The organism is Pseudomonas nitroreducens, from assembly GCF_014204515.1.
Lineage (GTDB): Bacteria > Pseudomonadota > Gammaproteobacteria > Pseudomonadales > Pseudomonadaceae > Pseudomonas > Pseudomonas nitritireducens_A.
In genome coordinates this window covers 1-56,306 of sequence record NZ_JACHLI010000028.1, presented here as the reverse complement: position 1 = coordinate 56,306, position 56,306 = coordinate 1, and the positions used below count along the sequence as shown (strand labels likewise).

50 protein-coding genes (1 of these 50 running past the window's edge) are annotated in these 56,306 nt (G+C 66.8%); 20 read left to right on the top strand and 30 right to left on the bottom strand.

Annotated elements, in window-relative coordinates:
- The 3 genes from ytfE to HNP46_RS26730 form a co-directional block, all read left to right on the top strand.
- Positions 1 to 353 carry the 3' portion of an iron-sulfur cluster repair protein YtfE gene (ytfE, locus tag HNP46_RS26740; protein WP_184595048.1) on the top strand. 319 nt of this gene lie to the left of the window's left edge, so 353 of the gene's 672 nt are visible here — the last part of the coding sequence; its start codon lies beyond the left edge, outside the window; its stop codon occupies positions 351 to 353.
- A 108-nt stretch (positions 354 to 461) separates the two neighbouring features.
- Positions 462 to 1,145, top strand: coding sequence for a Crp/Fnr family transcriptional regulator (locus tag HNP46_RS26735; RefSeq protein WP_184595132.1), 684 nt, complete (start codon positions 462 to 464; stop codon positions 1,143 to 1,145).
- Positions 1,146 to 1,148: 3 nt separating this feature from the next.
- On the top strand, positions 1,149 to 1,331 hold the full coding sequence (locus HNP46_RS26730; protein ID WP_184595046.1) for a protein DnrP: 183 nt from the start codon (positions 1,149 to 1,151) through the stop codon (positions 1,329 to 1,331).
- A 323-nt stretch (positions 1,332 to 1,654) separates the two neighbouring features.
- Here HNP46_RS26730 and HNP46_RS26725 read toward each other — a convergent pair whose 3' ends face one another.
- The 6 genes from HNP46_RS26725 to HNP46_RS26700 all read right to left on the bottom strand — a co-directional run bounded on the left by HNP46_RS26725 (position 1,655) and on the right by HNP46_RS26700 (position 7,368).
- Complete coding sequence (locus HNP46_RS26725) at positions 1,655 to 3,502, bottom strand: nitric oxide reductase activation protein NorD (RefSeq protein ID WP_184595044.1); 1,848 nt, start codon at positions 3,500 to 3,502, stop codon at positions 1,655 to 1,657.
- Positions 3,503 to 3,767: 265 nt separating this feature from the next.
- Positions 3,768 to 5,192 carry a cbb3-type cytochrome c oxidase subunit I gene (locus tag HNP46_RS26720; RefSeq protein WP_184595042.1) on the bottom strand — a complete coding sequence of 475 codons (1,425 nt, stop codon included), beginning with the start codon at positions 5,190 to 5,192 and terminating at the stop codon, positions 3,768 to 3,770.
- Positions 5,193 to 5,194: 2 nt separating this feature from the next.
- Complete coding sequence (locus HNP46_RS26715) at positions 5,195 to 5,635, bottom strand: c-type cytochrome (RefSeq protein ID WP_184595040.1); 441 nt, start codon at positions 5,633 to 5,635, stop codon at positions 5,195 to 5,197.
- Positions 5,636 to 5,748: 113 nt separating this feature from the next.
- Positions 5,749 to 5,997 carry a cytochrome C oxidase subunit IV family protein gene (locus HNP46_RS26710; protein WP_184595038.1) on the bottom strand — a complete coding sequence of 83 codons (249 nt, stop codon included), beginning with the start codon at positions 5,995 to 5,997 and terminating at the stop codon, positions 5,749 to 5,751.
- Entirely contained in the window at positions 5,994 to 6,587 is a 594-nt protein-coding gene (locus HNP46_RS26705; RefSeq protein ID WP_184595035.1) for a cytochrome c oxidase subunit 3, read from the bottom strand. The genes HNP46_RS26710 and HNP46_RS26705 overlap by 4 nt, the downstream gene beginning before the upstream one ends.
- Positions 6,571 to 7,368: a CbbQ/NirQ/NorQ/GpvN family protein gene (locus HNP46_RS26700; protein WP_184595033.1), complete on the bottom strand. Its 798-nt coding sequence runs from the start codon at positions 7,366 to 7,368 to the stop codon at positions 6,571 to 6,573. The genes HNP46_RS26705 and HNP46_RS26700 overlap by 17 nt, the downstream gene beginning before the upstream one ends.
- 200 nt (positions 7,369 to 7,568) lie before the next feature.
- On the opposite strand from HNP46_RS26700, the gene HNP46_RS26695 reads away from it, so the two are divergent.
- On the top strand, positions 7,569 to 7,877 hold the full coding sequence (locus HNP46_RS26695; protein ID WP_184595031.1) for a c-type cytochrome: 309 nt from the start codon (positions 7,569 to 7,571) through the stop codon (positions 7,875 to 7,877).
- A 24-nt stretch (positions 7,878 to 7,901) separates the two neighbouring features.
- On the opposite strand, the gene HNP46_RS26690 is transcribed toward HNP46_RS26695, so the two are convergent.
- Entirely contained in the window at positions 7,902 to 10,745 is a 2,844-nt protein-coding gene (locus HNP46_RS26690) for an EAL domain-containing protein (protein ID WP_184595029.1), read from the bottom strand.
- A gap of 175 nt (positions 10,746 to 10,920) precedes the next feature.
- Here HNP46_RS26690 and uvrD point away from each other — a divergent pair, with 175 nt between their 5' ends.
- Positions 10,921 to 13,101, top strand: a complete 2,181-nt coding sequence (uvrD, locus tag HNP46_RS26685; RefSeq protein ID WP_184595027.1) for a DNA helicase II — start codon at positions 10,921 to 10,923, stop codon at positions 13,099 to 13,101.
- Between the two features lie 145 nt (positions 13,102 to 13,246).
- On the opposite strand, the gene HNP46_RS26680 is transcribed toward uvrD, so the two are convergent.
- Entirely contained in the window at positions 13,247 to 15,067 is a 1,821-nt protein-coding gene (locus HNP46_RS26680) for a sulfatase family protein (protein ID WP_184595025.1), read from the bottom strand.
- Positions 15,068 to 15,160: 93 nt separating this feature from the next.
- Between HNP46_RS26680 and HNP46_RS26675 the strand changes: the two genes are divergently transcribed.
- Complete coding sequence (locus HNP46_RS26675) at positions 15,161 to 15,952, top strand: 2OG-Fe(II) oxygenase (RefSeq protein ID WP_260403274.1); 792 nt, start codon at positions 15,161 to 15,163, stop codon at positions 15,950 to 15,952.
- Positions 15,953 to 15,954: 2 nt separating this feature from the next.
- On the opposite strand, the gene HNP46_RS26670 is transcribed toward HNP46_RS26675, so the two are convergent.
- The 5 genes from HNP46_RS26670 to HNP46_RS26645 form a co-directional block, all read right to left on the bottom strand.
- A complete protein-coding gene (locus HNP46_RS26670; protein ID WP_184595023.1) occupies positions 15,955 to 17,112 on the bottom strand; it encodes an acyltransferase family protein in 1,158 nt (385 codons plus the stop codon).
- Positions 17,113 to 17,184: 72 nt separating this feature from the next.
- Complete coding sequence (locus HNP46_RS26665; protein WP_184595021.1) at positions 17,185 to 18,291, bottom strand: acyltransferase family protein; 1,107 nt, start codon at positions 18,289 to 18,291, stop codon at positions 17,185 to 17,187.
- Positions 18,292 to 18,294: 3 nt separating this feature from the next.
- Positions 18,295 to 20,124, bottom strand: a complete 1,830-nt coding sequence (locus HNP46_RS35945; RefSeq protein WP_260403273.1) for a class I SAM-dependent methyltransferase — start codon at positions 20,122 to 20,124, stop codon at positions 18,295 to 18,297.
- On the bottom strand, positions 20,121 to 21,044 hold the full coding sequence (locus HNP46_RS26650; RefSeq protein WP_184595019.1) for a glycosyltransferase: 924 nt from the start codon (positions 21,042 to 21,044) through the stop codon (positions 20,121 to 20,123). Before HNP46_RS26650 ends, HNP46_RS35945 begins: the two co-directional genes overlap by 4 nt.
- A 15-nt stretch (positions 21,045 to 21,059) precedes the next feature.
- A complete protein-coding gene (locus tag HNP46_RS26645; protein WP_260403272.1) occupies positions 21,060 to 21,797 on the bottom strand; it encodes a sulfotransferase in 738 nt (245 codons plus the stop codon).
- Between the two features lie 121 nt (positions 21,798 to 21,918).
- Between HNP46_RS26645 and HNP46_RS26640 the strand changes: the two genes are divergently transcribed.
- Positions 21,919 to 22,674 (top strand): ABC transporter permease, encoded by a 756-nt coding sequence (locus HNP46_RS26640; RefSeq protein ID WP_184595017.1) that lies wholly within the window; start codon positions 21,919 to 21,921, stop codon positions 22,672 to 22,674.
- 8 nt (positions 22,675 to 22,682) lie between these two features.
- On the top strand, positions 22,683 to 23,453 hold the full coding sequence (locus HNP46_RS26635; protein ID WP_184595016.1) for an ABC transporter ATP-binding protein: 771 nt from the start codon (positions 22,683 to 22,685) through the stop codon (positions 23,451 to 23,453).
- Between the two features lie 12 nt (positions 23,454 to 23,465).
- Here the strand turns inward: HNP46_RS26635 and HNP46_RS26630 are convergent, their stop codons facing one another.
- Entirely contained in the window at positions 23,466 to 25,226 is a 1,761-nt protein-coding gene (locus tag HNP46_RS26630) for a cation:proton antiporter (RefSeq protein WP_184595014.1), read from the bottom strand.
- 259 nt (positions 25,227 to 25,485) lie between these two features.
- Between HNP46_RS26630 and HNP46_RS26625 the strand changes: the two genes are divergently transcribed.
- The 3 genes from HNP46_RS26625 to HNP46_RS26615 all read left to right on the top strand — a co-directional run bounded on the left by HNP46_RS26625 (position 25,486) and on the right by HNP46_RS26615 (position 27,257).
- Positions 25,486 to 26,370 (top strand): Tim44 domain-containing protein, encoded by an 885-nt coding sequence (locus tag HNP46_RS26625; protein WP_184595012.1) that lies wholly within the window; start codon positions 25,486 to 25,488, stop codon positions 26,368 to 26,370.
- A gap of 169 nt (positions 26,371 to 26,539) precedes the next feature.
- Positions 26,540 to 26,941, top strand: coding sequence for an SMI1/KNR4 family protein (locus HNP46_RS26620; protein ID WP_184595010.1), 402 nt, complete (start codon positions 26,540 to 26,542; stop codon positions 26,939 to 26,941).
- A gap of 103 nt (positions 26,942 to 27,044) precedes the next feature.
- Positions 27,045 to 27,257 (top strand): YgdI/YgdR family lipoprotein, encoded by a 213-nt coding sequence (locus HNP46_RS26615; RefSeq protein ID WP_184595008.1) that lies wholly within the window; start codon positions 27,045 to 27,047, stop codon positions 27,255 to 27,257.
- Between the two features lie 29 nt (positions 27,258 to 27,286).
- Here HNP46_RS26615 and lepB read toward each other — a convergent pair whose 3' ends face one another.
- From lepB to HNP46_RS26600, 3 genes are all read right to left on the bottom strand, one after another.
- Positions 27,287 to 27,850 (bottom strand): signal peptidase I, encoded by a 564-nt coding sequence (gene lepB, locus HNP46_RS26610; RefSeq protein ID WP_311771843.1) that lies wholly within the window; start codon positions 27,848 to 27,850, stop codon positions 27,287 to 27,289.
- 120 nt (positions 27,851 to 27,970) lie between these two features.
- Complete coding sequence (locus HNP46_RS26605) at positions 27,971 to 28,636, bottom strand: GntR family transcriptional regulator (protein ID WP_184595006.1); 666 nt, start codon at positions 28,634 to 28,636, stop codon at positions 27,971 to 27,973.
- A gap of 74 nt (positions 28,637 to 28,710) precedes the next feature.
- Positions 28,711 to 29,499 (bottom strand): SDR family NAD(P)-dependent oxidoreductase, encoded by a 789-nt coding sequence (locus HNP46_RS26600; RefSeq protein WP_184595004.1) that lies wholly within the window; start codon positions 29,497 to 29,499, stop codon positions 28,711 to 28,713.
- 127 nt (positions 29,500 to 29,626) lie between these two features.
- Between HNP46_RS26600 and HNP46_RS26595 the strand changes: the two genes are divergently transcribed.
- The 6 genes from HNP46_RS26595 (at position 29,627) to HNP46_RS26570 (ending at position 36,811) form a co-directional block, all read left to right on the top strand.
- The gene (locus HNP46_RS26595; protein ID WP_184595001.1) at positions 29,627 to 31,021 is read left to right on the top strand and encodes an aspartate aminotransferase family protein; all 1,395 of its coding nucleotides are present in this window, start codon (positions 29,627 to 29,629) and stop codon (positions 31,019 to 31,021) included.
- Between the two features lie 122 nt (positions 31,022 to 31,143).
- On the top strand, positions 31,144 to 32,511 hold the full coding sequence (locus tag HNP46_RS26590) for a glutamine synthetase family protein (protein WP_184594999.1): 1,368 nt from the start codon (positions 31,144 to 31,146) through the stop codon (positions 32,509 to 32,511).
- A gap of 356 nt (positions 32,512 to 32,867) precedes the next feature.
- Positions 32,868 to 33,626, top strand: a complete 759-nt coding sequence (locus HNP46_RS26585) for an SDR family NAD(P)-dependent oxidoreductase (RefSeq protein WP_184594996.1) — start codon at positions 32,868 to 32,870, stop codon at positions 33,624 to 33,626.
- 203 nt (positions 33,627 to 33,829) lie between these two features.
- Positions 33,830 to 34,309 carry an acyl-CoA thioesterase gene (locus tag HNP46_RS26580; protein WP_184595122.1) on the top strand — a complete coding sequence of 160 codons (480 nt, stop codon included), beginning with the start codon at positions 33,830 to 33,832 and terminating at the stop codon, positions 34,307 to 34,309.
- A gap of 209 nt (positions 34,310 to 34,518) precedes the next feature.
- The gene (gene ybaL / locus HNP46_RS26575; RefSeq protein WP_184594994.1) at positions 34,519 to 36,222 is read left to right on the top strand and encodes a YbaL family putative K(+) efflux transporter; all 1,704 of its coding nucleotides are present in this window, start codon (positions 34,519 to 34,521) and stop codon (positions 36,220 to 36,222) included.
- Between the two features lie 4 nt (positions 36,223 to 36,226).
- Positions 36,227 to 36,811 (top strand): YqaA family protein, encoded by a 585-nt coding sequence (locus tag HNP46_RS26570; RefSeq protein ID WP_184594992.1) that lies wholly within the window; start codon positions 36,227 to 36,229, stop codon positions 36,809 to 36,811.
- A gap of 340 nt (positions 36,812 to 37,151) precedes the next feature.
- Here HNP46_RS26570 and pdxY read toward each other — a convergent pair whose 3' ends face one another.
- Positions 37,152 to 38,021: a pyridoxal kinase PdxY gene (gene pdxY, locus HNP46_RS26565; RefSeq protein WP_184594990.1), complete on the bottom strand. Its 870-nt coding sequence runs from the start codon at positions 38,019 to 38,021 to the stop codon at positions 37,152 to 37,154.
- A 148-nt stretch (positions 38,022 to 38,169) separates the two neighbouring features.
- Between pdxY and HNP46_RS26560 the strand changes: the two genes are divergently transcribed.
- Positions 38,170 to 38,625 carry a DUF3301 domain-containing protein gene (locus HNP46_RS26560; RefSeq protein ID WP_184595120.1) on the top strand — a complete coding sequence of 152 codons (456 nt, stop codon included), beginning with the start codon at positions 38,170 to 38,172 and terminating at the stop codon, positions 38,623 to 38,625.
- On the opposite strand, the gene HNP46_RS26555 is transcribed toward HNP46_RS26560, so the two are convergent.
- A complete protein-coding gene (locus HNP46_RS26555) occupies positions 38,622 to 38,975 on the bottom strand; it encodes a DUF7079 family protein (RefSeq protein WP_184594988.1) in 354 nt (117 codons plus the stop codon). The two genes, HNP46_RS26560 and HNP46_RS26555, sit on opposite strands and share 4 nt — an antisense overlap.
- Positions 38,972 to 39,850 carry an alpha/beta fold hydrolase gene (locus tag HNP46_RS26550; RefSeq protein ID WP_184594986.1) on the bottom strand — a complete coding sequence of 293 codons (879 nt, stop codon included), beginning with the start codon at positions 39,848 to 39,850 and terminating at the stop codon, positions 38,972 to 38,974. The genes HNP46_RS26555 and HNP46_RS26550 overlap by 4 nt, the downstream gene beginning before the upstream one ends.
- A 106-nt stretch (positions 39,851 to 39,956) precedes the next feature.
- Here HNP46_RS26550 and HNP46_RS26545 point away from each other — a divergent pair, with 106 nt between their 5' ends.
- Positions 39,957 to 41,720, top strand: a complete 1,764-nt coding sequence (locus HNP46_RS26545) for a sensor histidine kinase (RefSeq protein WP_184594984.1) — start codon at positions 39,957 to 39,959, stop codon at positions 41,718 to 41,720.
- On the top strand, positions 41,717 to 43,051 hold the full coding sequence (locus HNP46_RS26540) for a sigma-54-dependent transcriptional regulator (protein WP_184594982.1): 1,335 nt from the start codon (positions 41,717 to 41,719) through the stop codon (positions 43,049 to 43,051). The genes HNP46_RS26545 and HNP46_RS26540 overlap by 4 nt, the downstream gene beginning before the upstream one ends.
- On the opposite strand, the gene HNP46_RS26535 is transcribed toward HNP46_RS26540, so the two are convergent.
- The 10 genes from HNP46_RS26535 to HNP46_RS26490 all read right to left on the bottom strand — a co-directional run bounded on the left by HNP46_RS26535 (position 43,033) and on the right by HNP46_RS26490 (position 55,999).
- Positions 43,033 to 44,037 (bottom strand): hypothetical protein, encoded by a 1,005-nt coding sequence (locus HNP46_RS26535; protein ID WP_184594980.1) that lies wholly within the window; start codon positions 44,035 to 44,037, stop codon positions 43,033 to 43,035. The genes HNP46_RS26540 and HNP46_RS26535 overlap by 19 nt on opposite strands.
- A gap of 410 nt (positions 44,038 to 44,447) precedes the next feature.
- Positions 44,448 to 44,642: a hypothetical protein gene (locus HNP46_RS26530; protein WP_184594978.1), complete on the bottom strand. Its 195-nt coding sequence runs from the start codon at positions 44,640 to 44,642 to the stop codon at positions 44,448 to 44,450.
- Between the two features lie 192 nt (positions 44,643 to 44,834).
- On the bottom strand, positions 44,835 to 45,770 hold the full coding sequence (locus HNP46_RS26525; protein WP_184594977.1) for a LysR family transcriptional regulator: 936 nt from the start codon (positions 45,768 to 45,770) through the stop codon (positions 44,835 to 44,837).
- 459 nt (positions 45,771 to 46,229) lie between these two features.
- A complete protein-coding gene (locus HNP46_RS26520; protein WP_184594975.1) occupies positions 46,230 to 46,934 on the bottom strand; it encodes an NAD(P)H-dependent oxidoreductase in 705 nt (234 codons plus the stop codon).
- Positions 46,935 to 47,213: 279 nt separating this feature from the next.
- Complete coding sequence (locus tag HNP46_RS26515) at positions 47,214 to 48,632, bottom strand: aldehyde dehydrogenase family protein (RefSeq protein ID WP_184594972.1); 1,419 nt, start codon at positions 48,630 to 48,632, stop codon at positions 47,214 to 47,216.
- On the bottom strand, positions 48,625 to 49,815 hold the full coding sequence (locus HNP46_RS26510; RefSeq protein WP_184594970.1) for a pyridoxal phosphate-dependent aminotransferase: 1,191 nt from the start codon (positions 49,813 to 49,815) through the stop codon (positions 48,625 to 48,627). The genes HNP46_RS26515 and HNP46_RS26510 overlap by 8 nt, the downstream gene beginning before the upstream one ends.
- Before the next feature lie 55 nt (positions 49,816 to 49,870).
- Positions 49,871 to 51,481, bottom strand: a complete 1,611-nt coding sequence (locus HNP46_RS26505; RefSeq protein ID WP_184594968.1) for a 5-guanidino-2-oxopentanoate decarboxylase — start codon at positions 51,479 to 51,481, stop codon at positions 49,871 to 49,873.
- A 262-nt stretch (positions 51,482 to 51,743) separates the two neighbouring features.
- Entirely contained in the window at positions 51,744 to 53,831 is a 2,088-nt protein-coding gene (locus tag HNP46_RS26500) for an acetate--CoA ligase family protein (protein WP_184594966.1), read from the bottom strand.
- A 201-nt stretch (positions 53,832 to 54,032) separates the two neighbouring features.
- On the bottom strand, positions 54,033 to 55,193 hold the full coding sequence (locus HNP46_RS26495) for an acyl-CoA dehydrogenase family protein (RefSeq protein WP_184594964.1): 1,161 nt from the start codon (positions 55,191 to 55,193) through the stop codon (positions 54,033 to 54,035).
- 17 nt (positions 55,194 to 55,210) lie between these two features.
- Entirely contained in the window at positions 55,211 to 55,999 is a 789-nt protein-coding gene (locus HNP46_RS26490; protein ID WP_184594961.1) for an enoyl-CoA hydratase/isomerase family protein, read from the bottom strand.
- Between the last annotated feature and the right edge of the window lie 307 nt (positions 56,000 to 56,306).

The following is a 56,306-nucleotide window of genomic DNA, read 5'->3' as shown; positions in this document are numbered from 1 at the left end:
ACGCCGCGCACCCACAATGCCCGGCCGGTCTCACCGCGCACCTGAAGAAAATCCAGGAAGAACTGGAATGGCACATGTGCAAAGAGGAAAGCGTGCTGTTCCCCTGGTTGCGCCAGGGCATCCCGCTGACCCACGTGCAGGGCCCGATCGGCGTGATGCGCCATGAACACGACGAACACTCGCAGTCCCTCGCCGTACTGGCCGACCTGACCGACGACCTCACCGTGCCGGCGGACGGCTGCAACAGCTGGCGGCGTCTTTACAGCGGCCTGGAAGAGCTGCGCCGCGACCTGATGCAGCACATCCACCTGGAGAACAACCTGCTGTTCCTGGGCGCCAACCACCCGGCCTGAACGCCGGCCACGCCGCCAGGAGGGCGACCCGTGACAGCTTGCCTCACCACGCCGCCGGACGGCGGCGCGCATACTGGCGGGATCGTCCCCGCCCAGGAGCGCTCCGCCATGCTCGCGCACCGCGTGCACCACCAGATTCTGTGCGGCCACCACCTGTTCAACGTGCTTAACGAGGAACAGTTGGAGCAGCTGCTGGCCACCAGCTCGCTGCTCAACCTGGAGAAGGGCGACAAGCTGTTCCTCCAGGGTGAACCGGCCCACGCCTTCTACTTCGTGATTTCCGGCGCGGTGAAGATCTACCGCCTGACCCCGGAGGGCCAGGAGAAGGTCCTGGAAGTGGTCGGCAGCCGGCAGACCTTCGCCGAAGCCATGATGCTGATGGACACCCCCGACTACGTGGCCTCGGCCCAGGCGCTGGAGCCCACCCAGGTCTACCGCTTCGCCAACCGCACCTACATGGAGCTGCTGCACAGCAACCCGCAGCTGCCCTTCTCCCTGCTCGCCACCCTCTGCGTGCGCCTGCACCGGCGGATCAACGAGATCGAGACGCTGTCGCTGAAGAACTCCACCCACCGCGTGGTGCGCTACCTGCTCACCCAGCTCAACCGCCAGGGCGGCACGGACCAGCGCTTCGACCTGCCGATGGCCAAGCAGCTGGTGGCCGGGCACCTGTCGATCCAGCCGGAAACCTTCTCCCGCGTGCTGCGGCGGCTGATCGACGAACACATCATCGACCTCGACGGCCGCACCGTGCAGGTGCTCGACGTCGCTCGCCTGGAGCAGTTCGAGTAGGCCATGCGCCAGTGCCTGTACTGCCTGCACGAAAGCCCCGAGGGCACTGCGGATTGCCCGCAATGCGGGATGCCACTACCGGTGGGCCAGGAACTGGCGAAGCAGCGCCGGCTGCGGCGCTTTGCCTGGTACTGCGTGCTTCTCACGGTGTTCTGCGGGGTGATGATGGCCTGGTTGCCGCGCTGACCCGCATGCCGGCGAGCTCTTCGTAGGATGGGTGGAGCGCAGCGATACCCATCGCCAAGCTTGCCGGCCCGCATTGATGGGTATCGCAAGCTCCACCCATCCTACTCAAGTGATCCCGCTCCAATCTGTAGGGCGCATAACGCCCCAGGCGTTATCCGCCACGGCGGATGAAGCGTTCCGCTTCATTCGCCCTACGTTCCTCACTCCCACTCGAATCCGCTTCTGCTCTTCGTAGGAGCGAGCTTGCTCGCGAACAGGCCTCGCTGCGGGGTTCGGTTCGCGAGCAAGAACCAGGCGTCCCCCTCGCTCCTACAAAAGAACTGCTACCCCTGCCGGCGGGTGAGCTGCCGATAGAGCTGCGGCAGCCGCACCGGCAGCTGTGCCGGATCGTTGATCAGCAGGTAGCCCTGGCTGCCGAACAGGTGCGGCAGGTAGTCCGCCGCCTCGCGGTCGATGGTGATGCAGAACGGCAGCAGACCGGCGCGGCGCGCCTCCAGCACCGCCTGGCGGGTGTCCTCGACGCCGTAGCGCCCCTCATACAGGTCCAGGTCATTGGGCTTGCCGTCGGTGAGGATCAGCAGCACGCGCTGACGCTCCTTGCGTTCCAGCAGCAGCTGCGTGGCCCGGCGGATCGCCGCACCCATGCGCGTGTAGTAGCCGGGGCGCAGCGCGCGGATGCGTCCGCGCACGACATCGTTGTGACGCTCGTCGAAGCTCTTCAGCTGGGTCAGCCGTACCTGCTGGCGGCGCAGCGAGGAGAAGCCGTACAGCGCGAACCGATCGCCCACCGCCTGCAGCGCCTCGCCGAACAGCAGCAGGCTGTCGCTGATCAGATCGATAACGCGATGGTCGTTGTCGATGTGCGCGTCGGTGGACATCGACAGGTCCGCCAGCAGCAGGCAGGCGAGATCGCGACGGGTCTGCCGGCGCTCCATGAACAGCCCCGGTTCGCTGCAGGCGCCCAGGCGCCGTTCCACGCTGAAATCCAGCCAGGCCTGCAGGTCCAGTTCCGCACCCTGGGGTTGCCGACGCAGCCACTGTGGCTGCTGGCGCAGGCTCTCGAACTGCCGGCGCAGGCGCCGCGCGATGGGTGCGAGGGCTTCGGGCAGCGGCGCTGGCACGGCATCGCGGGGCAGCATCGGCTGCAGGCAGACGTGATCATCGAGCAGTTGCTGGCGGCGGTAATCCCATTCCGGCAGGCGCACGCCCTCGCCCAGCGGTACGTCGTCATAGTCGGCGGCCGGCAGGTCGAGGTCGAGCTTCAGCCCGCCGCCCTTCTTCTGCCGCTGGCGGGACAGGCTCAGGTGGTCGAGGTCGTCGGCGACCTTCGCCGCGTCCAGGTCCTCGCTGTCATCGCCAGCGCGATCCAGTTCGATGTGTTCGGACCAGCTGAACAGGTTTTCCAGGCGGAACAGCAGCAGGCCGCCGCGGCCGGGGTCCTGCTCGACCCGCTCGGCGCGCTTGCGTGTCAGGCCCTTGGCCTGGCTGTGGGCGCAGCGGCCCTGCTCGTCGCCGTCGATCAGGTCGGTGTGCTGCGGCACGGCCAGTCTTTGCGGCGGATACAGCCAGAGCGGCACCGGCCAGGGCGCTTTCTCGCTGCGCGGCAGGCGCTCGACGCTGCCCGGATCACGCAGCGCTCGTCGCAATGCCTGCTCCAAAGCTGCTTCGGCGGGAGGAAGATCACCGGCGTCGGGGCGCAGGCTGAGCAGCGCTTCCACCAGCCGGCGGTAGCGCGGGCGCAGCAGCGGATAGCGCGCCAGCACGGCGCAGGTCCAGGCCTGGTTGTCCCGCGCCCAGTGGCGCATCGGTTGGCTGTGGGCGGCAAGCAGCGCCAGCCAGCGGTAGAGCTCGCGGTTCAGCTCGGCGTCGGGGTACACCGCCAGCTGCGCCGGCAGGCGCAGGGAGTCGGCATCGAACCAGGCCACCGGCAATTGCTGGCAGGTGCCGGCCACCTGTTGCAGCAGGCTGCGGCGCACCAGCAGTTCGCGGGCGCTGGCCGCCTCCACGCCGACACCGGCCTCGCCGCCGGTGCCGCGGAACAGCAACAGGAGGCTGCGCCGCATCTGCTCCAGGGTTACCGCCGCCTCTTCGAACTCCGGGCTGGCGCGGCGGGTGATGAAGCGGTGCCAGACGCGGCCGAAGCTTTCTTCGATTTCGAGGTGGAGGGTCATGGGGGCTCCGCGAATGGAAGGAGAAACAGGAGAGGCCCGATGCTGAACTCCGCTCCAGGCCAGTCCCCTCTCCCTCTGGGAGAGGGTTAGGGTGAGGGTGCTACCGGGAGCTCCGGCGCTGGGCGCGGCCCTCACCCCCGCCCTGGCTGCGCGCCCCGCTCCAAAGGGAGAGGGAGTAGTCCACGCCAGCGGATGGTCCAGAGTCATCCTGCAACCTGCGAAAAGGCCCGCCGCAAAGCGAACGGGCCCGATTGACCGACCCCGATCAGCCCACCTGCGCCGCGCCCGAGGCAACAGCCACGCGACCGCGCTGGCGGAAGCTCAGCAGGTAGCAGATCAGCCCGATGAAGAAGCCGACCCCCGAATACAGGCGCAGCCAGAAGAACACCTTCAGCTGGTCCACCGTGGCCATGAACGGCATGGCGGCGCCATCGGCGGGCATGCGTTGCAGCCAGACCTGGACGATGCCGGCGGCGGTGAGCATCAGGGTGATCAGCAGCATGGAGATGGTCATCAGCCAGAAGCCCCAGATCTCCAGGCTCTGCGCGCGGGCGTCCGGCGCTTCGCCGATGCCCCGCAGGCGCGGCATGGCGTAGCTGATCATGGTCATCACGATCATCGCGTAGGCGCCGTAGAAGGCCAGGTGGCCGTGGGCGGCGGTGAGCTGCGAGCCATGGGTGTAGTAGTTCACCGGCGCCAGGGTGTGCAGGAAGCCCCACACGCCGGCACCGAGGAACGCAGTCACGGTGGTGCCCAGGGCCCACAGCGCGGCGGCCTTGTTCGGGTGCTCGCGGCGGCGGCGGTTCACCATGTTGAAGGCGAACAGCACCATGGCGAAGAACGGCAGCGGTTCCAGCGCCGAGAAGATCGAGCCGAGCCACAGCCAGACCTGCGGCGCGCCGATCCAGAAGAAGTGGTGGCCGGTGCCGATGATGCCGGTGATCAGGGCCATGGCGATGATCACGTAGAGCCATTTTTCCACGACCTCGCGGTCGACGCCGGTGATCTTGATCAGCACGAACGCCAGCATCGCGCCCATGATCAGTTCCCACACGCCTTCCACCCACAGGTGCACGACCCACCACCAGTAGTACTTGTCGCGCGCAAGGTTCTCCGGGTTATAGAAGGAAAACAGGAAGAACACCGCCAGGCCAACCAGCCCAGTCATCATCACCACGCTGACGGCGGTCTTGCGGCCTTTCAGCATGGTCATGCCAATGTTGAACAGGAAGCCCAGCGCCACCACCACGATGCCCATCTTGGTGATGGTCGGCTGTTCGAGGAACTCCCGGCCCATGGTCGGCAGCAGCTCGTTGTGGGTCAGCTTCGCCAGGCCCGCGTAAGGCACCAGCAGGTAGCCGAGGATGGTCAGCACGCCGGCGATGGCGAACACCCAGAACAGCACGATGGCCAGTTTCGGGCTGTACAGCTCGCGGTCGGCCTCCTCGGGGATCAGGTAGTACGCCGCGCCCATGAAGGCGAACAGCAGCCAGACGATCAGCAGGTTGGTGTGCACCATCCGCGCGACGTTGAAGGGGATCGCCGGGAACAGGAAGTCACCGACCACGTACTGCAGGCCCATGACCAGGCCGAAGACGATCTGCCCGACGAAGAGCATCAGGGCGAACACGAAGTACGGCTTGGCCACCGACTGCGAAGCGAATTTCAGATAGGGATTGCCCGGGTTCATGCTCAACCCTCCTTGTTCGGCGGCCATTGGTTGGTGTCGATCTTCGAGGTCCACAGCAGGAACGCCGCGAGGTCGCTGACCTCCTGGTCGCTCAGGTGGAACTGCGGCATCTGCCGGCGACCGGGCACGCCCAGTGGCTGCATCTTCATCCAGGCGGCAAGGAAGCTGCCGAAGGCCGCGTCGCCGCCACGGCGGATGGCGACGTTGCCCAGCTCCGGCGCGAAGTAGGCGCCTTCGCCGAGGATCGAGTGGCAACCCACGCAGTTGTTCTGCTCCCACACCAGCTTGCCGCGCACCACCGATTCGGTGAGCTCACTCTGGTTGGTGCGCTTGGGGAAGGTGGTTTCGGTGTGATAGGTCAGCGCGAGGAACACCAGGAAGAAGAAAACGCCTCCTCCCAGGTAGATGTTCCTCGCCATCCCTTTGGTAAATGTCTCTGACATGGGGCCCTCCTAGGTCACGGTCGGCGCCATTGTAGGAAGCGTCCTAGGACGTCTCGCTTGATGGCAATCAAGAAAGACCAATGCTTCCAGTCAGGTATTTTTCCAGATAAAAATCAGGTAGTTGCGTGCAAGGCCAGGATCACCCCGGTGAGCACCAGCGGCCAGCCGAGCAGCAGCAATTGCCACAACCGCGGGCCGTGGCTGAGCTCCATGAAGCGCAGCGCGATGATCCAGGCCTTGCCCAGCCCGAGCAGGAGAATCGCCGCAACCGCGACCAGCGCAGCGGACTCGCGATGCCCCAGCCACACCGCCGCTACCGACATCGGCAACAGCGCTAGCCAGGCCAGCAGCAGCGTCCTCACAGGCCCGGCGCCAGCACGTAGACCAGCGGAAACAGCACCACCCAGACCAGATCGACCATATGCCAATAGAGCGCGCCGGACTCCAGCCCGCCCAGGGTGTCACGGCGGTAGGCACCGCGCAGGCAGCGCAGGGCCATCCAGCCGAGGATCACCAGCCCCAGCAGCACGTGCAGGAAGTGGAAGCCGGTGATCAGCCAGAACAGGGTGAAGAAGGTGCTGTACTCCAGGTCCAGCCCGCGCGCGGCGAGGTGCTGGTATTCGCCGGACTTGAGCAGCACGTGGGCCAGACCCAGCAACACGGCAACGCCCAGCAGAACGGCGGCGCGGCGTGGGCGGCCGTGGCGCACCTGCTCCACCGCCAGCGCGACGCAGAAGCCGGCAGTGAGCAGGGTCAGGGTCAACGCCAGGGCGGTGGACAGGTCCAGCTGCGCGCGCCCGGCGCGAAAGCCTTCGACGTCCAGGCGCTGGGTCACGGCAAAGACGATGAGGAGGATGGCGAAGACGGTCAGCTCGGCGAGGATGAACAGCCACATCGCCAGGTCGCCCGGCAGGCGCCGGGCTGCAAAGTCCGCCTCAGGCGAAGTGGACATCGACCAGGTCCATCAGCGCGGCGACCGTGGCCGCGTCATCCGACAGCGGCTCGGCAAGCCCGGCGCGGCAGGCGTCGCGCGGTGCCACGCCGGCCTGCAGCAGGCGCGCGGTCAGCACCAGCAGGCGCGTCGAGCAGACCTCTTCCAGCTCCTGCCGACCCAGCCGGCGCAGGGCCACGCCCAATTGCGCCAGGCGCTGCGCCAGCTCGACCGAAACCCCGGCCTCGCGGGCGATGATTGCGGCTTCCACGTCCGGCGTCGGGTAATCGAAATGCAGGGCGAGGAAGCGCTGGCGCGTACTGGGCTTCATGCCCTTCAGCAGGTTCTGATAGCCGGGGTTATAGGACACCACCAGCATGAAGCCCGGCGGCGCCAGCAGGGCTTCGCCGGTACGCTCGATGAACAGCTCGCGGCGATCGTCCGCCAGCGGGTGCAGCACCACCACCGTGTCCTGCCGCGCCTCCACCACCTCGTCCAGGTAGCAGATGCCACCTTCGCGCACTGCGCGGGTCAGCGGGCCGTCCTGCCACCAGGTGCCGTCGCTGCCGATCAGGTGACGGCCGACCAGATCCGCCGCCGACAGGTCGTCATGGCAGGCCACGGTATACAGCGGCAGGTTCAGGCGCTGCGCCATGTGCTGGACGAAGCGGGTCTTGCCGCACCCGGTGGGGCCCTTGATCAGCACCGGCATGCCCAGGGCGCAGGCGTGGGTGAACAGCGCCACCTCGTCGCCGGTCGCCTGGTAGAAGAGCGGCTCGATGGGCTGGGCGGGGGCGTTCATGGCGAGGATTTCTCTGTAGGAAGTTTCGGTAGGCAAGCTAATCAGCCACGCCACCCTCCTCAAGCGCGGCGCAACGAGTTCTTGATTGCCATCAAGCCAGGGGCGTCGGAGGCGCTCCTAGAATCGCCACAGAAGCCGGGCGGGAAGCCGGCGCATACCAAGCGGCGCCTCGATGCGCCAAGCCTGTGAGGAGAGCGGTGATGAACAAAGCCCTGGTTGCCCTGCTGCTGGGCGGCATGCTGGTCCAGACGACGGCGCTGGCCAGCAGCGCCGAAGAGCTGTTCAAGGCCAAGGCCTGCGTGGCCTGCCATGCGGTGGACAAGAAGCTGGTCGGCCCGGCGTTCCACGAGGTCGCGGCCAAGTACGGCGCCGAGGGTGCGGCGCATATCCAGCACAGCATCCTCACCGGCAGCAAGGACGTCTGGGGTCCGATCCCGATGCCGGCCAACCGCACCGTCAGCGAGGAGGAAGCCAAAACCCTCGCCGAATGGATCGTCACCCTCAAGTAACGCCCCTCCGTGCGGCCGGCGCGCTCAGTGCCGGTCGCTGCGCTCCAGCAGCGCCAGGCACTTCTGCGCCGGCAGCGGCTGGCTGATCAGGTAGCCCTGGATCTCGTCGCAACCGTGGGCGCGCAGGAAGCGCAGCTGCTCGGTGTGCTCGACGCCCTCGGCCACCACCTTCAGCTCCAGGCTGTGCGCCATGGCGATGATCGCCCGGGTAATGGCCGCGTCTTCGCCGCGTTCGGACAGGTCGCGGATGAAGGTCTGGTCGATCTTCACGTAGTCCACCGGGAAGCGCTTGAGGTAGCTGAGCGAGGAATAGCCGGTGCCGAAGTCGTCGATGGCCAGTTTCACGCCCATCTCGCGCAATTGGCGGAAAGTCGCGGTGACGCTCTCGACGTTGTCCAGCAGCTGGCTTTCGGTGAGTTCCAGCTCCAGCAGGTGCGGCGGCAGGCCGCTGTCCTCCAGCACGGTACGCACCAGGTCGACCAGGTTGCCGGTGCGCAGCTGGTGTACCGAGAGGTTCACCGAGACCCGCAGCTCGCGCCCCTGTTTCTGCCACGCGCGGGCCTGCTGGCAGGCGCGGCGCAGGACGAACTCGCCGATGGCGCCGATCAGCCCGGTTTCCTCGGCGAGGCCGATGAAATCGCCGGGCGGCACCATGCCCATCTCCGGGTGATGCCAGCGCACCAGCGCCTCGGCGCTGTCCAGACGTTCGTTGGCGAGGTTCAGCTTGGGCTGGTAATGCACGTCCAGCTGGCCTTCGTCGATGGCCTTGCGCAGCCGGGTTTCCAGCTGCAGGCGCTCCAGGGTGCAGGCCTGCAGGTTGTCGGTGAAGAACTGGAAGGTATTCCCGCCCAGGTGCTTGGCGTGCTGCATGGCCATGTTCGCCTGGCTCATCAGCGCGGAGATTTCCCAGGCGTTCTCCGGCAGCAGGCTGATGCCCACCGAGGCGCTGACCACCAGCTCGTGGCCGCCCACGGTCATCGGCGTGCGCAGCTTGGCCAGCAGCCGGCTGGACAGCCGCGCCAGCGCGGCGAGGCTGGCGTAGGAGTCGATCAGCACGGCGAATTCGTCGCCGGACAGCCGGGCGATGGTGTCGGCCTCGGGCACCGTCTGGGTCATGCGCCGCGACATCTGCCGCAGCAACTGGTCGGCAACCTCGTGGCCGAGGCTGTCGTTGAGCAGCTTGAAGCGGTCCAGGTCGATCAGCAGCAGCGCCGCCGTGCGGCCTTCCTGGCGCGCGCGCTGGCTGGCCTCGTGCAGGCGCTCCTTGAACAGCGTGCGGTTGGCCAGGCCGGTGAGTTCGTCGTAGTGCGACAGGTAGCGCAGCCGTTCCTCGGCATCGCGGCGCGCGGTGAGGTCGGCGAAGAAACCGACCACATGGGCGACCTGCCCGCGGCTGTCGCGCACCACGTTGAGCTGCAGCCACTGTGGATACAGCTCGCCATTCTTGCGCGTCTCGATCAGCTCGCCCTGCCAGGTGCCCTGGCGTTCCAGCTCGGTGCGGATCGACTGGTAGCGCCGCAGGCTTTCCGCCGAGCCCATCAGCCGCGCCACGTTGTGCCCGAGCAGCTCGTCGCGGCGGTACCCGGTCAGCGAGGTGAAGGCCTCGTTGATGGCGATCAGCCGGTAATCCGGGTCGAGGATGATGATGCCTTCGCTGGCCGCCTCGAACACCGTGGCGGCCAGGCGCTGCTCTTCCTCGCGCAGCTTGCGCGGCGAGATATCGGCGCGGGTGCCGACCATGCGCGTGACCTGTCCCTGGCCATCGCGCTCCATCACCCGGCCACGGTCTTCCACCCAGACCCAGTGGCCAGCGGCGTGACGCACGCGGTATTCGATGCGGTAGCCGTCGGTGCGGCCCTTGAGGTGCTCCACCAGCGCGCGACGCAGCAACGGCAGGTCGTCCGGGTGCAGGCGCGGGCGCAGGTCGTTGCGCACGGTTTTCACCGCCGCCTGGGTCAGCCCGAAGATTTCTTCGAGGTGCGAGTGGTGCACCTCGTCGGTCAGCAGGTTCCAGTCCCACAGGCCCAGCTCGCTGGCCTCCAGCGCCAGGGCCAGGCGCGCCTCGGTGTGGCTGAGCTGTGCGCTGCCCGCCTCGACCCGCTCCTGCAGGGCATCGCGGGCGCGGCAGAGTTCGCGCTCGGCGCGGCGGCGCTGGTCGACTTCGCGTTCCAGGTCCTGGTTCAGCGCCTCGGTCTGCGCCTTGGCCCGCTCCAGGTGGGCCACCAGCGCCTGGGCCTGGAAGCGCCGCAGCAGGCCAATGTGAACCACCCGGTGAATCTGCCAGGCCACCACCAGCAGCGCGGCCAGCAGGATCACCCCGAGCACGCCCCAGCCTTGCTGCAACGGGTTATCGCTGATCAATAAATAGGCAATGGAGGGGAACAGGCACGGCAGAGCGAAGGTGAGGAAGGCGGGCAGGCTGACCGCGTAGGCGACGCTGGCGGAAAGAATGGCCGCGGCGATCAGGCCGAATACCAGGGACTGCTGGAGGAAGGCATCCGGCGGCACCAGGGCGATGGCGGCAAAGGCCAGGGTCAGGCCCGAGGCACCGGCGCCGAACAGGAAGGTGCGCTGCCAGTGCGGGCTGGCCTGGCGTTCGACGGTGGCGGCATTGAAGGCGGACACCTGGATCAGCCGCAGCACGGCCAGCAACACCAGCCACACCAGCCAGCCGGCCAGCAGCCCCGGCTGCACGTAGTCCCACAGCAGGCCGGCGCAGGCCAGGCCGTTGAGCAGCATGAGCAGGGTCGGTACCCGCGAGCCCTGATAGAGCAGGCGCGTGCATTCGACAGCGATTTCGTGAGCGTACTGCCGGCGGATCTCGGCATGGCTCACCGGGATCGCCGAAGGCTCTACATAAGCGGTCATAGGCGTTTTTCTTGTAGGTTCTGGCCTAGGCGTCGGCGGAGCATACCCGAGGAGGTTGCCCCACCCAAGCAGGATGATGGCAATTGGCTGCGTGCCCTCCCAACTTTCGTCGGGAAGACGCCGGACGGCGGCCCGGTTTGCCGGGGAAAACCGCCCGTCGGTAGAATGCCTCCCCATGAACGATGACCTCTCCCTCCTGCTCAACTCCCTCAATGACCCGCAGCGCCAGGCCGTGGCCGCGCCGCTGGGGCGCCAGCGCGTGCTCGCCGGCGCCGGGTCCGGCAAGACCCGCGTGCTGGTGCACCGCATCGCCTGGCTGATCCAGGTGGAGCGCGCCTCGCCGCACAGCATCCTGGCCGTGACCTTCACCAACAAGGCCGCCGCCGAGATGCGCGCGCGGATCGAGCAGCTGCTGGGCATCAACCCGGCGGGCATGTGGGTCGGCACCTTCCACGGCCTGGCGCACCGCCTGCTGCGCGCGCACTGGCAGGAAGCCGGGCTGCCGGAGAACTTCCAGATCCTCGACAGCGACGACCAGTTGCGCATCGTCAAACGCGTGGTCCGCGAACTGGGCCTCGACGAGCAGCGCTGGCCGCCGCGCCAGGCGCAGTGGTTCATCAACGGCCAGAAGGACGAAGGCAACCGCCCGCAGAACATCCAGGCCGGCGGCGACCTGTACCTGTCGACCATGGTCAGCGTCTACCAGGCCTACGAAGAAGCCTGCGCCCGTGCCGGCGTGGTCGACTTCGCCGAATTGCTGCTGCGCTCGCTGGACCTCTGGCGCAACCGCCCGAGCCTGCTGGAGCACTACCAGCGGCGCTTCCGCCACATCCTGGTGGACGAGTTCCAGGACACCAACGCTGTGCAGTACGCCTGGCTGCGCTTCCTCGCCAAGGGTGGCGAGAGCCTGATGGCGGTGGGCGACGACGACCAGTCGATCTACGGCTGGCGCGGCGCGAAGATCGAGAACATCCTGAGTTTCGCCAACGACTTCAGCGACGCCCAGGACATCCGCCTGGAGCAGAACTACCGCTCCACCGGCACCATCCTGAAGGCCGCCAACTCGCTGATCGCCAACAACAGCGGGCGCCTGGGCAAGGAGCTGTGGACTGACGGCGCCGACGGCGAGCCGATCACCCTCTACGCCGGCTTCAACGAGCACGACGAGGCGCGCTACATCGTCGAAACCATCGAGGATGCCCTGCGCAAGGACGGCATCAAGCGCAGCGAAATCGCCATCCTCTACCGCTCCAACGCCCAGTCGCGGGTGCTGGAAGAGGCGCTGCTGCGCGAGAAGATCCCCTACCGCATCTACGGCGGCCAGCGCTTCTTCGAACGTGCCGAGATCAAGAACGCCCTGGCCTACCTGCGCCTGATCCGCCTGCGTGACGATGACGCGGCGCTGGAACGGGTGATCAACGTGCCGCCGCGCGGCATCGGCGAGAAGACCGTCGAGGCGATCCGCAACGCCGCACGTCACAACGGCACCTCGATGTGGCGCGCGATCAACGACGTGATCGCCGCCAAGGCCGTGGCCGGCCGCGCCGCCAGCGCGCTGAACGCATTCCTGGAGACCGTCGACCTGCTCGCGGTGAAGGTCGAAGGCATGCCGCTGCACCAGATGACCCAGGTGGTCATCGAGCAATCCGGCCTGATCACCTACCACAAGGAAGAGAAGGGCGAGAAAGGCCAGGCCCGGGTGGAGAACCTGGAAGAACTGGTCAGCGCCGCCCGCGCCTTCGAGACCCCGGACGACGAGGACACCCCGCCGCTGGTGGCCTTCCTCGACCACACCGCGCTGGAGTCCGGCGACACCCAGGCCGACGCCTTCGAGGACAGCGTGCAGCTGATGACGCTGCACAGCGCCAAGGGCCTGGAATTCCCGCTGGTGTTCCTGGCGGGCGTGGAAGAAGGCCTGTTCCCGCACAAGATGAGCCTGGAAGAACCCGGCCGTCTGGAGGAAGAACGCCGCCTGGCCTACGTCGGCATCACCCGCGCCATGCAGCGCCTGGTCATGACCTACGCGGAAACCCGCCGCCTGTACGGCAGCGAGACCTACAACAAGGTCTCGCGCTTCGTCCGCGAAATCCCGCCGAGCCTGATCCAGGAAGTGCGCCTGTCCAACTCGGTGAGCCGCCCGCTGTCGGGCAACCAGTACAGCGGCAACCTGTTCGCCGGCGCCGGCGTGCCCGACACCCCGTTCAGCCTCGGCCAGTCGGTGCGCCACCCGCTGTTCGGCGACGGCGTGATCCTCAACTTCGAAGGCTCCGGCGCCCAGGCACGGGTGCAGGTGAATTTCGACAGCGAGGGCAGCAAGTGGCTGATGATGGGCTACGCCAAGCTCGAAGCGATCTGACGCTCCGGTCCCACCGGGATACGCAGGAGCGGACTCCGTCCGCGATGCTCCGAGCTCGCGGTGAGCTATCGCGGACGGAGTCCGCTCCTACGCCAGGTTCAGCAACGGCGTCAGTGGTGATGCCCGCCGCCATCCTGGCAACAAGTCACCGCCCCGGACAGACAGCCTGGCCCATGTCATCCAGGCCGTAGCCATCGAGTTGCGGCAGCATGAACTTGTCCACCAGCAACGGCTTGCCGATCTTTCCGGCGAAACGATCGGCGCCGGTGGCGGAAGCACCGATGTAGGTCGGGTGCGCCAGTGGCTCGGCGGTTTCCGGGCGCGGCATCGGCTCCTGCGACTGCAGGATGGCCTTGCCGTTGAGGTAGACCGTCAGCGCCCCCTTCTCCGGTCCCGGGAAGGGGAACTTGGAATAGGGCTTCACGTAGAAGCTGGCCACCAGGGCGTTGCACCGGCCGTCCAGGGTGATGGGCTCACTCTGCACCCGCAACGGGCCGCGCCACACCTCTATGCGCCCTTTGTCGATGGCCATGCCCCACAGCCCTTCCTGCTCCACCAGAACCTGCCGCGCACCCTCCACCCGCGTCTTCCCCAGGCCGAGGCCGAAGCTGTAGGCACCGTGCACCGGAGCCCGCTGGTAATCGCGACCGCTGAGGAAGGCCGGCTGCTTGCCGACGGCGGCGTGCCAGGACAGGGGCACCGGCCGGTACTTCTGCTCCCAGCTACGCAACAGGTTCATCGCCTCGTCGCGGCCAATCGGCTCGAAGGCTTCTGCCTGGGGCGCACTCGAACCCAGCGGGCCAGTCACCGGATGGCTCTCCAGCTTGCCCAGCGTGGGCCGGTAGAACAGACCGCGCCCGGTGAGGTGGCCACCGTAGGTCATGCCCCAGGTCATCACGTCCGCCGCCCAGTAGAGTGCATCGACCTTGGGCAGCGGCTGACCCTTGGCGATGTAACCGGACAGGTCACGTCCGGTCAGTCCTGCCGGGGGCTTGCCGCCGGCCATGCCGACCAGCGTGGGATACAGATCGGTGATATGGCTGATGCCGGTCACATCCGCGTTGCCGCGATGGCCGGGCCAGAGCACCAGCAACGGAGTACGAACCCCACCTTCGAGGTAGGTCATCTTGGTGCCGGTCAGCGGGAAGTTGCTGTCGCGGGCGAGGTTGGGGCTGCCGTTGTCACTGGTGAATACCACCAGCGTGTTGTCCAGCTGGCCGCTGGCACGCAGCGACTCCAGCAAGCGGTCGACGTTGTGGTCCAGCTGCTTGAGCACGGCGAGGTAACGACCTTCGTCGGTATCCGGGAACTGGCTGCGGAAGGTCTCCGAAGGCTGGAACGGATGGTGTGGCGAGAACAGCCAGAGGTTGATGAACCAGGGCTTGCCGCCTTGCCGTCCCTTGTCGATCAGCTCGATGGCGCGGTCGGTGAGCAGATCATCGAGGTGCCCCTGGTATTGCACGGGCGGGCCGTCGTTGGTTTCCAGCCAGGGATTGATGAAGGTCGGCGGGCCGTTGACCAGCTTGCCGTTCTTGTCCGGCCCATGCAGCACGAAGTGGTTGAGCATGCCGAACCAGTCGTCGAAGCCGTGGTGATTGGGACGGATCTGCAGGTATTCGATGGCCTCGCCGACGTGCCACTTGCCGATATGGTGGGTGCTGTAGCCCAGGCCCCTGAGCGATTCGGGCAGGGTCTGCAGGTCCGGCGAGAGCCCCAGCCCGTTGGGCTCGAAGCCGATGCTGACCGGAGCGCGGCCGGTCAGCAGCGCCGCCCGGCTGACCGAGCAGGTACTGTCGGTATAGTGCTGGCGGAAGCGCAGGGATTGCTGGCTGAGCTGGTCCAGGGTCGGCGTCGGCGCCTTGTCGTCGCCCCAGGCGCCAATGTCGTTGACCCCCAGGTCGTCGGTCAGGATGAACAGGATATTCGGCTTCGCAGCTTGATCCTGAGCATTGCTCACAGGGACCATGGCAAGCAGAATCAGCCAGGCAATGGCTAGTCGGGTCGTGAGCGCAGAAGTCGCTCGCGTGGAAAAGAACAACATTCAGTGAATTCCCGAAAAATGCTTAAGAATCTTTTCGCGCCAAAGAGCAACGGCGATACCAGCGCCCCTTCCCATGGATTGCTGCTGGACTATCCGGCCCTGATGGCCGGAGTGGCCGGGCAGGCTCCGCACTATGCCGGCAATGCCCCCTTCGCGCATATCGTCATTGACGATTTTCTGCCGCCGTCGACCTTTGCCAGGCTGCTGCAGGAGTATCCGCACGACCAGAATGATCCGCTGTGGAACAACGCGACCCATACCGACAAGGCCAGCGGCGAGTACGTGCAGAAGGACAAGCGCAATATCCGCGATCCGCTGCGCATGCCGCCGACCTACCGCCAGCTGTTCTGGGAGCTCAACTCCCACGCCTTCCTCGACTACCTGGCGCAACTGACCGGCATCGCCAATCTGATCCCCGACCCCAATTTGCGTGGAGCCGGAATCCATCAGATTTCCCGCGGCGGCTTCCTCAAGGTGCATACCGACTTCGCCACCCACCGCGACTTCGGCCTGGATCGGCGGATCAACGTGCTGATCTACCTCAACGAGGAATGGCCCGAGAGCTACGGCGGCCACCTCGAACTGTGGGACTCGCAGATGGCCGGCCCGCCCCGTCGCGTGCTGCCGATTGCCAACCGCTGCGTAGTGTTCAGCACCACCTCCAGTTCGTTCCACGGCCACCCGCACCCGCTCACCTGTCCCGATGGCGTCTATCGCCGCTCCCTGGCGCTGTACTACTACACCAACGGCCGTCCGGAAGGCGAAGCACAGCCCGGTTTCGCCACGCACTGGCGCGACGTGCCCGCCTGACCTCAGGCGTCGGCGGCGCGGCGCGCCCAGGGGGCGCGCCCGGAGTAAGTCGCCAGGTGCGACTTGAGACGCAGGAAGGGCATTTCTACCAGGCGATAGCTCAGCCAGGCCAACGCCCAGGACAGCGCCAGGCTCAAGGCGATGCGCAACAGGTAGGCCTCGGCGTTCGCTTCCAGCGTCAGGCCGGCGGCCTTCAGCGGGTACAGACAGTAGAACTGCACCGGCACGTGGATCAGGTAGAGCGAATAGGAAATCCGCCCGAAGTGATCCAGCAGCGGGTTGGCCAGCAGCATCTTGATCCGCCAGTTCAGCGCCAGCAGGCCGAGCATCGCGCCGCCCCAGAGCAGCGCTTCCAGGTTGTGGTACATCGGCAGCGCCTGCAAGGCGTTGCGCTCCCCGCTCAGGGAGAACCACCACCACAGGCGTCCCAGCCCCAGCAGGCAACCCGCGAGCAGCACAGCGCTGACCAGCGCACGTTGACGTAGCCAGGCATAGCCTCGGCCCAGGCTGAATCCGGCGCAGGCCGCGCCCACCAGAAACGCCCCGGCGCGGCCGAACAGCGAGTTCTCCCAGAAGTTGGTCGGTGACAGCCAGCCCGGCGTGTGGAACAGCCAGACATGCGCCACCGCCCAGGCCAGCAATGCAACCGCAACCAACCAGCGGCCGCTTCGGTAGCGCAGCAGCCAAAGGGTCCAGGGCAGCAGCAGGTAGAACTGGATTTCGGTACACAGCGACCACCAGGGCACGCTGAACGGGAAGGCCTGGAAGCCGATGGGAATGAACAGCAGCGCCTTCAGCGCCGCAGTCTTCTGCGTCACGAACCAGGCCAGCAGCACCGCCGCGTAGTAGAGCGGCACAATGCGGAAGAAGCGCGCCGAATAGAAGCGCCGGATGCTCACCTGCTGGCCGTCGCGCAGGCCCTGCAGGAAGGGCCGCGACAGGAGGAAGCCGCTGAGCACGAAGAACAGCGTGACGCCGGTGTTGCCGCCACCGAGCAGCGTCACCCACCCTGGGTTATCCGCCCGTTCCGCCAGGGCGAGAATGCCGAAGTAGTGGAAGCCCACCACCAGCAGGATCGCCCAGCCACGCAGGGACTCCAGCTCGGGCAGGTAGCTGGCGGGCTGGCGCAGCCCTGCCCGGACATCGGCTTGATCAGTCATGTACCGATCGCCCGACGGGTGCACACACAGCCTGTGCAGCGGCTCGTAGCACCATGCTCACCCGCCCCCGGTTCATACCGGAACAGCCCCCGGTACTCGCTCGCCGGAAGCGTAACGTTGCTTCAGCGCGAGGAAGCGCTTCTCGATGATGACGTAGCTCAGGTGGGCAAGCGCCAGGCTCAGAGCGAATCCGAACAACAGGCAGGCCAGTGTCGGGATGCCATGGGTAGCGGCCAAGGACAGGCAATACAGGATCACCGGCAGGTGGATCAGGTAGAGCGAATAGGAAATACGCCCCAGGTAGCGCAATAGCCCGCTGTCGGCAGCCCCCACCAGGCCTGGCGTTGCCAGCATCACGAAGGCGACAGCCGCCCACAGCAGGCTCTCCGGCAGCACGACCCAGGGCTGCCGCAGGGAAAACTCGACCACCCCGTGCTCCACGCTGACCTGCAGGAAAACCATCAGCACCAGCGTCAGCAGCAACAGCGCCGCGCGCCCCCGCCAAAGCGTAATCAGCGGCAGGCGACGCTCCACCAGCGCCCAGCCGATAACCATGCCCGCCAGAAAGGCCGGCAGCTTGCCGCCCAGGGAGAGAATCCAGTAGAGGGTGCCGAGCAGGCCGAAGGATATCCCGTGCAGACAGACAGCCATGAACACCGCCAGCCAGGCGAGGAAGGCGGCCAGCAGCAGAAACCGACAATGGTCGAGCATCAGGAAGATCAGTGGCAGCGCGAGGTAGAACTGCACCTCCGTGCTGAGGCTCCACCAGACGTTGCTGAAGCTGCCGACCGAGTGCCCCCAGGCGAGAAAGCCCAGCGCCGCGGGTAATTGGACATACTGTCCGGTCACCAGCACTCCCACCGCCACCATCAGGTAGTACAGGGGCAGGATACGCAGGGCGCGCTGCACGGCGTAACGCCTCAGGTTCACCGCTTGCCGACGTTGCCGCGCCTGGAAAAACGGGCGCGACACGAGGATTCCGCTCAACAGGAAGAACAGCGTGACGCCACTGTTGCCGGCGTAGATGAACGCCAGCCAGTAGTCCCCGCCCCTGGGCGGCTGAAACCCCCAGGCCTGGGTGACGCCGTGGTACAGGACCACCAGGAGGATCGCCACGCCACGCAAGTCATCCAGCACGACGAGGCGCGTGTTTGCCCTGACGTCGGCGTGTTCGCTCACGACTCAGCTGGCCGGCTGCTGCTGGGGTTGCGGCTGGCCTTGAGTCAGGCGCTTGAGCTTGCGGGTGTTCTCCAGGTGCTTGCTGGCGTGCACGTAGAACGAGCGCAGTCCCGCACCTTCGTCGGCCTTAGCCTCTTCGAACAGCAGCTTGAGCAGCGGATGGTCGTTGCTGCGGTCGCCGCCGGGCTTGCGCAGCACGCCCAGGCCGAAGCCGTGGTTGAAGGTGAAGGTCTCGTGCTGGCCGCGGGTCTCGTCCCAGAACTTCCAGGCGCCGAAGTCCTGCAGGCGGGCCATGACATCGTGGAACAGGATGATGCCGCCCGGCTTCACCTTCGGATACCAGTTGGCGAAGTCGGCGCTGACCGCCTCGTAGGTGTGGAAGCCGTCGATGTGCAGCAACTCGATGCTGTCGTCGTCGAAATGCTTGAGCGCGTCCTCGAAGAACATCCGCATCAGGTACGAGAAGCCATGGTAATGCTGGCGGTTGTGGTTGTTCACCGCGTTGAACACCGATTCGTCGTACTTGTCGGTGTGGGCATCGCCCTCGAAGGTGTCCACCGCATAGCAGACGCCGTCGATGTCGTTCTCCTTCATGGCCTGGCAGAAAGTGAAGTAGGACAGCCCCTTGTGCGTGCCCAGTTCCACCAGCATCTTGGGCCGCAGCGCGGTGACCAGGTCATAGCCGAACGGCAGGTGGTCGACCCAGGTGCTGAAGACCATGTGCAGCGGCTCGAAATGCTTGATCGACGGAGGCATGTAGAGGGTGTTCATGATCTGGCCTTCTCCGGAAACGGATGGTCGGGGAGCGATGATCCGCACCGGTGTCTGCACCGGGGCGAGGCGGAATTCGGGCTTGAGCGCCTGGTCGGCGAACGGGTCTTCCTGGCGTCCGGCACAGCGCTGGACACGGTCCATCCCGCGCTGCACCGAGCGTTCGAGATAACGCAGGCTTGGCGCCTTGGCCTGGCCGAGCAGGATGGGCTCGACCGTCGGCGAACGGAATGGCTCGCCCAGCAGCTCGCAGAGCTGATCGCTCTGGCGCTTGAGCAATTCCTCGCGGCCCTCCACTTCGGAAGTGGTAACGCCGCCATGCAACTGGTGGAACGACCCCTCACCCACCAGCATCACCGACTGGGTGCGCGGATGCATCGCCGCCTTGCGGTACAGGTAGAGGTTCAGCGCGCCGCCACCAGGCATGTCGAAGCGCTCGTCGGCACGGCCGATGTCACGGAACACCTGGGCATTGATGAACAGGCAGTTGCTTTCCATGAACGGATGGAAATAGCCATTCGGATTGGCGCCGCTCCAGCAGGAAATATCGAACAGCCGATAACCACTGGATGAGTCCGGCCAGCCGATATCCGCCAGCAGCTTCTGCTCGGCTTCCTCGGAGTAGCCATGGGTCAGGTGGAACTGCTGTTCGTTCTCGCCCAGGTGATAGCCGGGCACCACCACCATGGCGTCGGGCGTCATGCGGAAAGCCATCAGCGCGTACTTGACCACGCCGGGGGTTACCAGCCGCGCGCCATCGATCATCAGGCCGATGAACCGGCCACGCGCCTGGGCAACGCCGAAATTGATCGCCGGCGCCGGCGATACGCCCGCCTCGTCGCGCAGGTAGTAGCGGAAGTTGCCGGGCAGCCGGGCGATGGCCTCGGCATCCATGTTCCGCTGCGAGCGGTTCTCCACCAGGATCACTTCGTAGTCGTCGGCATCGACGCCCTGCTGGTAGTCCGGCGTCAGGCTGATCAGGGTGTTGAGGGCCTGGCGCGGCATGTCGTAGGCGATGACGATGATCGACAGCAGCGGGCGCTTCTCGTGAAACGCGGTCATACGGCCTGTACCCGATTCAGCGAGTGGTTGAGGAAGCGGAAGATGTGCGGGTGCGCCGAGCCCAGCAGGATCGGCCGCACGCTCGGCGGATGGCGGTTCTCCCCGCGAATCTGCTTGTCCTGCTCATCGAGCAGCTTGTACACCCGCTCGCGTTCCTCGCGCAGCGTGCCGGTGGTTACGCCGCCATGGAACTGGTGGAACGACCCTTCGCTGTAGAGCAGGTAGAACGGCGTGTTGGGGTATTCCAGCAAGCGCTTGTAGAGGTCCAGGTTGGCGTTGCCGCCGCCGAAGTCGTTGTAGCGCGGATTCACCCCGCCCAGCGCCTTCCACTTGCGCAGCGACATGCCGATGAAGTTGCTTTCGTAGTTGGCCTGGAAGAAACCGCCCTGGCAGGAGCCGCTGAGCACCGCGATGTCGAACAGGCGATAGCCGTTGCTCGGCCACTCGATGCTCTGCAGCAGCACCTGTTCGGCGTCTTCGTTGTAGCCCTCGTTCACCGCCACCTGCTGCAGCTTGTGGCCGATGTGGTAGCCGGGCACCGAGACCGCCGCTTCCGCATCCAGGCGGAAGGCATCCAGGGCGTGGCGCAATACGCCGGGCGAGAGCATCCGCGCGCCGTCGATCATGATCGCGACATGGCTGCCACGGGCCTGGGCGGCGCCGAAGTTGATCGCGTGGACCGGCGTACGCTCGGTTTCGTTGCGGTGGAAATAGCGCACGTTGCCGGCGTGGCGGGTGGCGCGCTCGCGCCCCAGCAGCCGGTCGGAATGGTTCTCGACGACTATGACTTCATAGTCGCGTTCGTTCACCCCGTGCTGGTAGGCAGGGCTGAGCGACTGCAGCGTCTTGTCGGCCTGTTCCGGCATCTTGTAGACGATAACCACGACGCTCAGGCGCGGCGCGCGACGAAAGATGGGCATGACACAACCCCCGGATCAGTAGGCGATGGCTTTGAGAGCCTGATACATGGCATCCAGCTCGGGCGCGAGCGGCTCGTCGCCGTGCCGGTGGTGCTTGAGTTCGGAGCTGAAGAAACGCTCGCTCGCCGGCGGCTGCAGGCCGAAGCCGCGCAGTACCTCGTCGAGCTGATGGTGCAGGCTGTCCTCGTCCTGGTCGAAGCAGAGCACCGGGAATTTCACCCGGCCGTGCAGTTCCAGCAGGCGGCTGTTGTAGGCCTTCCACAGCCCCAGGGCCTGTTCGCGGGGCATGCCGCCACGGGCCTGGAGGGAGTCGGCGACCGCCGAAGGATGGCGGAAGATGCCGACGAAGCGCAGCTGCGGCAGCAGCTCCAGCCATCCCTCGACCGCCAGCAGCGCGCGCGGGTCCTTGAACCCCCAGCGCCTGACGCCGTCATAACCGCCGATCAGTTCGCGCGCGGCAGCGTATTCGGCCTCGGTCCAAACTGGCGCAGTGCTCGGCGGGTTGTCCCAGGCATGGCCGCGGGCGGCCAGCAGCGCATCATGGAAGGCCACGATGTCGCCGTTCTCGCGGTTGCCCTTGAGGTTGTGGGGGTTCCAGGTACTGTGCTTGCCCAGTTCCAGGCCAGACTCCTGCAAGGACCCGGTGAGGAAACTGGTGCCGCTGCGGTGCATGCCGACCACCATGAGGACCAGGTCTTCCGGGGGCTGGGGAGCTTTTCGGGAGGAGCGGAACAGGACATCAAATAGGCGCATACCAGCTCTTTTTCTTATGTTTGGGCGATGATCCACACAGATTGCGCCGCAATCGGCACACAGGCTTGCTGCGACGCATTGTGTTTAAATACCCCACCCTTTTCAATCCAACAAGAACGACATGAAGCACAGGGACATCATTCTATTCGGCGTTTACAGCGATCTGCGCACCGAAGTGGCGCGACGCTTCCTCGGATTCCTCTGGTGGATCCTCGAGCCCGTGATGTACATGGGTGCCTTCTATATCGTCTTCGGCCTGGCACTGGGCCACAGCCGCCCCGGCTATGTGCCGCTGCTGCTCAGCGGCATGGTCGCCTGGAAGTGGTTCGACGGCTCGGTCCGCCAGGCCAGCAACGCCATCCAGGCCAACGCCGGGCTGATCCAGCAGATCCACGTGCCCAAGTACGTGTTCGCGCTGATCCCGGTGCTGAGCAACACCTTCAAGTTCCTGATCATCCTGAGCCTGCTGATCTTCTCGCTGCTGCTCGCCGGCTACCGTCCGTCGCTGGAGTGGCTGGCGCTGCCGATGCTGATCCTCAACCAGCTGCTGTTCATCATCGGCTTCGGCTTCCTGCTCGCCTCGGTGCTGCCGTTCGTGCCGGACCTGCGCCAGGTGGTGGACAACTTCCTGATGCTGATGATGTTCATGTCCGGGGTGTTCTTCAGCATCCACGAGATCCCGGCGTCCATGGCACCGCTGCTCAACCTCAATCCGATGACGGTGATGATTACCGCCTTCCGCGATGTGCTGCTGCACAACCAGTGGCCCGCCTGGGGCGAACAGCTCTATGTGCTGTCGGTCGCCATCCCCTTCCTGCTCGTGGCGCTGTGGGTCATGCACCGCAACGAGCGCAAATACCCCAAGCTGCTGTTCTGAGGTGATGCATGTCCGGTGACCTGATTCTCCAGGCCGAACACGTCGGCCTGTCCTACCGGCAGCGGGTCGGCATGCTGCGCTACGAGTCGTTCTGGGCGCTGCAGGATGTCAGCTTCGAGCTCTACGAAGGCGAAACCCTCGGGGTGATCGGCAACAACGGCGCGGGCAAGAGCACGCTGCTGCGCATGATCGCCGGCATCGTCGATCCCGACCGCGGCTCCCTGCAGCGCAGCAAGCCGCTCAATGCCAGCCTGCTGGCACTCAACGTCGGCTTCAAGACGGAGCTGTCCGGGCGCGACAACGTAGTCATCAGCGGCCTGCTGCTGGGCATGCAGCTCGCCGACATCCGCCGGCAGATGGACGACATCCGCGAATTCAGCGAACTGGGCGATTTCTTCGAACGCCCGGTGGGCACCTACTCGACCGGCATGCGCGCCCGCCTGGGCTTCGCCGTGGCGATCCACGCCGATCCGGACATCCTGCTGATCGACGAAGTCCTGGGCGTGGGCGACCAGACCTTCCGCGAGAAATCCCACGCCGCCATGAAGGCCAAGATCAAGCAGGGCAAGACGGTGATCCTGGTGTCGCACAGCATGGAAGCGATCCGCGAGCTGTGCCATCGGGTGCTATGGATCGAGCGGGGCAAGTCGATCATCTGCAGCGACGCGGAAACCGTGATCAGCGGCTACCACGAAACCGTCCGTCAGGCCGTGCGTGAGATGCACAAGGCCGAGCGCGAGCGCAAAGCCGCCCAGCGCCCCCTCGAAGTCCAGGACTGAAAGCTGGCGGGCTCAGTGATGCCCGCCGCCGTTCTGCTCCAGCGTCTCGATCAGCGCCACCTGCATCCGTGAATGCACGCGGATGAACCAGCGCCAGAACACCGCGATCACCAGGGCGGCGATCAGCGCCACCACCACCAGCAGCTCGCCCGGCGGCAGGATGCTCGAGCTGAGCGCCGCCAGCAGCAGCATCATGCCGCCCAGCGACAGCAGCGGGATCAGCTCGGACACCACGCGGCGCACGCGCGCGGTGTGGCGCCCGGCGCTTTCCGCCTTCACGCCCATCTCCGCCAGCAGCATCGCCAGCGCCTTGAGCTTGCGGTAGGCGGCGATCAGGAACGGCAGCGACAGCAGCAGTGCTGCGCCCCAGATCAGCGCCTTGTGCAACGCATCGTGCTCGACGAACTGCGCCAGCCACTGCGACAGGCGGTCGGCGAAGAACGCCAGGGCGAAGAAGATGGCGATCACCAGGGTCAGGTTGACCGCGACCTGCAACAGGATGCGGCGGATCATCCCGGCGAGGATCGCCTTGTCGCCGCGCGGCTTGATGCTGCGCAGCCATTCACCGTACAGGCTGAACACGCGCACCATGGGCGACGGCAGGCTGCGCCCCAGGTACAGCGCCAGCGGGTCGGCCGAGCGGATCAGGTAGGGCGTCAGCAGCGTGGTGATGGCCGACACGCCGACCACCACCGGGTAGAGGAAGTCGCTGGTCACGCCCAGGCTCATGCCCAGCGCGGCGATGATGAAGGAGAACTCGCCGATCTGCGAAAGGCCCATGCCCACGCGCATCGAGGTGCGCCCGTCGTTCCCGGCGATGAAGGCGCCGGCGCCGCAGGAAATCAGCTTGCCGGCGACCACCACGAAGGTGATTACCAGGATCGGCGCGGCATAGTCCACCAGCACCTTGGGGTCGATGGTCAGGCCGATGGCGACGAAGAAGATCGCGCTGAACATGTCACGCACCGGCTCCATCAGACGCTCGATCTGGATCAGCTGGCGCGACTCGGCCATGATCGCGCCGATCAGGAAGGCGCCCAGGATCATGCTGTATTCCAGCTTCACCACCAGCAGGCAGAAGCCGAAGCACAGGCCCAGCACCGTCACCAGCAGCATCTCGTTGCTTTCGAATTTTGCCACGTAGGCCAAGAGGCGCGGCACCAGCAGGATGCCGACGACCAGCGCGACGACCATGAACAGGCTGAGCTTGCCGACTGTGGAGAACACCTGGTCGGCCTCCACCGTGCCGCTCACGGCGATGCCGGAGAACAGCGCGATAATGCCGATGCCGAGGATGTCCTCGATGATCAGCACGCCGAAGATCAGCTGGGCGAAGCGCTCGTTCTTCATCTTCAGGTCGCCCAGCACCTTGATGATGATGGTGGTGGAGGACATCGCCAGGATCGCGCCGAGGAACAGCGAATCCATGGTGCTCCAGTCGAACAGCCGGCCGATCTCGAAGCCGGCCCAGATCATCAGGGTGATTTCCAGGAACGCGGCGATGAAGGCCGTGGCGCCGACCTGGAACAGCTTGCGCAGGGAGAACTCCAGCCCGAGGCAGAACATCAGGAAGATCACTCCCAGTTCGGCGAGGGTCTTGATCGTCTCCTCGTCATGCACCAGGGCGAACGGCGGGGTGTGCGGGCCGATGATCACCCCGGCGATGATGTAGCCCAGCACCACCGGCTGCTTGAACTGATGGCAGAGGATGGTGACGAAGCCGGCGATCAGCATGATCACCGCGAGGTCCTGGATGAAGTCGATGGCATGCATGGTCGGCGGTCCTCGCGGCGTGGGGGTCAGGGGGATCGCGCGGCTGACGGCCTCGCTCAGCGAAGCCTACCATCCGAACCCGCCGCCAGGCGGCTCTGAAAGAATCAGTAACAGACTGATTTGGAAAGGGAATCGAACGCCCCCATATCAGGCTTGCAGCCCGTACAGGGCAACAGCACGAAACAAAATCCGGCTGGCCCTCAGGGGCAGCGGTCGGCAACATGACGTGCGTCGTACACCCACCAAGAGAATGACAACGATGAAGCGCTTTCTCAGCCTTGCCATGGCCTTCTGTGTCGCCGTGACGCTCAGCCTCGACGTCAACGCCGCCAAACGTTTCGGCGGCGGCAAGAGCATGGGCTCGGCGCCGAGCCACCAGACCCGCCAGGCGCAACCCAACGCCGCGCCGAATTCCCCGACTGCCGCCGGTCCGGCTGCGACCGGTGCCGCCGCAGGCGCCGCCGGTGCTGCTGCCAAGAGCGGCGCTTCGCGCTGGCTCGGCCCGCTGGCCGGCCTCGCCGCCGGTGGCCTGCTCGCCTCCATGTTCATGGGCGACGGCTTCCAGGGCATGCAATTCCTCGACATCCTGATCATTGCCCTGATCGCCTTCATCGCCTTCCGCTTCATCGCCTCCCGCCGCCGCCAGCAGCAGGGCAACCAGCCCGCCATGGCCGGTGGCCACGCGCCGATGCAGCGTGAAATGCCCGCCGCGCCGCCGTCGATCTTCGGTGGTGCGTCGCGTCCGGTGATGGACAGCCGCCCGGTGATCAACGCCCCGAGCTGGTTCGACGAGACGCGTTTCGTCGGCGCCGCCCGCGAGCACTTCATGTCCCTGCAGCAGCACTGGGACGCCAACGAGATGGACAAGATCGCCGACTTCGTCACCCCGCAGATGCTGCAGTTCCTCAAGCAGGAACGCGCTGACCTGGGCGACGGCTACCAGTCCACCTACATCGACAACCTCGACGTGCAGCTCGAAGGCGTGGACGACCAGGCCGAGAAGACCATCGCCACCCTGACCTTCAGCGGCGTGTCGAAGTCCTCGCGCTTCGACCAGGGCGAGCCCTTCAGCGAAAGCTGGCGCATGGAGCGCGCCCAGGGCGAGAACCAGCCGTGGCTGGTGGCGGGCATCCGTCAGAACTGATCCTGCGCTCGATCCTGAAGAAGCCCGGCCTGTGCCGGGCTTTTTCGTTTCTGCGCACCGGCAAGGCCGCCGCCGCTCGTCCGGACGGCGCCCGTGCAGTGGCCTTGCGCGGAGGGCCGGCTACTACTGTATAAAGCGCGCCATCATCGAATGTGGAGAGACCCCGCCTGTGGAAGATGTGATCGAGAAGCTGCGTGAAGTGAACGAGCCGGTCCCGGTGCCGCTGGAGCTGCCGGACGAGGAACTGCTGGTGGAGATCGAGGAAGAGCTGCTGATCGGCATTCCGTCGGAATTCCGCGAATTCCTCCTGCAGGTCAGCGACGTGATCTACGGCCGCCTGGAGCCGGTCACCGTGACCGATCCGCAGTCCCACACCTACCTGCCGGAAGTGGCCGCCGTGGCCTGGGCCAGCGGCCTGCCGCGCGAGCTGATCCCGCTCTGCGCCGATGGCGACGACTACTACGCGGTCGCCGAGGACGGCGAGGTGGTGCTCTGGGCCGATGGCGAACTCACCGAGGAAACCTGGGACTCGGTGTGGACCTGGGCACGCGACGTATGGCTCGATACTTGAAGCCCGGTGTCGGAATTTCCTGAAACTTCCATGGTCACACAGGCAACCCAGCGTACCTCCAGCCCTTGCTGCCCGGGCGGGTACGATGCCCCGTGGAGAAACTATGAAGTTGAAAGCCTTGTTCACCTGCCTGTTGCTGCTCGGCCTCGCCGGATGCGCCGACAAGGCCGTGGTGACGCTGCAGGATGGCAGCGAAGTCCTGGTGAAGGATCACTCCGACTACGATAAATACAATGACTATTACGAGTTCGAGCAGCTCAACGGCGAAACGATCCTGATCAAGAAGGACAATGTCCGCTTCATCAAGACGCCGTGAGCAGGCCGCCGCCGTGCCGCGTCTGGGCGTCAGTGCAGCGGGCCGATGCGCCCGGTGTCCTTCGCATACCAGACATACGCGGCGCGGCCGATCAGGTTCGCCCTGGGCACGTAGCCGAAGTAGCGGCTGTCCAGGGAGTTGTCGCGGTTGTCGCCGAGCATGAAGTACTGCCCTGCGGGAACGACCTGTTCCTGAATCCGGCGTGAGTCCTCGCGCTGGTTCTGTCGTGCGTCCAGGTAGGGCTGCACGACTTCCCGGTCATTCACGAACAGCTTGCCAGCGGTGATCCTCAGGCGATCGCCGGGGCGGCCGGCTATGCGTTTGATGTAGATCTGCGCCGGATCGCTCGGCGGACGGAACACCACCACCTCGCCATCCACCGGCTCGCCGAAGGCATAGCTGGCCGCATTGACCAGGATGTAGTCGCCCGGCTGCAGGCTCGGCGCCATGGACGTCGACTTGATGGAGAAGGTCGAGCCGCCGAGCAGGCGTAGGCGGGGATCGTGGCTGGGCACGCCGAGGGGGTTGAAGATATACAGGCCGACCAGCAAGCAGGTGAGAACGGCCATGGTCCGCCAGAATGAGATTTTCACGGAACGGTCTCGGGACAGGGAGATGGCCGACGAATCTCGCGCGGCCATCCCGTGTTTCCTAGCAGACGCATCTGATTGGCAGCCGAGCCAATTCCGAAATCGCCAAACGATCCTGGCGACTCAGCGGGCGCCCAGCCTTCCTCCGCTTTCCAGCTCCAGCAGGTTGAGCAGGTATTGCCCGCAATAGCCCAGGTCCTGTTCGATGGCCCGGCGCGCGCCCGCGCCATCGCCGCGCTCCAGCGCCTGCAGGGTGTCTTCGTGGAAATCGTTGAGGCGCAGCGACAGGTCGGCCTCGGTGAACAGCCGGTTGAAGAACGGCCCGACCTGCAGCCACAGCGCCTCGATCATGCGCAGCAGCGTGGGGTTGCCGCAGGCGCGGTAGAGGGTCAGGTGGAACAGGCTGTTGGCTTCCAGGTAGCCCTGGACGTCGCGGCCGTTCAGCGCGGTTTCCATGCGTTCGGTGCAATCGCGCAACACTTCGAGGTCGGCGGGCTTCAGGTGCCGGGCCGCATCTTCCACGGCCAACCCCTCCAGGGATTGCCGCACCTGCAGGATCTGCAGGTAGCGCTCGCGGGTCATCACCGGCACCCGCAGCGAGCGCTGCGGCTCGCCCTCCAGCGCGCCCTCGGCCACCAGCCGCTGCAGGGCGGCGCGCACCGGCATCGGACTGGTGCCCCACTGATCGGCCAGGTCGCGGATCTTCAGCCGCTCGCCGGGCTGGAAGCGCCCGGTCAGCAGGGCCTGGCGCAGGTTCTGGTACAGCTGTTCCTGAAGGTTGTCGGCCATCGCGAATCACTCCCGGCCGGCCGGCGGCGCCGGCAGTTGGGCGAAGGTCAGGCTGCAGTCATGCTTCATCTTGTTTATCCCTTGTTCTCGATCAGACAGTTGCCGCCGTCCACCACCAGCACCTCGCCGGTGATGTAGCTGGCTTCGGGCGAGGCCAGGAAAGCGATGGCGGCGGCCACCTCCTGCGGTCGCCCGGAACGGCCGAGCGGCGTGCGCCGTCCGGCCTGGAGTTCTTCCTCGCTGCTGGAGCCGGTGGCGATCCAGCCTGGCGCCACGCTGTTCACCGTCACCCCGCGGCTCGCCACTTCCAGCGCCAGACCCATGCTCATGCCGAGCATCCCGGCCTTGGCCGCGCTGTAGGCCGACTCGCCCGGATTGCTGGCGCGCACGCCGGTGGTGGAGCTGACATTGACGATGCGCCCGTAGCCGCGCTGCAGCATCCCCGGCAGCAGTGCGCGGGTGAGCAGGAAGGCGCTGGTGAGGTTGCGCGCCAGCGACAGGTTCCAGCTCGCCAGGTCCATCGCCGCCAGTTCGGCGAAGGGTTCCGGGCTGCCCTGCATGGCCATGCCGGCGTTGTTCACCAGGACGTCTACCCTTCCCCATTGCGCCTGAGCCCAGTCGGCCAGTTGACCAACGTCGTTCTCGTTAGTCAGGTCCGCAGGCAGCGCGCGGGCCTCGAAACCTTCGGCGCAAAGCTCGTCCGCCCGTTGCAGGACGCGCTCGCTGCTGGCGGTGAGCAGCAGCTTCACGCCGTTGCTGGCAAGCCGGCGCGCGGTGGCAAAGCCGATGCCGGACTCACTGCCGGCGCCGCTGACCAGGGCGACCTGGCCGGTCCACGGGAACTCACTCGTGACATCGTTCATGGCTATCGTCTTGGTCTGTGATCACAGAATTCGTTGCAGGGCAGATTATCAGGCAGTCGATTCGCTGTATTGACATTTTTGTGATCACAAATGGAAGATGTGCGAAATAACAAACGAGGTGTGCAACATGACCGCCAGCGGAATCGCCCAACCGGCCGTGGATCTTTTCACCGCCCGTGAGCGCCAGCGCTTCCTGGAACAGAACCCCAAGTCCGTCGCCCTGGCCGAGCGCGCGCACAAGTCGCTGTACGCCGGCGTGCCGATGCACTGGATGGCCGACTGGTCCACGCCCTGCCCGCTGTTCGTCGAACGCGCCCAGGGCGCGCGCTTCCATGACGTGGACGGCCATGACTACGTGGACTTCTGCCTGGGCGACACCGGCAGCATGTTCGGCCACTCGCCGGCACCGATCGCCCGCGCCCTCGCCGAACAGGGCGCCCGCGGCCTGACCACCATGCTCCCCGGCGAAGACGCCGTGGTCTGCGGCGAACTGCTCGCCGCGCGCTTCGGCCTGCCCTTCTGGCAGGTGACCGCCACCGCCACCGACTCCAACCGCTACGTGCTGCGCTGGGCCCGCGCGGTCACCAAGCGCAAGACTCTGCTGGTGTTCGACGGCTGCTACCACGGCACCGTCGACGACGTGATGGTGCGCTACCGCGACGGCGAAACCGTGCACCGCTCCGGCCTGGTCGGCCAGGCCTACGACCTGACCCAGCACAGCCGCTCCATCCCCTTCAACGATGTCGAGGCGCTGGAAGCCGCGCTGGCCCAGGGCGATGTCTGCGCCCTGCTGTGCGAACCGGCGATGACCAACATCGGCATGGTCCTGCCCGATCCGGGCTTCATGCAGAAGTGCCGCGAGCTGACCCGCAAGTACGGATCGCTGCTGATCATCGACGAAACCCACACCATCTCCACCAATATCGGCGGCTGCACCAAGCTGTGGAACCTCGACCCGGACTTCTTCGTGGTCGGCAAGCCGATCGCCGGCGGCGTGCCCTGCGGCATCTTCGGCTGCAGCGCGGAAATGGCTGAGCGCATGGCCGCCTCGCGCCAGAGCGCCCAGGAAGACAGCCATGGCCACGGCCATAGCGGCATGGGCACCACCCTCTCGGCCAACGCCCTAGCCATGCACTGCATGCGCGCCAACCTGGAACAGGTGATGACCCAGGCGGCCTACGACCACATGCTGCCGCTGGCCAAGCGCCTGGCCGACGGCTTCCGCGCGCTGATCGCCAAGCATGAGCTGAAGTGGTCGGTGACCGAGCTGGGCGCACGCAGCGAGTTCCAGTTCTGCCCCGTCTCGCCGCGCACCGGCGCCGAGGCCGAAGCGGCCTTCCACGACGAGCTGCAGATGGCCCTGCACCTGTACCTGATCAACCGCGGCATCCTGATCACGCCGTTCCACAACATGACCCTGTGCTGCCCGGACACCACCGCGGCCGATGTGGATCGCCTGATCGAGACACTCGATGCGGGGATCACCGAGCTGCTGGCAATCCCCGGCGCTCGCGAGGCCTGAAAGTAAAGAACCCGTAGGAGCGGACTCCGTCCGCGATGTTTTTCGCCGCCTGCCGGCGGATCGCGGATGAATCCGCTCCTACGCAGAGCATTCTGCGGCGTACCGCGCCACCGAGGACCACCATGCAATTCGCCGATCGCCAGGAAGCCGAAGCCTTCCTCGCCGCCCACCCGGACGTGCGCAGCATCGAACTGTTCATCATCGACTCCAACGGCATCCCGCGCGGCAAGCTGCTGCACCGCGACGAGCTGCTGGCGATCTACGACAACGGCCGCCCGCTGCCCAGCTCGATCCTCGCGCTGACCGTGCAGGGCGAGGACGTCGAGGGCACCGGGCTGGTCTGGGAAGTCGCCGACGCCGACTGCTGGACCTACCCGCTGCCCGGCAGCCTGACTCTGCAACCCTGGCGCGCCAGCCCTACTGGCCAGCTGCAGGTGAGCATGCACCCGACCCAGGGCCTGCCGGCCACCCCGGCCGACCCGCGCCAGGCGCTGTCCCGCGTGGTCGACCGGCTCAAGGCCGACGGTTTCCACCCGGTGATGGCGGTGGAGCTGGAGTTCTACCTGCTGGACAAGCAGCGCGACGCCAACGGCCGTCCGCAGCCGGCACTGCAGATGAACGGCATCCGCCCGGAGGCACCGCAGGTCTATGGCGTCTATGAGCTGGAGCAGCTGCAGCCGTTCCTCGACGACCTCTACGCCGCCTGCGAAGTCCAGGGCCTGCCGGTGCGTACGGCGATCTCCGAGTACGCGCCGGGCCAGGTCGAACTGACCCTGGAGCACCGCTTCGACGTCATGCAGGCCATCGACGAAGGCGTGCGCTACAAGCGCCTGGTGAAGGGCGTGGCGAACAAGCACGGGCTGCAGGCCTGCTTCATGGCCAAGCCGTTCGGCGACCGCGCCGGTTCCGGCATGCACCTGCACGTCAGCCTCGCCGACGAGCAGGGCAACAACCTCTACGCCAGCGAAGACATTCATGGCACGCCGCTGCTGCGCCACTCCATCGGCGGCATGATGGCGCGCCTGCTGGATTCCCTGGCGATCTTCTGCCCCAACGCCAACTCCTTCCGCCGCTTCCAGGCCAACAGCTACGCGCCGCTGGCCAAGAGCTGGGGCGTGAACAACCGCACCGTGTCGTTCCGCGTGCCCGGAGGCCCGGCAAAGAGCCGGCACATCGAACACCGCATCTGCGGCGCCGACGCCAACCCGTATCTCGCTGCAGCGGCAATCCTCGCAGCCATCCACGAAGGCATCCGCGAGCAGATCGACCCGGGCGCGCCCATCGTCGGCAACGGCTACGAACAGGCCACCGAGTTCCTCCCCACCGACTGGCTCACCGCGCTGCGCGCGCTGGAGGCTTCCACTTGGGCCCGCGAGGCGCTGGGCGAGGAATTCCTCAAGGTGTTCCTGGCGATCAAGTGGGAAGAGTTCCGCCAGTTCATGGGCGAGGTGGGCGAGCAGGATTGGCGCTGGTATCTGCATCACGCTTGATCGGCAGCACGGGTGCGGTGCCGGGGCATTCCCTCACCCCAGCCCTCTCCCAGCGGGAGAGGGAGCCGTCCGTGCCGGCTGATAATTCGGTGTCATCCTGCTCCGATCAGTCCCCTCTCCCTCAGGAGCGGGGCGCGCAGCCAGGGGTAGGGTGAGGGGCTCTTGATCCTCGAGCCGCTCAACTCACCCGCCGACACGCAAAAGACTTACGAAAAATTTACCCTGTCAGACTGAAGAATCTGGTCTTTTCTTGGTCTGTAATGGCACGGGGCGCTTGAGCGCCCCTGATCGAATCGGCGCCCGCCGGACTGCCTGCCGGCCGCCGTCCTCTCTCAGGCAGGGAGAACCCGTAGACAATGAGCACTCCTGTCGTACTGATCACCGGCGCCGCCGGTGGCCTCGGAAAAGCCATCGCCAAACGTTTCGCCCAAAGCCACTGGCGCATCGCCGCCACCGATGTGGACAAAGCCGGCCTGCATGCGCTCAACGCCCAGGTGCCGCTGGACGCCACCGCCGTCGGTGACCTGCGACGGGCCGACCACTGCCACAGCCTGGTCTCCGACATCCTCGCCCGCACCGGTCGCCTGGACGCCCTGGTGAACGCCGCCGGCGTCTGGCGCGAAGGCCCGGTGGAGGACTTCAACGAAGACGACTTCGATCTGGTCATGGGGGTGAACCTCAAGGCCGCCTTCTACATGTGCCAGGCCGCGACGCCGTACCTGAAGGAAAACCGCGGCTGCATCGTCAACATCTCCAGCGATTCCGGCCGCCAGGCCTATCGCGGTTCGGCAGCCTACTGTGCGAGCAAGGCGGCGCTGACCATGCTCACCCGCACCCTGGCGCTGGAACTGGCCGAGTCCGGCGTGCGGGTCAATGCCATCTCCCCCGCCGACATCGCCACGCCGATGCTCGACTACCAGGCCGAACGCTACGGCCAGGGCAATCCGGCGGCCTACAAACTCGGACTGCTGAAGGATTATCCACAGGGCAAGGTGGCGCGCTTCATCCGTCCGGAAGAAGTCGCCGAGCTGGTCTGGTACCTGTGCAAGCCGGAATCCGAAGCCATCACCGGCGCGGACCTGGCCATCGACTTCGGTCTTTCCGCCGGGCGCTGAGCCGACAGATACGCGAACGGGCGGCCAGGGGTCGCCCGTTTTCGTTGCGGGGCGTTGATCGAACGGCGGATGCGCCACTGGAGAAGGGTCTACTGGTGCGTGGCGCCAATCGGCGGTATAGAAAAAACTGTGTCGCCCGCCGCGCTTTGGTTGTCCAGAGTTAGGCCCTTTCCTTTTCCCAAGATGATTCCGAAGAGAATTCCATTGAACCTGGCAACCACCAGCTCAGCATGACCGTCCTGATGACCCCCGACATGGCCAACTTCTCCGGCAATGTCCACGGTGGCACCCTGCTCAAATACCTCGACGAAGTCGCCTACGCCTGCGCCAGCCGTTTCGCCGGCTACTACGTGGTGACCCTGTCGGTGGACCAGGTGATCTTCCGCGAGCCGATCCACGTCGGCGAACTGGTCACCTTCCTCGCTTCGGTGAACTACACCGGCCGCACCTCCATGGAGATCGGCGTGAAAGTGGTCACCGAGAACATCCGCGAGAAATCCGTGCGCCACACCAACAGCTGCTTCTTCACCATGGTGGCGCTGGACGACGACCGCAAGCCGATCGTCGTGCCGCAGCTCGATCCGCAGACCAGGGACGAGAAACGCCGCTTCGCCCAGGCGCAGCAACGTCGGCAGATTCGCCAGGAGCTGGAACAGCGCTACAAAGAGCTTCGCGACGAATGACGGACGTTCGCGACATTTCCTGAAAAGAAATCTCGCGTGTCGAAGAAATTCCCCGATGCGTCAACAGGTTACCCTTGCGTGAAAGCAAGGTAGGAATTCATTACTACGCCTAAACTTTTCATACGCGGGTTTGCCCCCGTGACCCACCGTCGAGCGACCCGGTGCTGATGCGCAGTCCGGTCGCTCCCTGAGTGCCCGGAGCCCAGACCATGCATCACACCCCGCTACTGACCACCCTCGCCGTCGGCTTCGTGCTGGCGTTCGTCCTCGGCGCCCTGGCCAATCGCCTGCGTATCTCGCCGCTGGTGGGCTATCTGCTCGCCGGCGTGCTGGCCGGCCCCTTCACCCCCGGTTACGTCGCCGACCAGGCGCTGTCCACGGAGATCGCCGAACTGGGCGTGATCCTGCTGATGTTCGGCGTCGGCCTGCACTTCTCGCTGAAAGACCTGCTGTCGGTGAAGGCCATCGCCATCCCCGGCGCGGTGGTGCAGATCGGCGTCGCCACCCTGCTCGGCCTCGGCCTGGCCTGGATGATGGGCTGGAACTTCGGCGGCGGCCTGGTCTTCGGCCTCGCGCTGTCGGTGGCCAGTACCGTGGTGCTGTTGCGGGCGCTGGAACAGCGCCAGCTGATCGACACCAAACGCGGCCGCATCGCCATCGGCTGGCTGATCGTCGAAGACCTCGCCATGGTCCTCACCCTGGTCCTGCTGCCAGCACTGGCCGGCTCCCTGGGCGGCACCTCCGACGGTGGCGACGGCGGTCTGCTGATGCCGATCCTGCTGACTCTGGGCAAGGTCGCCGCCTTCGTCGCGGTGATGATCTTCGGCGGCCGGCGCTTCGTACCCTGGGTGCTGGAGCGGGTGGCCAAGACCGGCTCGCGCGAGCTGTTCACCCTGGCCGTGCTGGCCATCGCGCTGGGTATCGCCTACGGCTCGGCGGTGATCTTCGGGGTGTCGTTCGCCCTCGGCGCGTTCTTCGCCGGGATGATCCTCAACGAGTCCGAGCTCAGCCACGAAGCCGCCGAGAATTCGTTGCCGCTGCGCGACGCCTTCGCCGTGCTGTTCTTCGTCTCCGTCGGCATGCTGTTCAATCCGGCGATCCTGATCCAGGAGCCGCTGCCGGTGCTGGCGACCTTCCTGGTCATCGTCTTCGGCAAGTCGGTGGCGGCCTATGTCATCGTGCGCATGTTCGGCCACCCCAACAGCACCGCGCTGACCATCGCCGCCAGCCTGGCGCAGATCGGCGAGTTCTCCTTCATCCTGGTCGGCCTGGGCGTGACCCTGAACCTGTTGCCCGAAGCGGGCCGCGACCTGGTGCTGGCCGGCGCGATCCTGTCGATCCTGGTCAACCCGCTGCTGTTCATCGCCATCGACCGCCTGCAGGCGCGCCAGGAGCAGAAGGCCGAAAGCGACCCCGGCGTGGTCCAGGTGGAAGCCCAGGACCTGCCGCCGCCGGTGCTGGAAGAGAACCACGCGATCCTCATCGGCCATGGTCGCGTCGGCGCGCTGGTGAGCGAGCGCCTGCGCAAGGACAAGGTGCCGGTGGTGGTGATCGAGGACAAGCGCGAGAAGGCCGCCGAGCTGCGCGAGCACGGCCTCTGCGTGGTGGTGGGCAACGCCGCCAATCCCGAGGTACTGGCCCAGGCCAACATCACCTCGGCGCGCTGGCTGCTGATCGCCATTCCCAACGGTTTCGAGGCCGGCACCATCGCCAGCCATGCGCGGGCGATCAACCCGAACCTGGACATCATCGCCCGCGCGCACTTCGACGCCGAGGTGGACTACCTGGAGCAGAACGGCGCCAACCTGGTGATCATGGGCGAGCGCGAGATCGCCCGCGGCATGGTCGAGCGGGTCGAACGCGAGGACGCCGCCACGGTGCCCAGCGACGACCACCTGCCGCAGTCGGCCTGACGCCATGCTGCGCCGGCTCTACGACTGGACCATGCGCCTGGCGGGGCACCCGCGGGCGGAGCTGGCGCTGGGCGGGGTGACCTTCGCCGAGAGTTCGTTCTTCCCCATTCCGCCCGACGCGCTGCTGGTGCCGATGGTCCTGGCCAACCGCGCCAAGGCCTGGCGCTATGCGGCAATCTGCATCGTCAGCTCGGTGCTGGGCGGCATTGCCGGCTACTTCATCGGCCTGCTGCTGTTCGAGACGGTGGGCCAGGCGATTCTCGGCTTCTACGGCCTGCAGGAAAACTTCGCCGAGGTCGCCGAGCGCTACAACGAACTGGGCTGGCTGATGGTGCTGCTGGGCGGCGGCTTCACCCCGCTGCCGTACAAGCTGATCACCCTCACCAGCGGCGTGACCCAGCTCGACCTGGTGCTGTTCATCGCCCTCAGCATCGTGGCGCGCACCCTGCGCTTCGCCGCCACCTGCGCCCTGCTGTTCTGGGCCGGCCCGGCGCTGCGCGAAGCCATCGAGAAACGCCTGGGACTGGCGTTCGGGCTGCTGACGGCGATGGTGGTGGGCGGGTTGCTGCTGGGCAAGTACATGCTCTGAGGCGGCAGGCGGCAGGCGGCAGGCGGGATTGTGTTGGAGCAAGGGGGACGACATCGTTATTGCTCGCGAACAGGCTCACCGGCAACGCGGGTGCTGGGCGGTTCGCGAGCAAGCTCGCTCCTACATTTCAGGCCTCGGCGCGAGGGCCTGCCCTCACCCCAGCCCTCTCCCGGAGGGAGAGGGGGCCGTTAGGCATTCTGCGGACGCTTAGGAGTCAGCCGGCGAGTTGCGATGTACTTGGCCGCTCAGGACAGTCCCCTCTCCCCCTGGGAGAGGGTTAGGGTGAGGGCGGCAGGCAGCGCCAATCCATCCAGCAGCACCCGCCGTTACCGACCTCGAATTACCCCAACTTCACCGCCTCGAACTTCACCCGCGGATGGGCGATGCGGTCTTGCGCCCGCACCAGCTCCAGTTCGTAGCTGCCGCAGGCCTGGGTTTCCAGCAGCACCTCATGCACGGCAGCAGCGCAGAATTCGAAGGCGCTGCGCAGGTCATCGCCCAGCAGCAGGCGGGCGAGGAACAGCCCGGAGGTGAGGTCGCCCACCCCCACCGGCTGGCGCGGGAAGGCCAGCAGCGGGCGGCGCAGGTGCCAGGTGGCGTCCAGGGTCACCAGCAGCATCTCGAAGGCATCCGCCGGCTTGCCCGGGTAGTTCAGGTGCTTCACCAGGATCGCCTTGGGGCCGCGCACCAGCAGGCCGCGGGCCATCTCGACGCAGTCTTCCAGGGAGGTCGGCTGGCGGTCGCAGAAGCTGTCCAGCTCCAGCTGGTTCGGGCACAGGTAGTCGGCCACCGCAGCGGCTTCGTGGAGCAGGAACTCACTGACTTCCGGAGCGACGATGCAGCCCTTCTCGGGATGGCCCATCACCGGATCGCAGAGGTACACGGCGCGCGGATTCGCCTCGCGGATGCGTCGCACCACCTCGAGGATCGACCGCCCCTGCGCTGCGCTGCCCAGGTAGCCCGAGAGCACCGCGTCGCAATTGCCCAGTTCGCCGATGGCGGCGATGCCGTCCACCAGCGCCGGAATCTGCTCCGGCGGCAGCACCTGACCGGTCCAGTGGCCATACTGGGTATGGTTGGAGAACTGCACGGTGTTCAGCGGCCAGACGTTCACCCCGACGCGTCGCATGGGAAACTCGGCGGCGCTGTTGCCGGCGTGGCCGAAGACGACGTGGGACTGGATGGCGAGAACGTGGGGAGTGCGCGGCATAACGGTGTCCTGCAACAGTAATGGGGCAGTATGGGGCGCAATTCACAGGCTGTGAACATCCGCCTCTCGCCGCCCGGCGGCGGAGTGAGTAAGCTGGTGCGCCGATTCCGAGGAAGCCGAAGTGGACCTGGGCAATCTATTCATCTTCATGCTGGTCATCGCGGGCGCCGCCTGGTGGTGGCGCGCCCATGGCATCCGCGAGCGTGCGCTGGTCCTGGCCAAGCAGCACTGCGCGCGCGAGGGCGTGGAACTGCTCGATGACGCCATGGCCCTGCAGCGTTTCCGCTTCCAGCGCGACGGCCGCGGCAACCTGCGCCTGGCCCGCGAATACGCCTTCGAATTCACCGCCACCGGCCAGGAACGCTACGCCGGCAGCATCGCCATGTTCGGCCAGCACCTGGGCCGCGTCGAACTGGCGCCGTTCCGCATGGAGCCCGAGCCGCGCATGCCGGAATCCCCCGTGGCCACCTTCCATCCCGCCGCTGCACCGGTGGACGAAGAGATCATCGACGCCGACACCCCGCCGCCGTCCCGCCCCAGGGGTGAAGTGGTGCGCCTGGACGAATGGCGCCGCGCACATCAGGGCAAGAAGGTCGGCGACTAGAGCTGCGCGCGGATCTTCTGCCAGTCCTCTTCCACCGCCGCGGTCATCGCCCTGCGCAACACCCGGCAGCGCCCGCGATGCCAGAGCGAGGATCGCCGCCGCTGGTTGCGCCGGCAGGCCTCGAACAGCCAGTCCAGATCGAAACCGTCCCACACGCCCGCCGTCACCCAGGCATTGCTCCACACCACCGGCGCCACTTCCAGGCGGTAGATGGCCTCCAGCTCTTCCACGGTGAAACCGCTGATCGCCAGGATGCCCGCGATGGCGGCGCGCCCGCCGGCGTCCAGCTCGCTGTCCAGCCACAGCTCGGACAGCGCCAGCCAGACCGACTCGCGGGCCGGGTCGTTCATTCGTGACCCAGCAGGAAGTTCGAAACGCGCGCGGCGCTGTCTTCGGGGAATTCCTGCATGAAGCAGTGACCGCCATCGACGCACTGGCCACTCACCACGGTGTTCGCCGCGCACCAGCGCGCCACGGACCTGGGCACGAAGGGATAGGTCTTCTCGCCGAACAGCACCTGAGTTGGCGTCACCACCTTGTTCAGCGACGGCCACAAGCGCTTGGGGAAGGAGCTGAAGATTTCCGCCTCGCGGCTGGGCCGGCATTTCAGCTCGACGCCGGCCTCGGTGCGCTTCATCGCGTTCTCCACGTAGGCCCACAGAGCGGCGTCGGTCCAGCCCTTGAAGATACCGCGGCCGTGCAGGCCGGCGTAGGCTGCCTCGCGGTCCGTCCACTGGCTGCGCCGCGAGCGTGCCTTCTGCACCATGGTGCGGCGCTGGTGCAGGCCGAGCACTTCGGAGAGCGCCATCACGCCGATCATCGCCGGGGTAAACAGCACCGGGTCGAGCAGTACGGCGCGGCGGAACAGCTGCGGATGGCGACCGAGGATCAGGCTGGTCAGCACACCGCCGAAGCTGTGCCCGGCGGCATAGTGCGGCACATCGCCGAAAATCCGGTTACCCGCCTGGAAGGCTTCCACCGCCATCTCGGCGTTGCGGTTCCAGCCGTGGAAGCGCCCACCGTGGTCGCTGTCGCCGTGGCCCTGGACGTCGCACAGCCAGAGGTCGAAATCCTTCGCCAGGACTTTCAGCATCGGCTCGTAGGCGCGGCCGCAGAATCCGTTGCCATGCAGGAAGTGCAGCAGCGGCTTGCCGCTGGGCTCGCTGCGCCAGCCGCGCAGGGTGAAACCGGCGGACCCTTCGTGGGTCCAGGACGACAACTGCATCGAAGCTCTCCATCGGGATGCCGGCAGAGTGTAGCGAGGCGGCGGGCCGCCGGACCAGCGTGAGGTCATGCTATTGTCGCCGACCGTCTAGCGAACCCCGTCGAACATGTCGCCTACCCGCCCCCTGCGCCTGCTGCTGATCTGCCTGCTTTTGCTGGCCGGGCTGGTGCTGTCGGTGTTCTGGGCCGGGGAAAAGGCGCGGCACCGCGCGCTGCTGGCCGAAGCCGAGGCCGCCCACGAGCAGCTGGGGCTCTACGCCAACTCCCTGCACACCCTGATCGAACGTTTCCGCAGCATCCCCGCCGTGCTGGCGCTGGACCCGGAGCTGCGCGCGGCCATGCGCGGCCCGGTGAGCGGCGAGCTGCAGCACCGGCTCAACCTCAAGCTGCAGGAAATCAACGGCGCGGCGCGCTCCTCGACCCTGGAACTGCTGGACCACACCGGCCTCGCCGTGGCCGCCAGCAACTGGAACCTGCCGGTCAGCTACGTCGGCCACAACTACGGCTTCCGCCCCTACTTCCGCCAGACCATCGCCCAGGGCGCCGGGCGCTTCTACGCGGTCGGCGTGACCAGCGGAATTCCCGGCTACTTCCTCTCCAACGCCCTGCGCGACGACGACGGCCGCTTCCTCGGCGCCATCGTGGTCAAGCTGGAATTCCCCGACCTCGAACGGCAGTGGAGCCAGACCCCGGACGTGGTGCTGGTGAGCGACAGCAAGGGCGTGGTGTTCCTCGCCAACCACCCGCGCTGGCGCTACCGCGAGCTGATGCCGCTGGACGCCGTGGCCCGCGCCGAGCTGGCCGATACCCGCCAGTACCACAGGCAGCCGCTCAGCGCGCTGCCGCACCGGACCCTGGAAAGCCTCGGCGAGCACGCGCGCATGGTCCGCGTCGAAGGCCAGGAAGTCGGCGGCGACTACCTCTGGCAATCGGTCCGCCTGCCGGAAGAGGACTGGAGCCTGCACCTGCTGCGCGACACCCGCGGCGTGCAATCCGATGTCACCAGCGCGCGGCTGGCCGCTGCCGGCGTCTGGCTGGCGCTGGTGTTCCTGGTGCTCTGGCTGCAGCAGCGCCGCCGCCTGGCGCGCCTGCGCCAGCGTAATCAGGAAGAACTTGAGCGTCTGGTCGAACAGCGCACCGCCGCCCTGCGCACTGCCCAGGACGGCCTGGTACAGGCCGCCAAGCTGGCCGCGCTGGGGCAGATGTCCGCCGCGCTGGCCCACGAGATCAACCAGCCGCTCACCGCCCAGCGCATGCAACTGGCCAGCGTGCGCCTGCTGCTCGACGCTGGTCGCCAGGACGACGCCCGTGCCGCTCTGGTGCGCGTGGATGAACTGCTCGAACGCATGGCCGCGCTCACCGGCCACCTGAAGACCTTCGCCCGCAAGACGCCCGGCGGGCTGCGCGAACGCATCGAACTGGGCCACGTGGTCGAGCAGGCGCTGCAATTGCTCGCCGTGCGCATCCGCGGCGAGGGCGTGGAGATCAGTCAGGACCTCGACCTGCCCGCCTGGGTGCTGGGCGATGCGATTCGCCTGGAGCAGGTGCTGGTCAACCTGGTCCGCAATGCCCTCGATGCGGTGGCGGGAACTGCGCAGCCGCGCATCGAACTGACCCTGCGCCGCGACGGCGAACACTGGTGCCTGGAAATCGCCGACAACGGCGCGGGCATCGACAGCGAACACCTGGCCAGCGTCTTCGACCCCTTCTTCACCACCAAGCCGGTGGGCGAAGGACTGGGCCTGGGGCTGGCGGTATCCTATGGCATCGTCCACGAACTCGGCGGGCGCCTCGAAGCCACCAACCGGCCCACCGGCGGCGCACTGTTCCGCCTGAGCCTGCCGGCTGCCAGCGAAGAAAGAAGACCATGAGCGAGACCATCCTCTTCGTCGACGACGAAGCCGCCATCCGCGACGCCGTGCAGCAGTGGCTGCAACTCTCCGGCTTCGACGTGCGCCTGTGCAGCAGCGCCGACGAGTGCTTGAAGAGCGTCTCCCGCGAGCTGCCCGGCGTGGTCATCAGCGATGTGCGCATGCCCGGCACCGACGGCCTGGCGCTGCTCGAACGCCTGCAGCAACTCGACCGCGACCTGCCGGTGATCATGGTCACCGGCCACGGCGACGTGCCCATGGCGGTCCAGGCGATGCGCCAGGGCGCCTACGATTTCATCGAGAAACCCTTCACCCCCGAACGCCTGCTCGACAGCCTGCGCCGCGCCCTGGAGAAACGCCGGCTGGTGCAGGAGAACCGCCAGCTGCGCGAACAGGCGGCTCTCAAGGACCAGATCGAATCGCGCCTGCTCGGCGTCTCGCGGCCCATGGAAACCCTGCGCCGGCAGATCATGGCGCTGGCCGGCACGCCGGTGAATGTGCTGATCCGCGGCGACACCGGCAGCGGCAAGGAGTTGGTCGCGCGCTGCCTGCACGACTTCGGCCCGCGCGCCGGCAAGCCTTTCGTCGCGCTGAACTGCGCGGCGATCCCCGAGCAACTGTTCGAGACCGAGCTGTTCGGCCACGAAAGCGGCGCCTTCACCGGCGCCCAGGGCAAGCGCATCGGCAAGCTGGAACATGCCAACGGCGGCAGCCTGTTCCTCGACGAGATCGAGAGCATGCCGCTGGCCCAGCAGGTCAAGCTGCTGCGCGTGCTGCAGGAGCAGCAACTGGAGCGCCTGGGCTCGAACCAGAGCATCAAGGTCGACCTGCGGGTGATCGCCGCGACCAAACCGGACCTGCTGGAAGAAGCCCGCGCCGGGCGCTTCCGCGAGGACCTGGTGTACCGCCTGAACGTCGCCGAACTGCGCCTGCCGCCGCTGCGCGAACGCCGCGAGGACATCCCGCTGCTGTTCGACCACTACGCGCTGCTGGCCAGCGAGAAGTTCGCCCGCGAGGCGGCGCCGCTTTCGGCCAGCGAACTGGCGAGGCTGCTCGCCCACGACTGGCCGGGCAACGTGCGCGAACTGGCCAACGCCGCCGAGCGCCACGTGCTCGGCCTGGACCGCGCCGAGCTGCCGGAAGAACCGGCCGGCAACGGCCTGTTCGAACGCATGGAAGCCTACGAGGCACAGTGCATCCGCCAGGCACTGGGGCAATGCAGGGGCGACATCAAGGCGGTGATGGAGCTGCTCGGCCTGCCGCGCCGCACCCTCAACGAGAAGATGCAGCGCCACGGCCTGAGCCGCGGGGATTACCTGGGCGAGGACTGAGCCAGCTGCTCGGCGAAGAACCAGCCGGTGCACCAGCGCGCCAGCGGCCAGAGCAGCGCCAGCAACAGAATCGCTGGCGGCAATAGGTAGAGCGGCAGGCTGTCGGAGTAGCGCGAGCCATAGGCGGCGAAGGCGACCAGTACCGACACCAGCAGGATCGCCCCGCCCCACAGCAGGAGCAGCGCCAGCGCGGCGCCCAGCACCCGTCCCGCGGCGAAGCGCGAAACCTGCGGCGGCAGGCGTGTCTGCACGGCGGCCATGACGATGGCGAAGGGCAGTACGCAGCTGGACAGCAGGAGCAGCGCCTGCCAGCCATCGGCGCCGCTGAACAGGTAGAGCGCGCTGTAACTGATCGCAGCCAGCAGCTTGTAGATCAGCGCGGTGAAGCACAACGCCACGCCCAGCGCCACCTGCCAGGACGGCAGCGCCACCGGCTGCCCCGGCGCCAGCAGCGACGAACGCGAGCGCGCCAGGTGCAGGATCAGCCAGAGCGGCAGCAGGCAGGCCAGCACCAGGCTGATCAGCGCGCTGGCCTGCCCGTAGAGGACCATCCACAGGGTCCGCCCTTCCTGGGAGAAGATCCACTGGTAGAGCGACACGCTCAGGTAGGACATCAGGGTGCCGACCACCACCGTGGCCACCGCATAGGACACGCCGAAACCCACCAGCAGGGCGGTCTGCGGCTGGAAGCGGGCGATGCCGTGACGCTCGCGCTGGTGGTGCACCAGCAGCAGGACCGCGGCCGCGTAGAAGGCCAAGCCGCCCACCCAGTTCGCCAGCATGGTCGGCAGGTACTGCGGCAGGCGTTCGCGGAAGTTGCCCAGGTCGGCGATCCATTGCACGACGTTGCTGCCGAAGAACACCAGCGCCGCGGCCACCAGCAGGGCGACGACGAACAGCCAGGGCTGGTTGCCAGCCGGCGTTACGGCCAGCGTGGGCGCCGTCAGCGGGGCATGGGGGGTAGCGAAGGGGTTGTCGGTGGTCATGGGCGGCATCCTTGTCGAGTCCGGCGCCGGGCGCGGAGTCCTGCCAGACTATCAGCCCGCACGCTCGCGGCCACGCGCCAGCCCACGGATTTTTCGCCGGCATAAAAAAAGGCCGCTGATAGCAGCGGCCTTGAGACGGACGTCGATCTGGAGCAATCAAGAATCGGCGTCGGGAAGCTTGCCGGCGGTGAGGCCGGTAACGGCGGGGCGAAAGAGCCGCGCTGTTGGGTCAAGTATATTGACCAAGTGGACAGGAATACAGCTCACTGGCAGCGAAAGACTGTTACAACATCTGTAACAGTCAATGGATCGAGGTGAAATTCCGGGCAAAAAAACGCCGCATGTCTTATGCGGCGCAAGGTGTTGAGAAGCCCGGCTCACGCACCGGGCCTCCCGGGGGAAGCGGCCGATCAGGAATCGGCGTTGCTGCCAGTAGCGGCCTTGGCAGTCTGCTCTGCGGACTGGGCCTGCTGCTGGGCAATCACGGCTTCGTTGGCCTTGACCATCTTGTTGGTCATCAGGCGCGATTCTTCGGCGAAGCTCAGTTGGGTGAACGACAGCGAACAAACGGAAAGCAGGGCAGCAACAACAAGGGAACGGGACATGACGGTGATCCTTTCTGAACTCCCGATTGGTCGGGACTGGAGAAAGGTTACGGCGCAACAGTGGGTAGAAAAATAGCTAGCTAACCAACAGACCATTGCCTAAAAAGCAACAATCTCCGCCGATCGTCCGGGAACGCCTATCTAGAGCGGCTGCGACGATCCGCCACGCTGGCGCGTGGACATCAGCGCACTTCAGGCCCAGTTGACGGGATCGTTGATCACGGCTTCGTCGTCCTCGAACACCTTGGGCAGTTCGGCCTTGAGGAAATCCACCCAGGTGCGGATCTTCGCGTCGAGGAAGCGCCGCGACGGGTACAGCGCATAGATCTGTCGCACGTGCAGGCTGTGCCGCGGCAGCACGCGCACCAGCGAGCGGCGGCGCAGCGCGGGCGCGGCGACGTAGCTGGGCAACAGGCAGATGCCCATGCCGGCGGCGGCGGCGCCGGTCAGCGCCTCGGCGACGTTGACCATGAAGGTGTCGCGCGGGCGGATCACGCTGGCCTCGTTGCCTTCCTCGAAGGCCCAGCCCTCGGGGAAGGTCGGGTCCTGCAGGCGCAGGCAGGTGTGCTGATGCAGGTCGGCGACGCTGGTCGGCGTGCCGCGCCGCTTGAGGTAGTCGGGGCTGGCGCAGAGCACGCTGTAGATGGTGCCCAGGGTCTGGGCGACGAACTCGGAGTCGGGCAGCTCGCGGTCGCGGGTGATCACCACGTCCTGGCCTTCTTCGAGGATGTCCGGCTGGCGCTGGGCCAGGGTCAGCTCAATGTAGACCTCGGGGAAGGATTCGCAGTAGCGCGATATCAGCGGGATCAGGTGCTGCTGGCCCAGCCCGGTGAGCGAGTGCACGCGCAGGCGGCCGCGCGGTTTCAGGTGTGCGCCGCTGGCCTCGGCTTCGGCTTCTTCGACGTCGGCAAGGATTTCCCGGCAGCGCAGCAGGTAGCGCTCGCCGGTTTCGGTCAGCGCCAGGCGTCTGGTGGTGCGGTGCAGCAGGCGCGCTTCAAGCTGGGCTTCGAGGTCGGAGACCACGCGCGAGACCTGGGCGGTGGATAACCCCAGGGCGTTGGCGGCGGCGGTGAAACTGCCGGCATCCACCACCCGGACGAAGGCCCGCATCGCGTGAAGTACGTCCATCCTTCCCCCTGCCTGTTGATCTTGTTGTAGGCGCCTGTAGGAGACGACAACCATTGTTGTCCGCGCCGCAAAACTGAATCGCAGTATAGGGTCGTTTTTTGCCGATTGTTACCACGTATAGTGCCGGACAAGTCGCTGCAGCAACGTTGGGCATACCCCGCTCATCGTACGGTCGCCGATACACCCATCGACGGCCCTCTCCCCCGCGCATATCCGCTGCAGCGACTGACTCTTTCTCCAGGGGCGGTCATCTGCGGATGGCCGCCCTTTTTCATTTCTGCCGTTTGGACCTGGCGCAGGGGCATATCCCCTCACCCCAGCCCTCTCCCCCAGGAGAGGGGGCAGTCCGTGCCGGCTGACATCACGGTTTCATCCTGAGCCAATCAGTTCCCTGAGGGAGAGGGTCAGGTGAGGAGGCAAACCGCGCTTCATGATCGCCCCTACGAAGAGCAAAAGCGCTTAGCGTGGCAGCGGATACAGGCGCTCGTCGAACTGCTCCAGACGCACGAACTCCAGCGGCTGGTCGTTCTCCAGGTTCTGCAGGCGGTCCTGGTACTGGCGCAGGAAGTCCTGGCGCGCGTCGTTGCTGATGTAGGGCACGTGCCAGGCGACGAAGGGCGGCAGCACGCTCATGCCGGTATAGGCCAGGGTGCCGCGCAGGATCGGCCGCAGCATGTCTTCCAGCGGGCCGTGGATGGCGCCATCGCCGAACATGTGGTCACGGCCGCCGAGGGTCACGGTCACCAGCGCCTTCTTGCCGGCCAGGCCGCCCTGGTCGTAGAAGCGCTTGCCGCCGTAGCAGATGCCCGAAACCAGCACGCGGTCGAACCAGCCCTTGAGGATCGCCGGCGCGGAGAACCAGTAGATCGGGAAGTTGAAGATCACCAGGTCCGCCCAGAGCAGCTTGTCCAGCTCGGCCTGGATATCGGCGGCGATGGTCTTGGCCTTGGCGCCTTCGCGCTGCTCCAGGGCGTAGACCAGGTATTCGGGGTTGGCGCGGGCGCCGAAGTCGGCGGCGCTGGCCACCGGGTTCCAGTTCATCGCGTAGAGGTCGGAGATCTGCACTTCATGGCCCTGGCCGCGCAGGGTTTCTTCGGCGAGCTGGTACAGCGCGGTGCTGAAGGATTGCGGTTCGTTGTGGGCGTGGACGATCAGTACGTTCATGTGGATTCCTGGCCGGTAAAAGCGCTACTTGGCGGGTCGGCGTGCTGGTTTGGCACCCTCTCCCCAGCCCTCTGACTAGGCGTCCCCCCCTGAAGGGAGAGGGAGTATTCGTGTTTATCCTGCAGCGACCTCTCCACCGTTGGAAATCAGCGGAGGAAGCTATTCCTGCGAACACGGAAACCGCGTGCTCGCCGGCTGACTCCTTGCCATCCGACAACGCCGAACAGCCCCCTCTCCCGCTTGCGGGAGAGGGTTGGGGAGAGGGCGCTCTTCAATCACTCAGAGCTGAATGGCCTTGAGTTCGACGAACTCGTGCAGGCCCTGCTCGCCCCATTCGCGGCCGTTGCCCGATTGCTTGTAGCCACCGAACGGCGCCCGGTAGTTGAAGGCACCGCCGTTGACGAAGCATTGGCCGGCGCGCATCTGCCGGGCGAGGCGCAGGCCATCGTCGCGGTCACCGGCCCAGACGGCGCTGGACAGGCCGAACGGCGAGTCGTTGGCGATCTGCAGTGCCTCGGCTTCATCGGCATAGGGAATCAGGCACAGCACCGGGCCGAAGATTTCCTCGCGGGCGATGCGCATCTGGTTGTTCACCCCGGCGAAGATCGTCGGCTGCACGTAGTGGCCGCGCTCCAGGTGAGCCGGGCGCTCGGCGCCGCCGCAGACCAGCTGTGCGCCCTCTTCCTGGCCGACGCGCAGGTAGTCGAGCACGGTGCGCCGCTGGCCGCCGGAGCACATCGGGCCGAGGAAGCTGTCGGCGTCCAGCGGGTCGCCCATCTTCAGCGCCAGGGTTTCCGCGCGGGCGATCTCCACGGCTTCGGCGTAGCGATGGGCCGGTAGCAGCATGCGGGTCAGCGCGGTGCAGGTCTGCCCGGAGTTGATCATCACGTCCTGCACGCCGTGGCGCACGGCGGCGGCCAGGTCGGCATCGGCGGTGATGAGGAACGGCGACTTGCCGCCCAGCTCCAGGCACACGCGCTTGACCGTCGGCGCCGCTGCTTCGGAGACCTTGACGCCCGCGCCGGTGGAGCCGGTGAAGGACACCATGTCCACGTCCGGATGCCGCGCCAGGGCTTCGCCGACCTTGGAGCCGGGGCCGCTGACCAGGTTGAACACGCCGGCCGGCAGGCCGATGGCGTGGACCATGTCAGCCAGCAGGAAGGCGTGCAGCGGAGTGTCCTGGCTCGGCTTGACCACCACGGTGCAGCCGGCGGCGAGCGCCGGGGCGAGCTTGCCGATCAGCTGGTGCAGCGGGTAGTTCCAGGGGTTGATGAAGGCGCAGACGCCCACCGCTTCCTTGACGATCAGCGAGTTGCCGACCTCGCGCACCTCGTCCATGTGCGCGGCCATGGCGGCGTAGCTTTCCAGGCCCTCGATCGGCCCGTCGACCTGCACCATGCGGCACCACTGCACCGGCATGCCCAGCTCGGCGGTGATCAGCGCGGCCATCTCGTCGGCACGATTCTTCAGTTGTTCGGCGAGGGCGCGAATGTAACCGGCGCGCACGTGGGAAGGGGTCTGCGACCAGGTCGGGAAGGCGCGGCGCGCGGCGTCCACCGCGCGGTTCACGTCATCCTGGCCGCCCAGCGGTACGCGGCCAAAGTATTCCTCGGTGGCCGGGTTCTGCACCTCGGCCATGCCCTGGCCTTGCGGCGCCACCCAGGCGCCGTCGATATAGAGCTGCGTACGGTCATGCATAGCGTTTTTCCTTGAGCAGTTCGGCGGCGCACAGGGCAATGCGGCGGCAGGCTTCGCGCAGCGGTTCGGCGCCGAGCACCAGGCCCAGACGGATGTGTCCGGCGGCGCTGGGGCCGAAGGCTTCGCCGGCCAGCACGGAGACGCCGTGGCGGTCCAGCAGCACGTCAGCGAAGTCCTGGGCGGAGAGCTCGGTGGCGCGGATGTCGACCATCACGAACATGCCGCCATCCGGGCGCAGGGCGCGCACGCCGACGCAATCGGCGAGGCAGTCGAGTACCAGGTCGCGGCGCTGGCGGTAGGCCTCGCGCATGGCTTCCAGTTCCGGCAATTTGGCTTCCAGCGCGGTGCAGGCGGCGTCCTGGATGAAGTCCGGCGAGCCGTAGAGCATGCACAGGGCGAGGTTTTCCAGGTGCGCGCAAAGCTCGCGCGGGCCGACCACCCAACCCACGCGCCAGCCGGTCATGGCGTGGGATTTCGACAGGCTGTTGAGGGTCGCGGTGCGCTCGGCCATGCCCGGCAGGCTGGCCGGGCTGACGTGCTCGCCGTCGAACAGCAGCTCGCTGTAGACCTCGTCGGAAATCATCCACAGGTCATGACTGACGCACAGCTCGGCCAGCATCTCCCAGGTCGCGCGCGGCAGGCTGGCGCCGGAGGGGTTGTGCGGGCTGTTGATCGCCAGCGCGCGGGTGCGCGGAGTGATCAGCGCGGCAACATCCTCGGCCTGCACGCGGAAACCGTGCTCGGAGCGCACCGACACCGGGATGACCTTGGCGCCGCAGGCGCCGAACACCGCTTCGTAGGTGACGTACATCGGCTCGGCGACGATCACCTCGTCGCCCGGATTGAGCACGCACTGCGCCACGGCGTACAGCGCGCACTGGGCGCCGGCCAGCACGACCACATCGTCGCTGGTGACCGCCTGGCCACTGCGCTGGCTATGCCGGCGGGCGATGGCTTCGCGCAGCGAGCGCTTGCCGCGCACGTCGGCGTAATGGGTGTTGCCGGCCAGCAGGCTGTCGATGGCCGACTGCACGATAGGCACCGGGGTATCGAAATCCGGGTCGCCCACCGACAGCAGCAGGATGTCGTCGCCCTGCTCCATGCGCGCCAGGGCGCGGTAGTGGATGTCCCAGGCGGCTGCGCCGTCGCCGGCGATGCGTTGGGTGAAGTTCGAGTAGCGCATGCTGTGCTTCCTTCATGGCGCCGCCGCCCGCAGGCGACGGCGGGTGCAACGGGTCCTACTTGGCGCAGGCGTGTTTCAGCTCGATCAGGGTGACGCCGGGGTGGGCGAAACCGGCGCGCAGGTCGCGCTCCAGCTCGTCCAGGCTCTGCGGCTCGCGCATCTCGCAGCCGTAGGCGCGGCCGAGCAGGGCGAAGTCCGGGTTGCGCGGCAGTACGCCGATGGGCTCGATGTCCAGGCCGATCATGTCGTCGCGGATCTGCCCCAGCGCATCGTTGTTCCACAGCAGCACCACCAGCGGGCTGTCCAGCTCCTCGCTGGCGGTGGCCAGTTCCTGCGCGGTGTAGAGGAAACCGCCGTCGCCCACCAGCACCAGGCCGGGACGCTCCGGCGCACCGAACTTGGCGCCGATGCCGGCGGGCACGCCGTAGCCGAGGGTGCCGTAGCCGGTGGGGTGCAGCCAGCCGCGCGGCGCCTTGCTCGGGTAGAGGTAGTTGGCGGTGTAGGCCAGCTGGGTCATGTCGCTGGCGATGAAGGCGTTGTCCGGCAGGACCTTGGCGATGCGTTCCAGGATCGACTTGTGGATAAGTTGCAGGGGCGCGTGGCCGCCGTCGATCTGCGCACGCAGCTCGGCGATGCGCGACTGCGCTTTCGCAGCGTCGCGGCTCGCGCTGGGCAGCGCGGCGAGCAGCGCCTCGGCGGTGGACTTCGAGTCACCCAGCAGCGCGACGGCGCTGGGGTAGAAGTCATTGAACTTGCGCGAATCGACGTCGACGCGGATCACCTCGCCGGTGACCGGCAGGCGGTCGCGCCAGTAGTCGGTATCGGCCATCTCGGTACCGATGGCCAGCACCACATCGGCCTCGGCGATCATGTCCCAACCGGCCTGGGTGCACAGGGTGGCACCGGCGGACAGCGGCGCTTCCGGCGCCAGCAGGCCCTTGCCGGCGACGCTGGTGAACAGCGGCGCGGCGAGGCGCTCGCTCAGCGCGGCCAATGCATCGGCGGCATGCAGGGCGCCGCCACCGGCGATGATCATCGGGCGCTTGGCGGCCTGGAGTTTATCCACAGCCTGCTTCAGTGCCTCGGCGCTGGGCTGGCCACGGCCGGCGCGGCGCACCACTTCGTTGGTCCAGTCGCGGGCGACCGGGTTGGCCAGCACGTCCAGCGGCACGGAGATGTGCACCGGGCGCGGGCGCTCACTGTCGAACACGGCGTAGGCGCGGGCGATCAGTTCAGGCAGGTCTTCGGCGCTCAGGGCGACGGCCGAAAACGCGGTGATCGGCGCGGTCATCGCGCGCTGGTCCTGGGTCTCGTGCAGGCAGCCCCAGCCCTTGCCCAGGCTGGCGGTGTGGTTGACGCTGGAGATCACCAGCATCGGGATCGAGTCGGCGTAGGCCTGGCCGATGGCGGTGGCGGCATTGGTCACCCCCGGCCCGGTGATGATGAAGGCCACGCCGGGCTTGCCGCTGACGCGAGCGTAGCCGTCGGCCATGAAGCCGGCGCCCTGCTCGTGGCGGGTCAGCACGTGGCGGATGCCGCTGCCGGGCAGGCCGCGGTACAGCTCCAGGGTGTGCACACCGGGAATGCCGAACACGGTGTCGACGCCGTAGTTGGCCAGCAGGCGGACCAGGGCCTGGCCGCCGGTGAGGGTTTTACCGTTTTGCATGAACGATCTCCCGAACTGTTCTTCGGCGGATAACCGTGAACGGTTATTCGCCCTACTCGTTGGGGCCAACGCCGAGCTTCCGGCGTGCGCCGCTTTTGCCCCCTACCCCTGAAGGGAGAGGGAGCGTTCGTGTTCTTCCTTCATCGCTGAGCGCTGAACTGTTTTTTGTAGGACCGAGGGGGGCGCCTAGCCCTTGCTCGCGAACCGGGTCCCGCAGCGGGGATCGTTCGCGAGCAAGCTCGCTCCTACAGGCATGACGAAATCATTCGGCGGTGCGGATCAGCGCATCCACCGCCACGGCGCCTTCGGCGTCCGCCAGCAGTGGGTTCACGTCCAGTTCCAGCAGGCTGTCCACGTGTTCGCAGGCGTAGTCGGCGACGGCGCGGATGGCTTCCACCAGCGCCTCCAGGTTCACCGCCGGGCGACCGCGGAAGCCGGTGAGCAGCGGCGCGCTGCGCAGGCTCAGCAGAGCGTCGCGGATCGCCGCGTCGGTGGTCGGCAGCAGCAGGCTGCGGCTGTCCTTGAGCAGCTCGACGAGGATGCCGCCGGCACCCAGCACCAGCGCCAGGCCGAAGCCGTTCTCGCGCTTGATGCCGACGATCAGCTCGGCCAGTGGCGGATTGGCCATGCGCTCCAGCAGCACCTGGTCGAACGGCACGCCGGGGGCGTGGCGGGCGATGTTCTCGCGCATGTCGAACAGCGCAGCTTCCAGCGCCGCCTCGTTGCGCAGGTTGAGCGCCACGCCGCCGGCCTCGGTCTTGTGCGGCAGCTGCGCGCTGACCACTTTCAGCGCCAGCGGGAAGCCGACGTCGGTGGCCGCTTCGCGGGCCTGGGTCGGCGTGCTGAGGGCGGCGCGCGGCAGCGGCAGGCCGAAGGGTTTCAGCGCCTGCTTGGAATTCCACTCGTCGAGCAGGCGGCCTTCGCTGTCCAGCGCCTGCGGGCAGAGCGGCACCAGCGCGGCTTCGCCACGGGCCAGCAGCGTCTCGCGGCGCTGGCGGTAGTGGGCGATGCGGCCCCAGGCGGCGAGGCCATCTTCCACGCCTTGCAGCGCGGCGACGCCGTGGGAGTGCAGCAGCTCGCGAGCATGCCTGGGCAGCAGCTCCGGCAAGGCGGAGGCGATGAAGCCGACCTTGCCGTGGCGCTCCAGCGCGGCGCAGTACAGCTCCAGCAGCAGGTCGCACTGCGGGCGTTCGCCGGTGTCCTCGCCGGGGTAGTCGAGCACCAGCAGCGCGGCATCGGCCGGGGTCTGCAGGGCGCTGTCGAGCATGCGATCCAGGGCCGGGCCGTCACCCCAGATGGCGGTGGTGAAGTCCAGCGGGTTGGCGATGTTGGCGTAGTCCGGCAGCACCTGGGCCAGCTCGGTGCGCTGCGCGTCGACCAGCTTGGGCAGGCTCAGGCCGTTGCGTTCGGCGTAGTCGGCGATCAGCCCGGCGTCGCCACCGGAGCAGGCCAGCGCGGCCAGGCTGGGGCCGGCCGGCAGGTTGCCGCAGGCAGCCGCTTTCAGGGTTTCGATGAAGCTCACCGGGCCGCTGACGCGGATCACCCCGAGGCGATCGAACAGCGCGTCGTACAACGCGTCGGAGCCGGCCAGGGAGCTGGTGTGGCTGAGCGCAAGCTCGGCGCCGATCTCGGAGACGCCGGTTTTCAGCGCGATCACCGGGATGCCTTTCTGCAGCGCCTTGAAGGCGGCGCGGGCGAAGCCGGGGACATTCTTCAGGCCTTCCAGGTGCAGGCCGATGGCGGTGACGCGCGGCTCGTCGAGCAGCACGTCCATCAGTTCGGCCACGCCCAGCTGCGCCTGGTTGCCCACCGAGGCCATGTAGGCGATGGGCAGCGAGCGGTCGCTCATGGACAGGTTGTAGGCGAAGTTGCCGCTCTGGGTCAGCACCGCCACGCCCTTCTCCACCAGGTGCCCGCCGTGGGCCACCGGCCACAGCGCGGAGCCGTGCAGGTAATCGAGCAAGCCGTAGCAGTTGGGGCCGAGCAGGGCCATGTCGCCAGCGCTGGCGAGCAGGCGGCGTTGCAGAGCCTCGCCTTCGGCGCCGGTTTCGGCGAAGCCGGAGGCGTAGCAGATGGCGCCGCCGGCATCCTTGGCGGCCAGCTCGGCGACGGCCTGCAGGGTGAGGTCGCGGTTGGTGGCAACGAACACCGCATCCGGCCCTTCGGGCAGCTCGGCGACGCTGCGCACGCAGGGCACGCCTTCGAGTTCGTCGTACTGCGGGTTGACCAGCCACATCGCACCCGGGAAGCCGCCTTCGGCGCAGCGCTTGAGCGCGCGGGCCATGCTGCGGCCGCCGATGAAGGCCACGTGGCGGGGAGCCAGCAGGCGTTGGAGGTTTTCTCTTTTCATGGTTCGGGTCTCGGTACGGGGCCTTACGCCCTCTCCCCAACCCCTCTTCCTGAAGGGAGAGGGGAGCTGTCCTGTGCATCGGTTAGCGCACGGTGTTCACCGGTCGCTCCAGATCGCTCTTGCCCCCTCTCCCTTCCGGGAGAGGGCTGGGGAGAGGGTCTATCCGGCAGCACTACTTCTCCCCTTGAACAACACCCGTAATCAGCGCAGCAGCGGCCGCAGCAGTTCGCGGGAAATGATGTGGCGCTGGATTTCCGAGGTGCCTTCCCAGATGCGCTCGATGCGCGCGTTGCGCCAGATGCGTTCCACCGGACCTTCGTCCATCAGGCCCATGCCGCCGAAGATCTGCACGGTCTCGTCGGCGACCTTGCCCAGCACTTCGCTGGCGAACAGCTTGGCCATGCCGGCTTCGCCATCGGTCATGGTTCCGCGGTCCATCTTCCATGCGGTGTGCAGGGTCATCAGCTCGGCGGCGCGGATCTGCGTGGCCATGTCGGCGAGCTTGAAGGAGATGCCCTGGTAGCTGCCGATGGCGGCGCCGAACTGCTTGCGGTCGGCCGACCATTGCAGCGCCAGGTCCAGCGCGCGCTGAGCCTGGCCAACGCAGTTGGCGGCGACCATCACGCGGCCGGCGGTGAGCCAGGCGTTGGCCACTTCCCAGCCCTTGTCGACTTCGCCCAGCACCTTGGAGGCCGGCACGCGGCAGTCGTCGAAGAAGATTTCGTAGGTGTGGTAGCCCTTGTTGCTCACGCATTTCGGACCACGGCGCACGGTCATGCCGGCGGTGCCCTTGTCCACCAGGAAGGCGGTCACGGCGTTGCGCTTCTTGCCGTTGCGCTCGAAGGTGTCGGTCACCGCGAAGACGATGGCGAAGTCGGCGTGGCCGGCGTGGCTGATGAAGTGCTTGGAGCCGTTGATCACGAAGTCGTCGCCATCACGCACGGCGCGGGTCTTGATCGAGTTGGCGTCGGAGCCGGCGCCCGGCTCGGTGAGAGCGAAGCAGTCGATCTTCTCGCCCTGTACCACCGGCAGCAGGTAGTCCTGGATCTGCTCGCCCTGGCAGGCCATGAGGATCTTCGAGGGCCGCGCGACGAACACGTGCAGCGCCCAGGAGACCTTGGACAGCTCGCGCTCGACCAGCGCCTGGGACAGGTAGTCGAGGCCGCCGCCGCCGACTTCCTCGGGCATGTTGAAGGCATAGAAGCCGGCCGCCAGGGCCTTGCCGCGAATCTTCGCGGCCAGTTCCGGGGATACCGCGTCGGCGCGGTCCACTTCTTCCTCGTAGGGCAGCAGCTCTTTCTCGACGAAAGCCTGGACCGCCTCAACGAGCATTTCCTGTTCCTGGGTCAGTTGGAAATCCATCACATCACCTGCAGCCGTCAGCGGCCTTTGAATTGGGGGGAGCGTTTCTCGGCCACGGCGCGCAGCGCCTCGGCGGCATCTTCACTGCGGCCGCAGAGCAGCCCGGCGGCCTGTTCGGCTTCCAGCTGCTGGGCCAGCGTGCGGCTGGCGCCGTCGCGGATCAGGCGCTTGGTGTGGGCGAAGGCGTAGGTCGGACCGGCGGCCAGGCGGGCGGCGAATTCACCGACCTGGGCCTGCAGTTGGTCGTCGGCGACCACTTCGCCGACCAGACCGGCATTCAGCGCGCGCTCGGCGTTCCACAGTTCGTCGAGGAACAGCAGGCGCTTGGCCGCTTCGCTGCCGATCAGGCGCGGCAGATGCCAGCTGGCGCCGGCGTCCGGGCAGTAGGCCATGCCGGTGTAGCCGGCCTTGAAGCGCGCGGAGGCACCGGCGATGCGGAAGTCGCAGCACAGGGTCAGGTCCATCCCGGCGCCGACGGCGGTACCGTTGACGGCGGCGATGGTCGGCTTGTCCAGGCTGTGCAGGCGGCGCATCAGGGCGTGGGCGGTTTCGGTCCAGCCGTAGGTTTCCAGCTCGCCACGAGCTTCGGCCTCGGCCCATTCGGCGAGGTCGGCGCCGGCGCAGAAGCTGCGGCCTTCGCCGCTGAGCACGATGACGCGCACGGCCTCGTCGGCCTCATGGGCGTCGAGCAGGGCCAGCAGGTTCCTGAGCGTGGGGATGTCGAGCGCGTTGCGCTGCTCGGGGCGGTTCAGGGTGATCCAGGCGATACCGTCCTGGACCCGGCTGAGCGGGGATGGCTGAGTCATGCTGCCCTCGTTCTTGTAGTCATTGGCTGAGGCGGATGAAGCGTTGAGTCAATACTAAACACTTGTTCAGCAAGCCGGCAATCCACCCGAAAGGGGAGCTTGTAACGACCTGACAATCGGCGGGAAGGCCGCGCGGCGCGGGGGCTGGGGGATTTTCCCGGAGTTTCCCCCAAGGCCTTGTTACAACTTCGAACAAACGGCCCTGCGGGCCTTCGCGGACAGAGTCCGCTTGTGTCTGCCTTTCCCGATACGATCGGAGGTGAGAGCGGCGCAAGGCAAGCTGCAGGTCCGCAGTGTTCGAGCACGA

Coding starts and splice junctions, on each gene's coding strand:
- HNP46_RS26675 (WP_260403274.1), top strand. CDS start 15,161: ATGCTTAAGAATCTTTTCGCGCCAAAGAGCAACGGCGATACCAGCGCC.
- HNP46_RS26510 (WP_184594970.1), bottom strand. CDS start 49,815: ATGCGCTACTCGAACTTCACCCAACGCATCGCCGGCGACGGCGCAGCC.
- HNP46_RS26645 (WP_260403272.1), bottom strand. CDS start 21,797: ATGCGCCTATTTGATGTCCTGTTCCGCTCCTCCCGAAAAGCTCCCCAG.
- HNP46_RS26520 (WP_184594975.1), bottom strand. CDS start 46,934: ATGAACGTACTGATCGTCCACGCCCACAACGAACCGCAATCCTTCAGC.
- HNP46_RS26535 (WP_184594980.1), bottom strand. CDS start 44,037: ATGACCACCGACAACCCCTTCGCTACCCCCCATGCCCCGCTGACGGCG.
- HNP46_RS26705 (WP_184595035.1), bottom strand. CDS start 6,587: ATGTCCACTTCGCCTGAGGCGGACTTTGCAGCCCGGCGCCTGCCGGGC.
- HNP46_RS26720 (WP_184595042.1), bottom strand. CDS start 5,192: ATGAACCCGGGCAATCCCTATCTGAAATTCGCTTCGCAGTCGGTGGCC.
- HNP46_RS35945 (WP_260403273.1), bottom strand. CDS start 20,124: ATGACCGCGTTTCACGAGAAGCGCCCGCTGCTGTCGATCATCGTCATC.
- HNP46_RS26725 (WP_184595044.1), bottom strand. CDS start 3,502: ATGACCCTCCACCTCGAAATCGAAGAAAGCTTCGGCCGCGTCTGGCAC.
- HNP46_RS26595 (WP_184595001.1), top strand. CDS start 29,627: ATGACCGCCAGCGGAATCGCCCAACCGGCCGTGGATCTTTTCACCGCC.
- HNP46_RS26690 (WP_184595029.1), bottom strand. CDS start 10,745: ATGACCGCTTATGTAGAGCCTTCGGCGATCCCGGTGAGCCATGCCGAG.
- HNP46_RS26500 (WP_184594966.1), bottom strand. CDS start 53,831: ATGAAAAGAGAAAACCTCCAACGCCTGCTGGCTCCCCGCCACGTGGCC.
- HNP46_RS26670 (WP_184595023.1), bottom strand. CDS start 17,112: ATGACTGATCAAGCCGATGTCCGGGCAGGGCTGCGCCAGCCCGCCAGC.
- HNP46_RS26695 (WP_184595031.1), top strand. CDS start 7,569: ATGAACAAAGCCCTGGTTGCCCTGCTGCTGGGCGGCATGCTGGTCCAG.
- HNP46_RS26555 (WP_184594988.1), bottom strand. CDS start 38,975: ATGAACGACCCGGCCCGCGAGTCGGTCTGGCTGGCGCTGTCCGAGCTG.
- HNP46_RS26495 (WP_184594964.1), bottom strand. CDS start 55,193: ATGGATTTCCAACTGACCCAGGAACAGGAAATGCTCGTTGAGGCGGTC.
- HNP46_RS26530 (WP_184594978.1), bottom strand. CDS start 44,642: ATGTCCCGTTCCCTTGTTGTTGCTGCCCTGCTTTCCGTTTGTTCGCTG.
- HNP46_RS26525 (WP_184594977.1), bottom strand. CDS start 45,770: ATGGACGTACTTCACGCGATGCGGGCCTTCGTCCGGGTGGTGGATGCC.
- HNP46_RS26570 (WP_184594992.1), top strand. CDS start 36,227: ATGCTGCGCCGGCTCTACGACTGGACCATGCGCCTGGCGGGGCACCCG.
- HNP46_RS26625 (WP_184595012.1), top strand. CDS start 25,486: ATGAAGCGCTTTCTCAGCCTTGCCATGGCCTTCTGTGTCGCCGTGACG.
- HNP46_RS26630 (WP_184595014.1), bottom strand. CDS start 25,226: ATGCATGCCATCGACTTCATCCAGGACCTCGCGGTGATCATGCTGATC.
- HNP46_RS26585 (WP_184594996.1), top strand. CDS start 32,868: ATGAGCACTCCTGTCGTACTGATCACCGGCGCCGCCGGTGGCCTCGGA.
- pdxY (WP_184594990.1), bottom strand. CDS start 38,021: ATGCCGCGCACTCCCCACGTTCTCGCCATCCAGTCCCACGTCGTCTTC.
- HNP46_RS26545 (WP_184594984.1), top strand. CDS start 39,957: ATGTCGCCTACCCGCCCCCTGCGCCTGCTGCTGATCTGCCTGCTTTTG.
- HNP46_RS26505 (WP_184594968.1), bottom strand. CDS start 51,481: ATGCAAAACGGTAAAACCCTCACCGGCGGCCAGGCCCTGGTCCGCCTG.
- HNP46_RS26735 (WP_184595132.1), top strand. CDS start 462: ATGCTCGCGCACCGCGTGCACCACCAGATTCTGTGCGGCCACCACCTG.
- HNP46_RS26650 (WP_184595019.1), bottom strand. CDS start 21,044: ATGCCCATCTTTCGTCGCGCGCCGCGCCTGAGCGTCGTGGTTATCGTC.
- HNP46_RS26550 (WP_184594986.1), bottom strand. CDS start 39,850: ATGCAGTTGTCGTCCTGGACCCACGAAGGGTCCGCCGGTTTCACCCTG.
- HNP46_RS26605 (WP_184595006.1), bottom strand. CDS start 28,636: ATGGCCGACAACCTTCAGGAACAGCTGTACCAGAACCTGCGCCAGGCC.
- HNP46_RS26615 (WP_184595008.1), top strand. CDS start 27,045: ATGAAGTTGAAAGCCTTGTTCACCTGCCTGTTGCTGCTCGGCCTCGCC.
- HNP46_RS26560 (WP_184595120.1), top strand. CDS start 38,170: ATGCTGGTCATCGCGGGCGCCGCCTGGTGGTGGCGCGCCCATGGCATC.
- HNP46_RS26680 (WP_184595025.1), bottom strand. CDS start 15,067: ATGGTCCCTGTGAGCAATGCTCAGGATCAAGCTGCGAAGCCGAATATC.
- ybaL (WP_184594994.1), top strand. CDS start 34,519: ATGCATCACACCCCGCTACTGACCACCCTCGCCGTCGGCTTCGTGCTG.
- HNP46_RS26640 (WP_184595017.1), top strand. CDS start 21,919: ATGAAGCACAGGGACATCATTCTATTCGGCGTTTACAGCGATCTGCGC.
- HNP46_RS26715 (WP_184595040.1), bottom strand. CDS start 5,635: ATGTCAGAGACATTTACCAAAGGGATGGCGAGGAACATCTACCTGGGA.
- HNP46_RS26730 (WP_184595046.1), top strand. CDS start 1,149: ATGCGCCAGTGCCTGTACTGCCTGCACGAAAGCCCCGAGGGCACTGCG.
- HNP46_RS26635 (WP_184595016.1), top strand. CDS start 22,683: ATGTCCGGTGACCTGATTCTCCAGGCCGAACACGTCGGCCTGTCCTAC.
- HNP46_RS26490 (WP_184594961.1), bottom strand. CDS start 55,999: ATGACTCAGCCATCCCCGCTCAGCCGGGTCCAGGACGGTATCGCCTGG.
- HNP46_RS26700 (WP_184595033.1), bottom strand. CDS start 7,368: ATGAACGCCCCCGCCCAGCCCATCGAGCCGCTCTTCTACCAGGCGACC.
- HNP46_RS26600 (WP_184595004.1), bottom strand. CDS start 29,499: ATGAACGATGTCACGAGTGAGTTCCCGTGGACCGGCCAGGTCGCCCTG.
- HNP46_RS26540 (WP_184594982.1), top strand. CDS start 41,717: ATGAGCGAGACCATCCTCTTCGTCGACGACGAAGCCGCCATCCGCGAC.
- HNP46_RS26590 (WP_184594999.1), top strand. CDS start 31,144: ATGCAATTCGCCGATCGCCAGGAAGCCGAAGCCTTCCTCGCCGCCCAC.
- HNP46_RS26515 (WP_184594972.1), bottom strand. CDS start 48,632: ATGCATGACCGTACGCAGCTCTATATCGACGGCGCCTGGGTGGCGCCG.
- uvrD (WP_184595027.1), top strand. CDS start 10,921: ATGAACGATGACCTCTCCCTCCTGCTCAACTCCCTCAATGACCCGCAG.